We start from the raw sequence: 55,428 nt of genomic DNA on the forward strand, positions 1-55,428 counted from the left end.
GCGCTCGGCGGCCTGTGTCACCTCGTCGGCCTGGCCCAGCTGCACGACGTGCACGTCATGGGGGGCCACGCTGGCCGGCCAAATGATCCCGTCTTCGTCGTGGTGGAGCTCCACGATGGCCGCCGCGAGTCGCGTGATGCCAATGCCGTAGGACCCCATCACGATAGGTTGGGGCGACCCACCCTCGGATAGGAATGTGGCATTGAGCTTGCCGCTGTAGTAGGCGCCGAACTTGAACGTGTTGCCGATTTCGATGCCGGTGCGGAGTTCGAGGGCCGTGCCGCACCTGGGGCAAGGATCCCCGGCGGCGACATCGGCGATGTCTTCCACGAGATCAGCGTTGAAGTCGCGCGGGAAGTTCACGTTCACCAAGTGCGCGCCGGGCATATTGGCCCCGGCAACCAGGTTGGCCGCGCACTCCACCGAGCGATCCACGACGACCAGGACCTCGTCGAGGCCCACCGGCGAGGCGTAGCCCGGCACGAGGCCGGCGGCGGTCAATTCCTGATCGGCCGCGAGACGAATGTCGGGCGCGCCCAGCGCCCGTCGCAGCTTGGCTTCGTTGACGTCCAGATCGCCGCGAATGGCCACAAACGCGATCTGCTCGCCGGTCCAATAGAACACGGCCTTGAGCGTGCGCTGCGTCGGGATGCCGAGATAGCCCGCCACGGCCGCGATGGTCTCCTGGCCCGGGGTCTCGACCTTCTCCATGAGAAGCGGCTCGGCGTCGTCGGGCTCGGGCGGCCGCGTGGTCGCCACTTCCTGGTTGGCCCCGTAGTCGCCGGCGGGACACACCACGATCGTGTCCTCGCCGGCGGAGGTCAGCGCGTGAAACTCGTCCGCGTCCGAACCGCCCATCGCGCCGGCGTCCGACTCGACCACCAGCGGCTCGATTCCACAGCGGCGGAACGCGCGCACGTAGGCCGTGACGAACTGCCGATAGGTCGCGTCCAGGCTCTCCGGCGACGGGTCGAAGGTGTAGGCGTCCTTCATGGTGAACTCGCGGGTCCGCAGCAGGCCGCCGCGCGGGCGAGGTTCGTCGCGGAACTTCGTTTGAAAGTGATAGACGCTGACGGGGAGCTGGCGATAGGAGCCCACGAGTCGCGCGGCGAGGTCGAGGGCGATCTCCTCATGGGTGAGGGCCAGCACCATGTTGCGTTCGGCGCGATCCTTGAACCGCACGAGCTCGGGCCCGAGCGAGGCGAAGCGGCCGGTGCGTTCCCAAAGCGTGGACGGATGCACCACGGGCATGAGGAGCTCTTGGCAGCCGACGGCGTCCATTTCTTCGCGAACGACCTGCTCGATTCGTCGCAAGGTGCGCCAGCCCAACGGCAGATAGCTGAAAATCCCGGCGCCGAGCGGACGAATGAATGCGCCGCGCACCATGAGTCGGTGGGACGCGATGGTGGCGTCGGCAGGGTCTTCACGCAGGGTGCGACCGAAGAGCGAGGACAAGCGTTGCACGGACGGCCTCACGACGACCTCAAGCAGCCGCTCAGTGTATCGGCCAGCTCAGATCACGTAGTCCGGCGGGTCGCGCCGCTCGCCAAGCTGACGGATCGTTTGCCGTCGAACCGGCTCGCCGCGACGCTCCACGTAGCTGGCGCGAGGCCCGACGACCGTGGAGCCGGGGGGCACGTCTTCGGTGACGATGGCCAGCGCGCCAATGCGGCTGCCGGCGCCGATGGTGACCGGGCCGAGGATGCTGGCCCCGACGCCGATGGTCACGCCGTCCTCGACGATCGGGTGCCGCCGCTTGCCGCCGATGCCGTCGTCGCGCCACCAGCCGGTGGCGCCCAGGGTCACCTGGTGGTACAGCATGACGTCGTCGCCCACGCGCGCGGTCTCGCCAATCACCACGCCCGAGCCGTGGTCGATAAAGAAGCGGCGCCCGATTCGGGCGCCCGGATGGATTTCGATGCCGCCGGTGGCCAGTCGCGCGAACTGACTGACGGCGCGGGGCAGCACGGGCACGTCGCGCACATACAGCCAATGGGCGATCCGGTGGAAGAAAAGCGCGTGCACGCTGGGATAGAGCAACACCTCGAGCACGTTCCTGGCGGCTGGATCCTTGTCGAGCACGACGCGCATCCACTCTGGCCCGCGGCGCTTCTTGGCCGCGACTTCCGGCGTTTCAGCCGTGCTGTCATTTCCCGGGTCGATCTTCCAACCCTCCAATACGCCAAGAGCGCCCATCCCGAAGGACGGGCGCTCCCGTGATTCCACCTTCCTGCGCTGCGGCCTCGCGGCACGCAACCTCGGCGGGTGCCAAGGCACCCAAGCCCGCTACCGGGGGCCAACCGGCTCGGCCTACCCACGCCATTGCTTCGGCCGAGCGGCTCACGAGGGCAATTCGCCGTCCGACGCGCACCGGCCTCGCACCGCCGCCGGCTCGCTGTCCGCGTGAAGGACGGCTACTGGTCTCGCTCAGCGCCGCACACTTGCTTGTTCCCCGTACTTACGCCGCAAAGGCGCGAATGTCAACCGTGAGGCCGCGAATATCCGCGAATGGGCTGCGTAGAATGCTCGACATGGGCAGCTTGGCGCCGACGCAGCTATGACGGCCAACGATCCGAGCGGGCGAGGCTCAGCCCCCCGACCGACCTCCGGCGACGCGGAGCCGCCGAATGTCCCCGGAACGATTGAACGGCTTGCGGACATGGGGCCTAGCGCGTCCGAGGCGAAAGGGTCGACGGCTGCTTCACGAGACCCCGATCGGCCACTGACGCTGGCGGAGACCTGGAGCGACTTCTCGGGGTGGCTGCAGCGCACGCGTTGGCAGCGCCCCATTGCCGCCGTGGCGCTCCTCGTCGCGGGCGCCCTGGCGTGGGCCGTGATTTCGGCAGTCGTGCCCTGGCCGGAGGGAATCCCGGGAACCGTGCAGCGCGTGCTGGCCATGGACGTTGGCTGGGCGCCGCTGCCGATTCCGGACGATCCGCGGCTCGGCGCCGATCTGAGCCTTATGACCGCGGCCTGGGTGGGGGCGCCGTTGGTCTTGAGCGCGTTCTGGTTCGCGGCGGCGTATCACCTGGATCGCGAGAGTCGCCGGGCGTTCGGCGTGAGCCGCATTCCCGGCGTGCGGCATTCCACCGGCTACACGGCGATGGCCGTGCTGCTGGTGTTTCCGCTGATGGTGCTCGGCCTCGCCAGCGGCGCCTGGGGCGTGTTCATGCTCGGAACATGGGCCATCGCCTTCGGAGCCTGGGGACCCGCCGGATTCCTGGTGGCGCTGTTGGCACTCTTTGGGCTGGCGGTGCGACTGGCGAATGCGGCGCTCGACCGTCGGGCAGGGATGTCATAGCCGGGCGGAGACCCGGCCAACCGCGCTATCCCTCGATGGCCGGTCCGAGGACCAGGCGATCGCTTTCGGGATCTTCGACGAGCAAGAACTCTACCGTCGTATCGCGCGTCACCATAAGCCGAAGCCGGTCGCCAACGCGCTCACACCCCACGGCCTCTTCGGGTGTGACATCAACTCGACGACATGCATCGGCATATAGGTCACTGAGTGATACCCGACGTCGTGTGGCCAAAAGCTCTCTCCCCCCCTGCACGGTGCCTGGACGCGAAACTGGCGCCCATTCGAGATTCTGCCCCACCATACGCTGCGGCGGCGGCCCACTCACAACGTTGGGTCACGCATCGATGCGCATCGCCGGGCCAAGCTGTTACAGTATCGCGCGGCTCCGGGCGCGTGTAGAATGTCGGCAGCGTTCAGTCGACGTCAGACGTACGTGCCCACCGGGCGTGCGGGGCCGCTGGACGCGGGGGGGCGTTGGGATAGCATTCGCTTGCCCATGAATGGGGGCCTCCTTGAACAGCTTGCGTAGGTATCGGCTGTTCCTCACGTTGCTTGTTGGACCGGCGCTTGTCATCGCCATCATCGTGGTGCTGATCATCACCTTGTTCGGCGGCGGCGAGGCGGATACCACGGCCGAAACCACCACGCCAACCGTCACTACATCGCCTGGACCTGGCGACACGCAGCCCACGACAACCACCCCGCCAACGCTGCGGGTGCCACCCACCCAGACTCCGGTCATCGTGGACACGCCGACGCCGACGGTGCCGGCCGAGCCGACCGCGACGCCGACGCCCACCGCGACGCCGACGCCCGCCGGTCCCATCGAGCACACGGTCCAGGCCGATGAAACGCTGTCGGGCATTGCCGATGCGTATGGCGTGGCCTTGGGCGACATCGTGGCCTTCAACGACTTTGCCAACGCCGAAGTGATCATCTTCGTCGGACAGATCATTGAAATCCCGACCGATCCGAGCCAGCTCGCCGAGCGGCTCGGCGCGCGACCCGTGGCCGTGACGGGCGTTGTGATTCCAAGCGATGGCCTGAACGTTCGCGACCAGCCCAACACCGCCACCAGCACGGTGCAGTACGTGGCGCGCGCCGGATCGCAGCTCAACCTGACGGGCGTTTTCGAAGACATCGACGGCATCCGGTGGCATGAGGTCGAGGACGGCAACTGGGTGCAGAGCCAATACCTGGAGCTGGGCGCCACGGCGGCCCCCCTCCCGGACGCGCCTGCCACCGGCACAGGCACGGGCGCGGCGCTGACCGGGGTTGTGCTTCCCGACGACGGGCTTAACGTCCGCAACGAGCCCAACACCACCACCAGCGAGGTGCAGTACGTCGCGCTGGCCGGGGAGCAGCTCAACTTGACGGGAGAGGTTCAGGAGATCAACGGCATCCGGTGGCACGAGCTCGATGACGGGAACTGGGTGCAGGGCCAGTACCTCGAACTCGGGGGTACGGCTGCTCCGGCCCCGGCGACCACACCGGCGCCCGCAGAGACCGCCGCCCCGACGCCAACCGCCGCCGCTACGGCGGCTGCCACCGAACCACCGAGCGATGATGAACTCACGGCTGTGGTGGTGCCTGAAGGCGGACTGAACGTGCGCACGGAACCGCGTGTCCCCAACGTTCAGGCGGGCGAGGCCGACAATACGGCCTACGTCGCGCCCGCTAGATCGCGCCTGCAGATGACCGGCGAGAACACGGTCGTCGACGGCGTGACTTGGTGGGAACTCGACGACGGGAACTGGGTCCAAGGCCAGTATCTCCGCTTCGGCTAGCTACGCAGGCGCCGACGGTACTCCCGGCGTCGCGGTGACGTCGGGCTTCGCCTAGGGTCGAACGCTGGCGTGCCGACTCACCGGCCGCGCAGCCACCGATCCATGAATTCCAGGGGCGCCTCGGGCAGGAGCTCGTGGCCGCCGTCGAACTCGTCGCGGGCGAGGCGATCATTCGCGCCTGCCGCCGCGTAGATGTCCGCAAGATGGGCGTGGGCCTGCCGCGACGCCTCGATGGCGAAGCCGCGATCGGACCGCCCCGCCTGGATGAGCAGCGGCCGCGGGGCGATGCAGCCGTGGATGTCGGGCACGTCGGCCACGGCATAGATGCCGGGGAGAAACTGAGAGCCGCAGAAGTTGCCGGCGTCGAGGGCGTAGGAGCGGAACGTGGTGAGGTAGCCGCTCACCACCACGGCCACCGGGCGCTCGTCGAGCGCCGCCAGATACATCGCGCGGGTGCCGCCGAAGGAAAGACCGGCAACTCCGATGCGGCTGGCATCCACCTCGGGCCGGGCTTGGAGGACATCCAGGGCGCGCTGGTCGTCCCAAAGGGCCAGCGCCATGATGTTGCGCCCGAAGAGGGCCAGCTTGAGAAAGTTGATGTTGCAGCCGTCGCGACCGCCGTAGCGGCGGAATCCCTCGGCACGCTCGCCGAATCCCGGCGCGTCGGGAGCCAGCACCACGAAACCGCGCTGCGCGAAGCGCGTGGCATTGGCGTGGTAGATGCCCGGCGTGACGAGGTCGCCCTTGCCTGCGCCGTGGCCGTGCAGCGCGAGGACGGCCGGCGCCGGACGGTCGGCGTCGACACCCTCGGGCACGAGCAGAAGTGCCGGCACGTCAACATCCGCGGCGGAGCGGAAGACGAGCCGCGTCTGCACGTAGCCGCTGCCGAGCGTGCGCTCAAGCTCCACGGGATCGGGATCGACCGGGGTCGGCAGCGGTCCGAGTAGAGCCGCGATGGCTTCTCGCAGGCTTTCGCGCCATGTCGCAAAGTCAATGCCGGGTCGGAAGGCGTGGCTGGGCCGGTGCATGTCATCCAGGCGCATGACCTGGTCGTCAAACGCGAATTCCCACGCTCGCGGCGCCGACGCACTCATCGGCGGAGATGCGCACGAAGGTAGGCCAGCGCCTGCGGCGCCTGGCGACTGATGCATTCAAATCGCTTGCCGTTGTCTTCAATGCTCACGCGGCCGGAGTAGTTCACGGCCGTCAGCGCCCGAAGAAACTCGGGCAGGCCGGCATCCGTGGACTGGGGCGGGGAGCCGGGAAGGGGCGGGACCGGCACATGGACGTGGCGCAGTCGATCGCGTGCCTCGGCCAGATTGGTGAGAGGCTCCCGCTCCTTTTCCATGTGCCACCAGTCGGCCAGCGCCGCCACCCGGGAGATTCCGGATTGGCGGGCCACGACCGCCGCCTCGAGGACGGTGTTGATGTTGTCGCAGACCCCGCGCCAGAGCGGCTCGATGACGATGTCCAGGTCGTAGGGCGCCGCGGCGTCGGCGGCCAAGGACAGGAATTCGAGAATCTGGCCGGGCACCCGGTGCCGGTCGTAGTCGGACGGCGTGGTGCGGGCCGGTCCGCTGCCGAAGACCACCACGCGGGTTCCCAACTCGGCCATGCGTCCCATGGCCGTGTCCACGTAGGCACGCAGGGCCGGAAGGTCGCGCTTGGGCCCGACGACCGGGTGGTGCGCCGGCACGAACACATTGAAAGCCTCGGCCGGCAGTCCCGCATCCTGGATGCGCCGGCGGATCGGCGCGTAGACCGTCTCGTCGTCGTCGGGAACCAGGTCCACCACGCGGGGCTCGACGTAGGCGAAGCCCGCATCCCGCACCGCATCCAGCGCGTCAAGCGACGCGCAGCACCCAAGCCGCATGCCACCACCGCCTCACGCCGCCGCGGACGATTCCGGTTCGCAAACGCTAGAGTGCCACGAGCCCCAGGACCGCTACCGCCCGGAGTTGCCGAATGGCCTCGAATCCTGCGTCCGGAGCGTCCGAGGACGACGAACAGCTCGCGGTGACCCACCCCGATGGGACCCCGACCGGCGTCGTCAAGTCGCGAGCCGCCATACACATAGACGGCGACTGGCACCGCACGCGCACCGTGTGGGCGCTGCTGCCGCCGTCGGGCGACGCAGGCCCGATGCTGGTGCTGCAGCAGCGCGGGCCGTTCAAGGCATCCTGGCCGAACCGTCTGGACGCGAGCTCGGCCGGTCACCTGCGGGTTGGCGACCCCGACCCATGGCGCGAGGCCGAGGAGGAGCTCGGTCGGCGACCCGCCGCGGGCGAGGTGCTGTCGCTGGGCGAGCGCCAGAGCGGGGCACGGCTCCCCAACGGACAGATCGATCTCGAGGTCCAAGAGCTATGGCTCTGGCGCTGCCCCTACGATCTGCTCGAGCTTTCCCCGCCCTATCCTGAAGTGGCGGCGCTGCTGGCAGTGGACCCGGACGCCCTGCGGCAGCTGGCCGGGGGTGAAGTCGGGCGCATTCCGGCGATGGTCCGGCGACCCGGCGCGTCCCACGTTGAGGCCGGATACGCCGACGCGCACCAACTGATTCCGGGCGAAGAGCCTTACATCCAGCAGGTGGGCGAGATCACGCTGCGCCTATTGGCGGGCCAGCGTTGGTCGCCGCTGGCCGTGGATCCGGAAGCTGAGTTCGAGGTCTAGCGTCGGCGTAGACCCACCCCGTCGTCCGCAACGGCGCGTCGTCAGCGCCGCCTGATGACGAGGAATGCGCCGAAGGCGATGAGGATGACCGGCCACAGCCGCCACGAATCGAACTGCGCCAGGAGACCGAGCGAATCCAGCAGCGCGAGCACACCAATGACCACCAACGCGAGCCCGACGAATGCCGCACCGCCCAGGCGGCTGCTCCGGCCATCCGACTGGCGTTCAGGCGCGTAGGGCCGATACGTCTGCGCGGCGCCGGGAGCCGCGGTCTCGGATGCCTGCTGCGGCGCGTTGCCGGCGGCGGGTTCGTCATCCGCTCCAACGGGGCCAGGCTCGATTCCAGGCGCGGGCACAGCGCCTGTGGGCACGACGACCACCATGACGAAATAGATGATGACGGCGACCCCGCCGGTGAAAATCGCGAGGAGCACCCAGAGCAGGCGCATGAGCGTGGGATCAACGTCGAAGTAGTCCGCCATGCCGCCCGAGAGTCCGGTAAGCAGGCGATCCTGCTCGCTGCGATACAAGCGACGCTGCATGGCGAGGTCCTCCGCGCGCGTATGCTCCGCAGGTCACTCTAAATCCGGAGACGGCGTTTGTCACCGCGCACCAGCCAGTCGCCAGCGTTCGACGCCGATCGCGACGAACGACCGGACAGCCGCGGTTTGCGGTTGCAAGTGTTTCTCGCGCGAGCGGGGCGCGGGTCGCGGCGAACGATGGAGCAGGCGATCCGCGGCGGGCGGGTGGCCGTCGACGGCCAGACTGTGACGACGCTCGGGGTTCGAGTTGATCCTGAGAAGCAGGACGTTCGGTTGGACGGGAAGCGGGTTGCACCGAATCGACAACCGGGAACCGTCATCGTGCTGCACAAGCCGCCGCGGGTGCTCACCACCACGCACGATCCGCAGGGCCGGCCAACGGTGCTGCACTTGTTGCCCAGAGCACTGCGTCGCGATCGGCTCTATCCGGTCGGTCGGCTCGACTTCGCCTCCGAGGGCCTGGTGCTGTTGACCAACGACGGCGATCTGGCGTTTCAGCTCATGCACCCGCGCTTCGGCCACGAGCGCGAATATGTGGTGACGGTCCGCGGACCCGAACCGCCCGACCTCGCCCGGCGGCTCACCGAGGGCGTCGACATTGGCGACCGGCGGCCGGCCCGCGCCCTACGTGCCCGGCGCGTGAGTAACGGCTGGCAGGTGGTGCTTGCCGAGGGCCGCAAGCGGCAGCTGCGGCGAATGTTCGAGGCGGTGGGGATGCGCGTCACCCGGCTGCAGCGGGTGCGTATCGGCTCGGTGGTCCTCGGGGCCTTGGCGCCAGGAGCGGCGCGACAGCTGGCCACCGACGAGCTAGAGGCACTGCGCCGAGAGATCGACCAAGCTTCCGACGGCTCCGGTCAGGGAGGCTAGGCACTCTCCGCGGGGCGCACGTTGGAGCGCCTCCGCTGGACGAGGACGGTGACGCCGAACGCGATCCAGGCTGGGAGCGAGAGGACCAGCGGGTAGAGCACGATGCCGACCGGGCCGAACAGCCCGCCGATCACCGCCCCGTAGACCGTCAGCGGGGCCAGCACGACGCCGCACACGTAGGCCAAGGCTCGCACCCGCCGATGCATGAAGGTCACGGCCAGGGTGAGCGGAAACGCGGCGATCCAGGCGAACACGACCATCAGCCCGATCATGGCGACGGCAATCGGCAGGCCCGCCCCTTCCTGACCCGGCGCAATGGTGGCGAACCGGATGGCCGATATCACTAGAATCGCGAGCGGAAGCCAGAGCGGAAGAATCAGCAGTTGGGATGTGCGTCGGAGCCTTGACCAGCGCATGCACCCACCATCGCGCCACGCCTGTGGAGCATTCTATCGCCGGCCGTGCGCGGCTCGACCGTGAGGTTTTTTACCCAAGCATTGGCGCCCGGCGTGGGCTACCCGGCAAGGTATGCGTCGGCACATGCGCTCCGGCAGGTAGGCTAGGCCGCCGAGGTGCCCGCCGTGCGTTGGCGGCGGCGAGGAAGTAGGGCGAGGAGTCCGCGTGGAGACGCAGACGGAGTACGTAGCAGCTCTGGGACAGATCATCCTGTTCGACCTGATCCTCAGCGGCGACAACGCCGTGGTGATCGGGGTGGTGGCCAGCCGGCTGCGGGGGCGGCAACGGCGACTGGCCATTCTCTTCGGCGCGGGCGGCGCGGTGGTGTTGCGGATTGCGTTCGCGTCCATCGCCACCCTGCTGCTGCAGTTACCGATTATCTCGCTGGTCGGCGGGCTGGCGCTGTTTTGGGTGGGCTGGCGCCTGCTCGCTCCTCACGGGGACGACGAGCACCACGAAGCGGCGACGACCTTCTGGCAGGCGCTGCGACTGATCATCCTGGCGGACGTGGTGATGAGTCTGGACAACGTGTTGACCATCGCCGGCGCGGCCCACGGGGACATCTCGCTGCTTGTGATCGGGTTGGCGCTCTCCATTCCGCTGCTGTTCGTGGGCGCGGGCCTGATCGCGTTCGCCACCGAGCGGCTGCCGCTGATCATCTACGTGGGAAGCGCGCTGATCTTCCGCATCGCGCTTGTGCTGATTCTGGAGGACTCGGCCTGGCACGGGGGAATCGATGTGGACTCGATCGGGCAACGGATCGTCCTGACCTGGGATGAGGCCATGCATGGCCACTTGGCGCCCAATGTGGTGCTCGAACATGTGGCTCCATGGCTGGCCGCCCTGGCCGGTCCGGCGCTCTATGTGCTCCTGGCGCGGTGGCGGCGACGGCCCGTGATGCCGCTTTGGGCTCGCTCGTCGGCCGAGACCGATGCGCCGGACGAGCCGCCGCACGCGCCGGCGGGCGAGGCGTGAGACTATGGACCGGCGCTGCGTGAGGAGGTCCGACTGATGGCTCAACTGCTGCACACCCGCATCCGCGTCAGCGACCTTGACCGTTCGATTCGGTTCTACGAGGACTTCCTAGGCTTCAGAGTCATCAGCCGGTCGGATCGATCGCCTTCCGGCAACCACATCGTGCACCTGGAGTTGCCGGGCAACGCGCACACGATCGAGTTCACCTGGTCCGAGGACTACGAGCTCAACGTTCCCGAAGACCTGATGCACTTCGCCATCGGCGTGCCCGACCTGATCGCGTTTTGCGACGACCTGGAGCGCCGCGGGATCGAAATCTGGCCCGACGGCTGGCGGGAGAAGTTTCCGCTGGGGCGCAAGATGGCGTTCATCGACGATCCGGACGGATACGAGATCGAGCTGCTGGAGCGCGCGGAATGAGCGCAGCGGGGATGACGGCCACACCGCTGGAAGATGAGTTCGGCGACGTCATCGGCAAGGCGCGCCGGGGGCTCGGCCTGGAGCCGGCGGAGGTTGCCCGGCGGGTGGATCTCGACGAGGCCTCGCTGCAACGCCTGGAGGACTGTGAGCACCAGCCGACGCAGGCCGAGAGCGACCGCCTGGCCGCGGCGCTGGAGCTTCACGCGCCGAGCCTCTGGGACGTCGCCACGGAGGCGTGGCGACCGCAGGCGCAGTCGGCCACGCTGGCCGGCGGCCTGCAGGTGCGCATGATTCCGCACCCGCCCATGCGCGTGACGATGTACATCATCGGCGACCCGGCGACCGGCGACGCGCTGGTCGTGGACCCGGGTGCGCTGCCTGAGACGGTGCTCACGACCGTGAGCGAGGCCGGCTGGCGCGTGACGGCCTACCTGATCACGCACGGCGACGCCGACCACATCGACGCGCTGGCCGCGGTCTACGCCCAAGCGCCCGCCCCGGTGTGGGTGCACGAGGGCGCACGGTCCCTCGTCCAAGGCGTTGACGAGTCGAGCCTGAACGTCGTGACCGGCGATGGACCGTTCACCGCCGGCCCCTTTGCCCTCGAAGCGCTGGAAACGCCCGGTCACGCGCCCGGCCACACGTCATACGCGCTGCGCGACGGGGTGCTGGTGGGCGACACCGTGTTCGCCGGATCGATCGGCGGCACGCGGACGGGCAATCTGGCGTATGCCGGACACCTGGCCGCCATCCGCGCCAAGCTGATGACGCGCGCCGACGACACGAAGTTCTTTCCCGGACACGGTCCGCCAACGACCGTGGGCGAGGAGAAGCTCCACAACCCGTTCTTGGCCTAGGGGACGGGCCTGTAGGCCAATCTGGGCGGATGCGCGACAATAGGGCGTAGCTTGCCGCTACGGTGCCTCGCAACGGGAATCGATGTTCGTCTACGACCTTTCCACTCGACTCGCGTGCTCAACGCTCTTGTTCCGCGCGCAGTCGCTGGACCGGGCGCTGGACGGTGTGAAGGCGGCCGGCATCGATCACGTCGATTTGTGGGCGGCGCCGACGGTGCTGGCCCACGTAGCCCCTGAGTCCGAGAGCGCGGCGGATGTCCAAGCCGGCCTCGAAGCCCGCGGGCTGCGCGCCTCGTCGGTGACGGCCATTGCCACCTCCGGCGACGACATGCTGCAGCGCATCAGCTTTGCCGCGGAGCTGGGCGCGCGCGTGGTGATCGCCACGGCGCCGCCGCGCGACTACGACCGCCGCGAGGCCGCCGACGACGTCCGCGCCTACGGACGCACGGCGCAAGAGGCGGGCGTCACGCTTTGTCTGGCGCACCAGGCGGAGACCTGGATGGATACGGCCGAAGAAGTGGCGTCGTTCCTGGACGACGTGGGGCATCCGCGCGTGCAGCTGAGCCTTGATCCGGCACAGGCCGCGCGCGACGGGCTGACGTTCGAGGCGCTGGCCGACGCCGCCGGCGCCCGCATCGGCCACGTGCATCTCGCCAGCGCGGACCCGGACAACTCGGACGCACTCGGCGCCATGCTCGACCAGCTCGAAGAGCGCAACTACTACGGCATGTTCACCTTCAGTTGGGACGGCACCGCCGACCTTCCGCCGGAGCAGGTGGAGGCCACCGTTCGCGAAGCCCGGGCGCACGTGCTGGAGGTTTCCAAGGCGGGATAGCGTCGAGGCGCCCCGCCGCGTCATTCCCGCGGATGCGGGAGTCGAGGAACGGTCTGCAAAAGGGCCATGGGCACTCCCCAATCCGTTCGCCCCTTCGGTGAACTCAGGGCAGGCTCTGAGCTTGTCGAAGGGCGTGGTTCGACAGAGCCTGTCCTGAGCCTGCCGAAGGGCTCACCACGAACGAACTTGGACTTTCCGCGCGGTCCGGCCACCTACACTGCCCCCGTGCACGTGGGAACCCTGGAGCTGGTGCTGCGCATCCACGGCGCGGACTCCTTGAAGGATCGGCGCCGCGTGGTGCGGGCGCTCACGGCCCGGCTGCGGAACAAATTCAACGCGGCAGTAGCCGACCTGGAGCAGGATCCGGCGCCGCACTCGGCGCGGGTGGGCGTGGCCTGCGTCGCCAACGACGGCCGCTACGTGGACGGCCAGCTCACCGCCATCGTCAACTTCGTGGAGGCCCTGCACCTGCCGCTGGAGGTGGTGAGCGACGCCCGCGAGATTGTGCGGCTGTAGCTCGACCCTTCGAGCAGCGGTGCGCCCGTAGGGGCGCTTCGCGAAGCGCCCCTACCAGACCAACTGGGCAAATCCGGACGCTCCGGTCGCGCCACCTCGCCGAGGCTCCGGTACACTGCGCGCCGAATAGCGGCGAAGGGGGTGGAGTTGCAGCGGTGGCCGTAGTTGCTCACCCGGGAAACCGAGGGAGCGTAGGAGGCATGCCGTTGGCAGTCGAAGCCATTCTTGGTCTAGTAGCCTTTCTGGGCCTCTTCCTGATGTGGGCCGTAGTTCCGGCCCAAATCCGAAAGCGATAGCCGAACCGGGCACTTCCCCGTAGAAGCAGGCGCCGCACTGACGCGCGTTGGGCAAAGCTTGCCCAAGCCAGCTCGATGGCACAGAGCCTGGTGGTCGCCCCGCGACTCCACGCCCCCGCCGCATTCAAGGGCCCGGTCGACAATTCCCGCGCCGTTTGCACGTCAGCGCACGGCGGATACGTGGAGCCGAACGCCTTCGTGTCGCTGGATCTGGTTGATGACCTCGAACAGGTTGCGAGCCTGCGGATTGCCGGTTGGACCGAACATGCGCATGAGGCTCTTGGACGATTTGCCGGTCAGGCGGCCCAATTCATCGAAACCGACCGTCGCGTTGATGTAGTCGCGCAGCAGAGCCTTGCCAACATCCACCTCACCGTTCAAGAGCGCCCCGATGCCTTCGTTCAACAGCCCTTCCCGAAACTCCGGGTCGCGCCGCGCGCGGGCCATCACGGTCTCCCTGAAGTCACGCGTAAGCGGCATTCTCTAGACCTCCTCTCGCCTGCGCTGTAGGTAGTCCGTCCAACGATGCCGGGGCGGCCGCAATATCCGCCGACTGGCGCCGCTTGGTTCCTCCGCCGAGCAGAATGATCACGGTGTCGCCATCTCGTCCGAAGTAGATCCGGTAGCCGGGTCCTGTGTGCATGCGGTACTCCAGCACTCCGCCGCCGACAGCTTTGATGCCTGACAGATACCCGGCCCCGATGCGCTCAACGACCAGTCGCACCCTGGCCGCGACCCGACCGTCGAGTCGATTGAACCAGTCAGCAGACGGGCTGCGGCCCCTGTGATCAATGTACTCCCGGATCTCGATCACGAGCAATTAGTAACAGATATGGCACCATCGTGCAAGTCCCTGGTCTTTCGGCGCCTATGTCTCCGCGCGAGGCAAAGTCGTGTCACCAGAAGAAGCGCGTCTACGCGCCGCTGGTCTCCGCGTCGGGTTCATCCGTGGCATCTGAAACAGCCTCCACGGCGCCCCACCGGCGGTCGGCGAGGAGGGCGCCGGCGACGGCCAGGGCGGCGATGACGGCGCCGATGGGGGCGGTGAGGAGGACGACGGCGGCGACGATGCCGCTGGTGAGGTCGGCGTAGGCGCCGAGGACCAGGCGGCCGAAGCCGAGCATGCGCCATTGCAAGCGGCGGCGCAGGTGGAGCCGCAGGCCGTGGATGGCCGCGGCCGCGACAGCGCCGAGCGCGAGCCCGCCGATGATCGCTGCCGGGTGGTCGGGCATGACGGCGGCGCCCGCCAATCCGCCGGCCACGGGCCGGAGCACCCAGCCCACGCGATCCATGAGGCCGCCGCTCCCGGGAAACTTGTCGGCGAAGAGGTCGATGGGCAGGAGCAGAAGGGCGATGACGAACACGGCGGTGGTGCCCACAAACTCGAAGGCGGGGTTGGGCGTGACGAAGTCCGAGCGCCAGGCGAAGAGCGCGGTCAGCGCGACGGTGACGTAGGGATTGAGGCCGGCGGCGACGCCGAGGACGGGGGCTTGGAGGAACTCCACTTAGGGGGTCCGGTTCCCGGGTGCCGGTGGGCTGTTGCCGGTCATGGGGCGTGGATTCTCGCCTCCGCGGGAATGACGGAGGGGCGGGTCTGAGATCCGCCCGACGCCGGGCATCCGGCGTGCCTCCAGATTCGACCGGACTGGATTCCGGCTTCCGCCGGAATGACGGAGGGGGCGGGAATGATGGGGGCGTTTCCCAGGCTGCACGCAGCCTGGGCCACCGGGCGGGTCGTGCAGACGGCGCGGTGCACGTTCCCCCTCACCCTAGCCCTCTCCCTCGGTGGGGAGAGGGGACCGGACCGGAGCCGGGACGCCCGAATGTCGAACGGACCGGGCGCGATGTACGGCGGTGCGACGGTCGCCTCATGCCGGTTCCGTAGGTTTACCTGCTGAATGGGTCAGCCTACCGATTTACCGTCCGCATCGTGCGTGTCGATCGGACGCATCGGCGCGCCGCGAGCGTGTACGGTGGGCGCCGCCGCGGGGCCGCGCACCTCGAGAGGCCGGCCAAGCGCTTGGCAACGATTTTGACCGCGGACACGCGGAAGGAGCAGTTGGATGGCGAACAGCGTGGTGCATTGGGAGATCAACGGCAAGGACGGCCCGGCGCTGCAGAAGTTCTACGGCGACCTCTTCGATTGGGAGATCACGGCCGACAACCCCATGAACTACGGCGTCGTGAGCGCGCCCAGTGAGGGTCCGGGAATCGGGGGCGGCATCATGGGCATGGGGGACGTTGAGCCGCCGACCCGCGTGACCTTCTACGTGGGCGTGGACGACGTGACGGCGTCGTTGGAAAAGGCCGTGAGCCTGGGCGGTAGTGTCGTGATGCCCGAGATGCAGGTGATGGAGGACGTGATTATTGGGATCTTCGCCGACCCCGAGGGTCACGTGATCGGGCTGGTCAAGAACATCCCGATGTAGCCCGGCGCTACTTGGGCGGCAGCGAGCGGGCGAACGACGCGCCCAATTCCAGCCAGTCGACAAGGTCGGCGTCGTCCGCCGTGCCTTCGGGCGCGACAAGCACCCAACCGTTCATGGGTCGCCCGCTCAGGTCGAAGATGCGCGCATGCGGACGCGCCAGCGCCTCGTCGAACCGATTCGGGCCCACGCGCACCATCAGCTCATTACCCGAGACGCCGACGGCCATGTTGCCGTCGAGCATGAAGGCAATGCCGCCAAACATGCGTCGCGCGGTGAGCCCGCCCTCGTCCGCCAGGGCCTCGCGCAGTCGCTGAGCCAGTCCTTCGTCGTAGGCCATGGGTCCTCGTCCTGTGCTTGCGGCGCTGCGCCATTTTGCATCCGGCGGGCGCCGCAGGTGGTGCGATACTTCACTGGTCGAACGCATCGCTTGCCAGGAGATCCCATGGCCACGTTTATCGCTCTGCTCACCCTGCCCAACGAATCCGCCGAGGAAGGCTCCCTCGCCCACAAGCTGGAAGAAGGAGCGCCCGAGACACGCAAGGTCCTGGAGGCACACGGCGGGAAGCTGCTTTCCATCTACTTGACCATGGGGCAGTTCGACGGCGTGGCGGTCATGGAGTTCCCCAGCACCGTGGCCTGCGCGCAGGCGATGATGGCGTTCCGGGAGCGCTTTGGCGGCGGCACGCAGACGATGGAGGCGTTTCCCGAGAGTCAGTGGGCGGAGCTGGCCGCCGGAATCTGACGGGGCCAGCCAAGCGGTCCTGAGGCTAACGTGCTCGGCGCCTGCCGGGTGAAGCCAGTCTTCTCTGGCACCCTCACCCATGCAGAGACCTCTGCGAAACCAATCCGGGCTTGGGGATGACCGGGCGCATTCTGTCTGCCTCCAGGTTCAGTGAAGGGTAGATTCCCGCCTCCGCGGGAATGACGGAGGGTTGCGCCACGGTCTCATCCGGGGGACGGGGTCGGAACGCAGCCGACACGCGCCCAGGATGATCTGCGCGGATCGCGGTCCAGTTACACATAGCACGGCGCGCGGGCCTATCATGCGGCCATGCGCGAGGAGCCGGCCGTCAGTGAACAGGACGCGATCGAGCTTCTGACGGACTTGGTGAGCACGCCGAGCGTGTCGCCCGAGATTCCCGGAGGCACCGGCGAAGCGGCCATGGCGGCCAAGGTGGCGGCCTATGCCGAGGCGTGCGGCGCGGACGTAATCTTCCAGGAGGCGCTGCCCGGCCGGGCGAACGTGGTGGGCACGCTGGAAGGCGACGCCGGCGCGCCGGCCCTGATGCTGGAAGCGCACATGGACACGGTGGCCCTGGGCGCCATGACGCGTGGACATGAGCCGTGGCTGGATGATGGGGGCCTGCTGCACGGCCGCGGCACCTGCGACACCAAGGGCTCGCTGGCGGCCATGATGCTCACGCTGCGCCGCGCGTCCCGTGAATCGGTGCGGCCGTGCACGCTGGTTCTGGCGGCGACCGTGGACGAAGAAACCGGCAGCAGTGGGGCCGACACGTTGGCCGCCTCGGCGGTGACCGCGGACGGCGCGATCGTGGGCGAGCCGACGAGCCTGGAGATCGTGCGCGCGCATCGCGGTGGACGCTTCTGGAAGATATCCACTGCCGGCAAGTCGGCGCACAGCTCGCGTCCGGACCTGGGCGTCAACGCCATTTACCACATGTCCGACGTGATCCAGGTGCTGCGCGAGGAGTTCACGCGGCGCCTGGCCGGGCGCTGGCATCCGTTGTGCGGGGATTCCACGTTTTCCGCGGGCAGGATTCGCGCGGGCACCTCATTCAACGTGGTGCCGGACCGCTGCGAGCTGGTCTTCGACCGGCGCTTCCTGCCGGATGAGGCGCTCGATGACGTGGACGCCGAGCTGGACGAGGTGCTGGACATCGCGCGCCAGAGATTTCCCGACTTGCAGGTAGACGCCGCGCCCGAGGTCGTCGCGGGCTCGCTGGACACACCGGAGGACGCAGGCGTGGTGCAGGCGCTCAAGGCGGCGTGCGAGGCCGTAACAGGGCGCGCGGCCATTGCCGGCGCGCCCTACGGCTCGGACGCGGCGTCGCTGGCGGCGGTCGGGATTCCAAGCGTGCTGTGCGGGCCGGGCGACATCGCGGTGGCGCACAGCGAGGACGAGTGGGTGCCAGTCGCGGAAGTCGTGCAGGCGTCGGAGGTCTACTACGCCGCCTGGCGCCAGTTCGCGGGCATGTAGGCGAGCTAGGGTATCCGCCTATGGGCAAGGCCCGCCGGCGACGCGGGCCCCAATCCGTTCGGTAACCCCTTCGACAAGCTCAGGGCGAACGGATTGGGGTGGAGCTGACGGGCATGCGCACAGCCTTCCTCGCGGGTTCGGCCAACCGGCCTGCTCGACGCAGCGCGGGCGGCGACGGCTGGGGCCGGTGCTAGTCTGACCCATTCCGCGCCCCGCCCGAGGCGACATGCTCAACGACCCGAGAATCGACCGTCTGGCCGAGATCCTGGTGCATCACTCAACCAAGCTGCAGGCCGGCGAGCTGGTGGCGATCATGGGGCCGGCCGAGGCCAAGCCGCTGATGCTGTCCTGCTATCGCCTCGCGCTGGAGGCGGGCGCCCATCCCCGCATGAGCGTGACCTTCGAAGAGACCGAGGGGCTGTTTCTGCGCCATGCCTCCGATGAGCAGCTGAGCCACCTGGACCCGGTGCGCAAGTTCGAGGCCGACACCATCGACGCCGCCATCCGGATCCGGGCCGCCAGCAACACACGGGCGCTCACCAGCAGCGACACCAGCAAGATCGGCAAGGTGATGACCGCCTCGCGGCCGGTGATGAATCAGATCATCGAAAACGTGCGCTGGGTGCTCTGCGACTACCCCACTAACGCCTTCGCGCAAGAGGCCGAGATGGCGTTGGACGAATACGCCGACTTTCTCTTTGGCGCCACCAACATCGACTGGACGGCGATGGAAGCCGATCTGACCCGCATCAAGGCGCGCTTGGAAGCTGGGAGTGAAATCCGCATCGTTGCGCCGGAAACCGATCTGACGCTGCGGGTGGAGGGGCGAATCTGGGAGCCGGCCGCCGGCACGCACAACATGCCGGACGGCGAGATCTTCACCGCGCCGATCGAGGACGCCACCGAGGGGCACATTCGCTACGAGTTTCCCGCCATCTACCAGGGACGCGAGGTGCAGGGCATCCGGCTCGAATTCGCCGGCGGAAAGATCGTGACGTCCACGGCGGACAAGGGCGAGGAGTTTCTCACGGACATTCTCGACACGGACCCCGGCGCGCGCCGGCTGGGCGAAATCGGCATTGGCACCAATTTCGGCATCCAGCGCCACACCAAGAACATCCTGTTCGACGAGAAGATGGGCGGCACGGTGCACCTGGCCATTGGCCGGGCTTACGAGTTCACGGGCGGACGCAACGAGTCGGCCGTGCACTGGGACATGATCAAGGACCTGCGGCAGGACGGCGCGCTCTATCTCGACGGCGAGCTGATCCAGCAAGATGGGCGGTTCTTGATTTAGGATCGTCCCGCGGCCATCGAGATAATGTAGCTACAAGAGCGAAATCCGCTCGGCGTCTGGGGCGGATTTCGTCCCAACTGTGCTACCATTGAGTGTGCAAGTTGGTGGTGCGAAACTCTCACGACTCGACCAGGTGGACTGGTCTCGCGTCAATCGCCATCCCTTCTGATTGACGTGCCAACATGCCACTCGACGTAACCACCCACAGGCCACGCGGCGCAGCGTTCGCCGACCGGTGGCTTCCGGTATCGGCTGGCCGTCCGTTCGACCGGCCGTTTGCTTAGACAAAACAGCGCGCGATCCGTGAGGTCACGCGTTCGAAGGAGTAGCGACGCGAATGGCGTATAGCGCCAAGGATATTCAGGTTCTGGAAGGACTGGAGGCGGTCCGACGGCGTCCCGGGATGTACATCGGCAGCACCGACGCGCGCGGTCTGCACCACCTGGTCTACGAGGTCGTGGACAACAGCATCGACGAGGCGCTGGCCGGACGCGCCAACGAAATCGCGGTCACGCTGATGCCGGGGGGACGGGTGCGGGTGCGCGACAACGGCTCCGGCATTCCAGTCGACAAGCATCCGCGGGTAGGCCGCCCCGCCGTCGAGGTAGTGCTCACCAAGCTGCACGCCGGCGGCAAGTTCGACAGCGACGCCTACAAGGTCTCCGGCGGCTTGCACGGCGTTGGCGTCTCCATCGTCAACGCGCTGTCGGAGCATCTCAGGGTCGAGGTCCACCGCAACAAGCGGGTCTGGACCCAGGAGTACAAGCACGGGCGCCCGCTCGCCGATCTCAAGCGCGGCGCCCGGACCGACGAGACCGGCACAACGATCGAGTGGATGCCGGACCCGGAGATCTTCGAGACCCTCGACCTCGACTTCGACACCTTGGTGCAGCGCTTTCGAGAAATGGCCATCCTGGTTGCCAACACGCGCATCGATCTGCGCGACGAGCGCACCGGGGATCGACGGACCTTCTATTTCGAAGGCGGCACGAAGTCGTTCGTCAAGCTGCTGGCCCGGCGACGCATGCCACTCCATCCCGATCCGATCTGTATTCGAGGCGAGGTCGAGACGACCAAGATCGACATCTCCTTGCAGTACTGCGACACGGTCGCCGAGCAGGTGCTGACCTTCGCCAACACGATCCGCAACATCAGCGGCGGCACGCACCTGACCGGATTCCGCACGGCCCTCACCCGCACGCTGAACGAGTACGCCCGCAAGCAGGGCACACTCAAGGACAACGACGCCAACCTGACCGGCGAGGACGTGCGCGAGGGGCTGACGGCCGTGATCAGCGTGATGATTCCCGAGCCGCAGTTCGAGGGCCAGACCAAGCACCGGCTGGGCAACAGCGAGGTGGCGGGTCACGTGCAGTCGGTGGTCAATGAGCAACTGAGCACGTTCTTGCACGAGCATCCGTCCGACGCCCGCCGCATCATCGAGAAGACCTTGCTGGCGGCGCGTGCCCGCATCGCGGCGCAGAAGGCCCGCGACCTGGTGGTGCGCAAGGGCGCCCTCGACGGCATGGCGCTGCCCGGCAAGCTGGCCGACTGCCAGGAACGTGACCCGGACCGCTGCGAGCTGTTCATCGTGGAAGGCGATTCGGCCGGCGGCAACGCCAAGCAGGGCCGCGACCGGAGGTTCCAGGCCGTGCTGCCGCTGCGCGGGAAGATCCTGAACGTCGAGAAGGCGCGCATTGACCGGGTGCTGTCCAGCGAGGCCATCCGCAACCTGATCACGGCCGTCGGCGCGGGCGTCGGCGACGAGGTCGACCTGAGCAAGCTGCGCTACGGGCGCGTGATCGTGATGACCGATGCCGACGTCGACGGATCGCACATCCGCACACTGCTGCTGACGTTCTTCTTCCGCAACCTGCCCGAACTCATCGACGAGGGGCACCTCTACATCGCCCAGCCGCCGTTGTTCCGGGTGGCCAACAGCCAGCGGGCAATCTACGCCTACTCGGACGAGGAGCGCGAGCAAGCACTCAAGCAGATGTCCGGCAAGGTGGCCGTGCAGCGCTACAAGGGCCTGGGCGAGATGAACGCCGATCAACTGTGGGACACCACCATGAATCCGGAGTCGCGGCATCTCCTCAACGTCGCCGTGTCGGACGCCGAGCACGCCGATGACGTGTTCAGGCGGTTGATGGGGACGGACGTTGCCGAGCGCCGCCACTTCATCTTCAATCACGCCCACGCGGTCCGAAACCTCGACATCTAGGCGGAGGTGGCACGCTGCATCTCGTGGCTCCCCGGATCGCGCTCGATGCGATGGGCGGCGACTACGCCCCGGCGGAGACCGTGCGCGGCGCCCTGGCCGCCCAACGTGAGGCCGGCGTAACCCCACTCCTCGTGGGCGACGAGGTCGCGCTCCGGGCGCAGCTGGACGCCGAAGGCGTCGAGGCGGCGCCCTGGCAGATCGTGCACGTCCCCGAGGCCGTGGCCATGGAAGAACACGCCGTCGAGGCGGTGCGGTCGCGGCGGCCGACGTCGATTCGAAAATCGGCGGAGATGCTAAAGGCGGACGAGGTCGATGCGGTCGTCACGATGGGGCACACCGGGGCGGCCGTGGCGGCCGGCGTGCTGATCGTCGGGCGCCTGCCGGACGTCGAGCGCCCGGGTCTGGGCGTCCTGCTGCCGGCGCACGACCCGCGACCGCTCCTGATCGACGTGGGCGCCAACGCCGAGGCGCGCCCGCGGCACTTGGTCCAGTTCGCCGTGATGGGTCGCGTCTACCAGGAGCGCCTGCAAGGCCTGGCGAATCCCCGGGTCGGGCTGCTGAGCATCGGCGAGGAGGAATCCAAGGGGAATTCGCTGGTGCACGAGGCCGCGGCCATGCTGGCGTCGGGCGGCTTCAACTACGTGGGCCACGTGGACCCGGCCCGCATCTTTCGCGATGAAGCCGACGTGATCGTGTGCGACGGCTTCACCGGCAACGTGGTGATCAAGACGGCGGAAGCCACGGCGGAATACGCGTTTGGCGAGTTGCGGGCCGAGATTCTGCGGCGCCCGCTGGCGAAGCTCGCGGCGCTGGGTCTGCGGCCCGCGTTTCGCGCGCTGCGGCGGCGGATCGACTACGCGGAGATCGGCGCCACGCCGCTGCTGGGACTGAAGGGCCTGCTGCTGATCGGCCACGGCCGATCCAAGGCGCCGGCCGTGACCAACGCGCTGCTGGCAGCCGACCGCGCGGTGCGCGCGCAGCTGGTGCCGACCATCGCCTCGGGGCTGGAAGCGGCGACCGCCTAGAGCCTCGGGGCGACCGGCGTCAGGCGGCGCTGCCGCGCGGCCCGATGTGTCGCGTTGCCCACGGCAACCCAATCGTTCGCATGCCACGATGGGGCCGTTTGCTAGCCGAGTTCGTCAAGTTCGGCCGCAGCCGCCGACGTCACGGCGCCCCATGGTCCACGTTCAATGAGACCCATGACTTGCTCGAATGACCAAGACTGCGTGCCGTCATTCCGGCTTTCGCGACGACGTCTGCTGCAGGGCGGCGGCCTGGCATTGGCAGCCGGCGCCGCGCAGGCGTGCGACGCCTGGTCGGTGGTGGGCAACGCCGACGACCGCTATCCGGGCGGGTCGCCGTTCGCCATCGAGGCGCTGCGCGCGCGGGACTACCGCGCCGGCGACATCCGTTTGCACCGCACGCTCAACCAGCGCCCCCGCTATTCGACCTACGCCATGACGTACCGCTCGGACGACTTGCTGCTCACCGGCGTGGCCACGATTCCAAATTCAGCCGGACCGCATCCCGTCGTGGTGCTCAATCACGGGTTTACGCTTCCCGTCCAGTACCAGAGCGGGGACGGCACGCGCGCCTTGGCCACCGAGCTTTCGCCCAGAGGCTTCATCACGCTGGCCAGCGACTACCGGGGCCTTGGCGGATCCGAGGACGATTCGCGCATGAACCTGGGCGCGCGGCTGGACTTCGCGATCGACGTGCTCAACCTTGTCGCGTCAATCCCCTCGCTGCCGGACGCCCGGCACGAGCGCGTGGGCATGTGGGGCCATAGCCTGGGATGCGACCTGGCCCTGCGCGCCGCCGAGGTGGATTCGCGCGTGCAGCCGGTGGGCATGTGGGCGCCGCTGAGCGCCTGGGCCGAGGACCTGGTCGACTATTACCGGCTGCCGACGCTGTCGTCGTCGGCAGATCTGCGCCACGCCCTATCGCCGGGCAACTTCCTGGAATACCTGGTGGGGCCGGTGACCATCCACCAGGGCGCGGCCGATCTGGCGGTCAAGCCGCGCTGGGCGGAACGGCTGCACGAAGCGCTCGAGGAGGCGGGCGTCGAGAGCGAGCTGACCATTCATCCCGGCGTGGGGCACTACCTGACCCGGAACGCGCGCCTGGCCGTGACCGCCACGGCGGACTTCTTCGAGCGCCATCTCCCGAAGGTCGCCCAGTGACGAGGCACCACGGCGACCAGGGCGAAACGAGCCTGTTCGACGGCACCCGCGTGGAGAAGGTCGACGAGCGGATCGAAGCGCTGGGGGCGGTGGACGAGCTCAACTCGTGGCTGGGATTCGCCGCGGCGCAGCCGGACGTCGCCGGAGTGGGCGACCGGCTGCGGTGGGTCCAGGAGCGGCTGCTGGAAGTCGGCGCCGATCTGGCCAATCCCGGCGGCCGCGCTCGCAGCACCTCGCTGGCGCCCGGGTCACTGCAAACACTGGATGCCTGGCTGGCGGAGTACCGCGACGCGCTGCCGCCGCTGCGGCATTTCATCCTGCCCGGCGGGCACCCGCTGGCCGCCGCGCTGCAAGTGGCCCGCTCGGTGTGCCGCCGCGCCGAACGCGGCGTGTGGCGCGTGGTGCCGGATCCCGCGCCCGAAGGCTCGCCGGTGTTTCTCAACCGGTTGTCCGACGTGCTCTTCGAGATGGCCCGCGCGGCCAACGCCGCCTCTGGCACCGAAGACCCGCAGTGGCGCGGGCGGGGGGACGGCTAGATCCCAATCCGTTCGATAGACCCTTCGACAAGCTCAGAGCCTGCCCTGAGTTCACCGAATGGGCGAACGGATTGGGGTAGAGCGCACGGTCTTCCGCAGGCCGTTTCCAGAACCCTTTCCCCCTCCGACATCGACGACCGTCCGCCAGGAGCGGCATGCGAGGACTCCCTGTCGCCCACCTGGCGCCGCCGTGCGGCTGAAGTCGTCGTGGCTCTCTGAGGTTCACCAACGTCTGATCGCGCCGAGCCTGATCGATCGTTGAGAGCGACACCGCCGGTGTGTACCATCTGCAGTGCGACAATTGAGACTATATCTCAACAAGGTTTGAGAGAGGGTTTGGTATGGACACGCCGAGCAAAGTACCCGTCACCATCCTCACCGGCTTCCTCGGCTCTGGTAAGACGACTCTGCTCAATCGAATTCTGACCGAAGAGCATGGCAAGCGCATTGCCGTGGTGGAGAACGAGTTTGGGGAGGTTGGCATCGATCAGGCGCTCGTCATCAACGCTGACGAGGAGATCTTCGAGATGTCGAACGGTTGCATCTGCTGCACGGTGCGCGGAGACCTGATTCGGGTACTCGGCAATCTCAATAAGCGCCGCGACAAGTTCGACTATGTGCTGGTGGAGACCACAGGGCTGGCCGATCCCGGTCCAGTCGCTCAAACGTTCTTCATGGACGACGAGATCGACGCGGCCTTCTCGCTCGACGGGATCGTCACGCTCGTCGATGCCGCCCACATCGAGCAGCAACTCGGCCGAAGCGACGAAAGCACCGAGCAAATCGCGTTTGCCGACGTTCTCGTGCTCAACAAGACGGACCTCGTCAACGGCGAGGCGCTCGACGGGCTCGAAACTCGGCTCCGAGACATGAACCGAATGGCGCGAGTCGTGCGCAGTGAGCGGGCGGACGTTTCCGTCGACACAGTCCTCAACCTCGGCGCCTTCGATCTGGACCAGGTGCTGGAGCGTCGTCCCACCTTTCTCGAGCCCGAGTATCCGTTCGAGTGGACTGGCGTCTATTCGCTCGACATCGGGCGCTACGAAATCTGTCTCGCCGAAGGACCTGATCCGGAGATGTCGCTCGTCGTCGTGTCCGACCAAGGCACGGATGACGCCGCGCTCCGTGAGCGCGCGGAGTGGTGTGTGCGGCGATACGCCGATCCTGCGGAGCTCATTCACCCGGGGGAAGAAATCCCTCTCGAAAAGCACGCAACTCTTCAGCTCGATTCTCCAGGGAGCAAGTCGTTCTTCTTGGAGGTCGATTCGCCGATGCGGGTTGGCCTTTACGCCCAGCACCTCGCGGAAGAGTTCGATCTCCACCTGACGAACGCGGATGGCGTGGTGGTCCCCGCCCAGGTCGAGCGAACCTGGGTCGCACAGCACGAGCACGACGACGAAGTGGGCTCGATCGCCATCGAGATCGAGGGCGACGCCGATCCCGACAGGCTCAACATTTGGCTTGGCGAGCTGCTCCGTGAACGCGGGGTCGACATCTTCCGCATGAAGGGCTTTATCAGCCTGGCGGGTGAGTCGCGTCGCTTCGTCTTCCAAGGGGTTCACATGCTCTTCGACGGCCAGCCGGATCGCGAATGGGGCGAGGCGCCGCGCCGCAATCAGCTCGTATTCATTGGCCGCAACCTCGATGGGCAGAGCATGCGCCAGGGATTCGAGGCTTGTCTGGTTTGAATGTCGACGGCCCGAGGGGTGATCTTCGCCCAGGCTGGACGGCGGGGGTCGGTGACTACGCCATCTCCGGGGGCTGGACCGTTCGCGGTGAGGCGCTGGTGGTCGGCGATGCGGCGGGTGGCGTCTACGCGTTTGACGGCAAGTCTGGCGCGACCATCTGGGCGCAGCGCGGAGTCCATCAAGGCGGAGTGCTCGCAGTGGCCATCCACCCAAGCAAACCTGCGTTCGCCACGACGGGCCAGGACGGCCGAGTCCTGGTCTGGAACGCGGCCGACGGTCAAGTCAGCCAGGCGATCGAGGTCGGAAGCGATTGGGTTGAACACGTGGCGTGGTCGCCGGACGGCCAGCGATTGGCGGCCTCATGCTCCAGGCAGGTTCACGCGTACGGCGCGGATGGAGTGAAAACCTGGCAATCGCCTGATCATCCCAGCACCGTCAGCGCGATCGCGTGGTCAGGCGCAGAGGAGCTGGCGACGGCCTGTTACGGCCGGGTGACATTCTTCGACGCGTCCACCGGGGAGCTTCGCCAGAAGCTGGAATGGATGGGCTCCCTCGTGTCGATGGTAATGAGCCCGGACGGGGAAATCGTGGCCTGCGGCAGCCAGGACAACTCGGTGCACTTCTGGCGTCGCTCCACGGAGCAGGACGCCATGATGTCGGGATACCCGGCCAAGCCGTCGGCCCTGGCGTTCGATGACACCGGCACCCTGTTGGCCACCGGCGGCGGGGAGGAGGTGACGGTTTGGAGCTTCCAGGGGAAGGGGCCCGAAGGCACGCGGCCCAGCGTTTTGGAGCTTCATGTTGAACCCGTCACGACGCTTGCCTTCGCTCCGGGCGTGAGGCGCCTGGCATCGGGCGGGCGCGACGGCACCGTGGTTGTGTGGTCGCTGCAGAAGGATGGAAAAGGCGGCCCGATTGGGTCTGCGGAGGTGGCGGGCGAAGTGGCCGCGGTGTACTGGCGGCCCGACGGGCGCGCGCTTGCGGCGCTCGACGCGCGGGGCGGCGTGACGGCCTGGCGGATCGGACGATAGAAGTGCCGCATGGCCCGCGTCCGCGCAGATCTGCGCCACGGTGCGGGAATCTGCTGATCACGTCCCAAAGCAGCGCTACACGACTGGGCCTGCCCGAACAAGCTGGCGCCTATCGACCTTCGTCCTCGTCGGTCAGCCCCCTGGTCGCCGGATACGCGGGTCCAGCAGATCCCGCAGGCCGTCTCCCAACAGGTTGAACCCCAACACCGCGACAAAAATGGCCGCTCCCGGCAGCAGCAGGAGATGCGGCGCGGTTTGCAGGTGCGGGCGGGCGTCGCTGAGCATGGCGCCCCACTCCGGCGTGGGCGGCTGCGCCCCCAGCCCCAGGAAGCTGAGTCCGGCGATGCCCAGGATGATCCAGCCGACATCCAGGGAGGCGAGCACGACGATCGGGCCGAGAATGTTTGGCGCGATGTGCCGGAGGATGATGCGCAGGTTACCGGCTCCAGCGGCCCTCGCCGCCGTCACGTATCCCATCTGTCGCTCCCCCAGGGTGATGCCGCGAATAATGCGAGCGTGGCCCACCCACCACACGGCGCCGACGGCCAGCAGCAGGTTGAGCAGCCCGGGGCCCAGGGTTCCTGCCACGGCCAGCGCCAAGATCAGCGAAGGAAAGGCCAACAGCAGGTCCACGACCCCCATCAGCGCCGTGTCCGGCCAGCCGCCGTAGTATCCGGACAGCAGGCCCACGGTCACGGCGATGGTCATGCTGAGGACCAGGGTCGCCGCGGCGGCCAGCAGCGTCGTGCGCGCTCCATGGATGATTCGGCTGAAGGTGTCTCGACCCAGATGGTCGGTGCCCAATGGGTATTCCAGCGACGGCGAGAGCAACCGGTCGGGCAGGTTGATCTCGGTGGGATCAGCCAACGGGATCCAAGGCGCCAACAATCCCGCCATGATCAGTGACACCACCAGAAACAGCCCCAAGGCGGTGCCCGGCTCCCGCAGCAGCGCATGCCACTGACTCCGGCGGCGCGGTCCGGTGGTGGCCGGCCGGCGGGGACGTCGTTCCCAAGCGCGTTCTGCAATGCTCGTCATCGGCCGCTACCCATTGCCCCGTTCATAGCGTAGGCGCGGGTTTACGAGGCGCAGGGCAATGTCAGCCGCAAGATTCGCCAGCAGAACCAATACGGCAACGTAGGTTACGAATCCCTGTACCACGGGGTAGTCCCGGGTCAGGGCCGCGCCCACGATCAACTGACCCAAGCCCGGCCAGGTGAATATGGTCTCGACGATGACGGCCCCGCCGAGCAAGTGCGCAAGGATCACCCCGGTGGCTCCAACGGCCGGAACCAGCGCGTTGCGCAGCGCGTGCCCCAAGAAAACGGCCTGTTCCGTCAACCCCTTGGCCCGCGCCGTGCGGATGTAGTCCTGCCCCAGGACATCCAGGACGCTGGCGCGTATCAGCCGCGTGAGCTGAGCCATCGGCGCTAGCGACAGGGCGATGGCCGGAAGCACGACCTGAGCGGCCGATCCGTAGCCCATGGCGGGCAACCAGGACAGTTTCACCGCGAACAGAATGATCAGTCCGAAGGCCAGCGCGTAGGACGCAGCCGCCGAACCCACCAGCGCGACCAGGCGTACGACGGCATCCACGGCGCCTCCCCGTCGCCGGGCGGACAGGATGCCCATGGGCACGGCGAGCAGCAGCGCCAGGCCCAAGGCAGCCGCCGTGAGCACGGCGGTTGGGACCGTGCGGCGCGCCAGCTGGGCGGCCACGGGCTGTTCCGTCACGTAGGAGCGGCCCATGTCGCCCGCCAACGCCCGGGACATCCAGCGAACGTATTGCACCGGAAGGGGAGCGTCGAGACCTAGTTCGGCGCGCATGGCAGACACGGCGGCCGGGCTGGGCATCTGGCCGGGGTTGCGCTGGTGCAGGACGGTCTCGGCAGCATCGCCAGGAGCCAGATTCAGCAGCGCGAAGCTGACCGCCGAGATTCCCAGGAGCAACAGCGGCAGCGTGGCCAACCGTCGGGCCACGTATGCTCCCATGCTGAAGAGCCTCTGTCCGCACCCGCTATCCGGCTAACACGCTCACGCTTTCAGACCGATGCGATGGTCGAAGAAGTAGAGATTGGCCGGGTGCGGCTCGAATCCGGTGACTCGCTGGTTGACGCCATAGACCAGGTAGGGGTGCGCCACCGGCAGGAGCGCGGTTTCGGATGCAACGATGTCCAGCGCCCGGCAGGCTATTTCCTGGCGTTGCTGGGTGTCGGCAACCGCCGATGCGCTGCTGATGATGTCCTCCAGCTCGGCGCTGTGGTAGTGGCCGTAGTTGTTGGCGCCGCTACCGGAGGCGTCGGCGCTGACCCCGACAAACTTGCCGATGTTCTGGATGGGGTCTCCAGCCTCCACCACGTTGTTGTACCACCCGAACAGATCCCAGGCGGGCTCCTTCACCACCGACCATTCGGTGATGAGCACTTCGGCCTTGATGCCCACGTCGGCCAGCATGGCCTGCGCGGCTTCGGCCATGATGGGTAGCTGGAACCGCTCGGGGTAACCGCCGATGACGATTTCCAGCGGTTTGCCGTCTTTGTCCACAAACCCGTCGTCATCGGTGTCAACGTAGCCGGCTTCCGTCAGTAGTTCGCGGGCCTGTGCAGGGTCGAAACCCGGCGTGGTGACGCCGGGGCAGGACACGAGGGCTTCGGGCAACAGGAAACTAGCAAACGATCCGGACCCTGCAGGCGCAACCAGCCCCGCAATGCTCTCTCGATCAATGGCGAGACTCACCGCCCGGCGCACCAGCGGATCGGACAGCGCAGGCCGCTCGAAATTGACCCACCAGATCACCGCCGCGGCGCCTATCCCGGCAGTGCGACTCTCCAATTCGGGGTGGGCGTCTATGGTCTTGGCCCCTTCCGGGGAAATGTTGACGGCCACGTCGATGTCGCCGGCCTGCAAGGCCAGTTCCCTGCTGTTGGTGTCTGGAATGGCGATGTGTTCGATGCCGGCCAGCGGCGGAGCACCGCCCCAGTAGTCGTCGTTGGCGACGCTGCTGAGGCGTTCCTTCTGGATGTACTCGGTGGGAATGTAGGGACCCGTCAAGGCGCCGGCCTGCAGAAAGTTGCCGTCGCCGGCGGCGTCGGCAGCCGCGGCATCGGTGATGGCCACCGCCGGATTGGTCAACAGGCCCGGCAGCGTGGGTCGAGGTGCCACCGTGGTGATGGTGATGGTCTGTTCGTTGTTCACCGCGATGCGATCGATCCCCAGCGCGTTCGCCGACGCTTCCGATAGCCGGATCGTTCGTTCCAGCGACGCCTTCACCGCCTCCGCGTCCATCACCGCGCCGTTGTGGAACCTCACGCCCGACCGCAAGTCTATTCGCCAAGTTATCGGGTCCACATCGGTGGCTTTCGTCGCCAGCCATGGCACCGGGCTGAAATTGGTGGGAGACAGGCGGAAAAGGTTCTCGGACATCCCCGACTGACTGGCCACCCAACCGCCCTGCACCGGGTCCAGCGGGCTGTCAAGCCAGATGACGCCTGCCTTCAGAATGGGACGTGCAGCCTCGGCGCTGGCCGCCCCCGAAGTCTCTTCGGCCTTGGCGGTCGAAGCTGCCGGCTGCTTGGGTGTTTCGGTCGCTGGAGAAGGCTGGCGCGGAGTCGTGGTCACTGCCGGGGGCGGCGGCGCTGCCGTCGGCGAGGTGGCCGCGGAAGTCACGGGCGCAGATGTGGCAGCCGCTGCCGGGCTGGCGTCGCTCTCTCCGCAGGCTACGGCCAGTGGCAAAGCCAAAGCCGCCACGAGCGTAAGCGCCGTTCGTCGAATCATCTCCAACTCACCCTCCATGCTATTGAGATGTTGTCTCAATAAGGAGCCTGTCACACGGGGAGGGTCTGCGCAAGTCACTGTGGCAAGTGAACCGGTGCGGTTGTGAGGGACGGCCCGCCAGGAACGCCGCGCGCCCCTCATGTTGTCAGCCGACGATCGCCGGCGTGAAGTTCAAGGAGAAGAGTTCGGAAGACCCGGCGCGAAGCGCTCTCGTCCAGCGCGTGGCTGCGCCGACGCCTTGAGCCAGCGGCGCCGCGTGCCGGACATCGCCACGCTTCAGGCGCTCGGCTCCTCTTGGTGCAACGTCACGGCGGCGGATGCGGCCTCCTTCGCGCGCATCACGCCGGGGCCGCCCCATCCCGCGAGTTCAATCCCGGAGCGCGCCGATAATCCCAACTGCTCGACCAGCTGGCGGCGCGCCAGCGGTTGCCCGTTCGGAGTGCCGCCGCAGCGCCGAGTATGATCTCGGCCTATAAGCGCAGGAGGCGAGGCTCGACCAGTGTCTACGCAGCCAATTGGCCGGCGGATTCCACCTCGGCTTCGCCGTATCTTTAGCTTTCCGCATCCGGTAAACGAGGTGGCTGCAAGGCTCGTAGCCGGAATGGTAGTCATCCTATCCATTGCTGTATTGGTAACCGGTCAGTGGTGGTTGATGTTTCTCCTTGCGTATGGGTTTCTGGCCAGAGTCGCCACCGGCCCTACGCTGAGCCCAATGGGCCTGCTGGCGACCAGGGTGATCGCGCCGAGGATTGCTAAGGAGAAACTCGTGCCCGGGCCGCCCAAGCGCTTTGCGCAAACGGTGGGACTTATCTTCTCGGTGACTGCGCTGGTGCTGCACTTCGCCGCAGGATTGTCGGTGGCAGCGGGCGTCGTTTTGGCCGTGCTGACCGTGTTTGCCGCGCTTGAGTCGTTGCTGGGCTTCTGCGCCGGATGCTTTGTCTTCAACTACATGATTCGCTGGGGGTTGGTGCCGAAGTCGGTCTGCGAGGAATGCCTCAACTTTGACTCGACGCGGACATAGGCGGCTATTCGACCACCGGCTCACGCACTCCGCATCACACGAGCATTGGCGGGGCCAATCGCGGTTCGAGAGCCTGAATAGATCCGCGCTGCCCGAAATGCAGAACGCCCGTGACGAGCTGGAGCGCTGGTACGCGCGTTTTCCCGGTAGCGACGGCGATCTGCGCTCTCGATTCCGCGGGGCTGACCAGAAGAACGACGGAGCGTTGTCCCGCTGGGCTGCCTGCCGACAAATCGGAATCTCACGGTCACGACCAGCGTGCGGTGCAGACTCTTGGGCACCCGCTTGAGCTCGACAGCCTGCAAGGCAGTGGGGTAGGGCATGCGGGATTCCTAACCCTTCGACGCTGTCCGAACCTGTTATCCGGCATCGCGTTCGGCCTCCTTGTGCATGGGTTGTGCATAGTTCCCCGACAAAAGGTCGTCCATGCGCTCTGCGGCGTCTCGCAGCGTGGCATCGCGCGGGTGCACGTAGCGGTCGGCCGTCATGGTGATCGACGTGTGTCCCAGGCGTCGGCTCACCGTCACGAGATCCACGCCCTGCTCCAGCGACAGCGTCGCGTTCGTGTCGCGCAGGTCGTGTAGGCGGTAGCCCTCAAGGCCCGCTCGCTGCAGCGCGTCCCGCAGCCAGCGCCAGAGCGTTGACGGGTAGATCGGATTGCCGTGCGTGCGCGCGCGCCCATCCAGGCGCGTGAATACGAAGCCTTGGTCGATGTACGCGCTCCCGAGATCCTTGCGCAGCGCGTCCTGGTTGCGCTTGTGCTCGGCGAGCATGGCGGTCGTCGCCGCGCCGAGGTGGACCCGACGTCGGGTGTGGGTCTTGGTGTCGCCGAGGTCGTGGCCGTCGGGCCGGCGCTTCAGCTGCTCGCGCACGTCGATGGTGTGCGCCTCGAGGTCCACCGAGCGCCAGCGCAGCCCGAGTGCCTCGCCGCGGCGCAGCCCCGAGTTCAAGATCAGCGCCAGGATGGGGTAGAGCTGCCGTAGGTGCTCTGGACCGACGCGACAAACGTCAAGGAGCGATTGGGCCTGCTCTGGCGATAGGACCTTGTACTCCCGCGGTTTCGCTCGTGGTACGGCCAGTTCCATCGCGGGGTTCACGCTCAGCAGGCCGCGGCGCACCGCCAGCTTGCAGATGCTGTGAAGGAGCGTGCGGCAGGTCGCCGCGGTCGCGATCTTGCCAGCGTCCGCCAGCTCGTCGACGCAGCGCTGCGCGTCGTGATGTCCGAGACGATCCAGGCGCCGGTGACCAATCACCGGCAGGATGTGGCGGTGCGTGATGCCGGCGTAGCGGATGTAGGTCGCGTGCTCGCGCGTGCGCTGGATCTGCGCTAACCACTGCGCGGCGAAGGCGGCGACGGTGAGGCGGCCGTGCTCTAGACCTAGGCCGACTTCGAGCTCATTGAGAAACTGCCGCCAGTTGCGCTCAAGTTCGCGCTTGGTGGCACCAGGGACCGTGCGGGACTTGTAGCGCCCGCCGCCGACGTGGACGCGGATCTGATACCGGCCTCCGCTGCGCTTGACGGCGGATCCACGCAGACGGCCAACGCGGGTCACTGCGGCAGCCTCACGATCTCGGCGTCCGCCGTGTCGAGCGTGAGCGCGCCGGATTCGACCGACTCGAGGAACCGGCGCCGGGGAATCCGCATCCAGGTCCCGACGCGGAAGCAGGGGATCGTCCCGCGCCGGATGGCGGTGCGGATCACGCCCTGGCCCACGCGCAGAAACGCGGCGGCCTCAGCAACGGTCCAAAACTCCTGCTCGTTCAACTGCGCGATCTCGTCGCCCGTCAAGAGCCGGTCCGGGACGTTGGGCATGTCAGCGGCCCTCCAGCCCAGACCGTACGCCCGTCACCAGTAGCAGCGGCTCGGCGGGGTCGCGCTCGACCCAGCAGCGCGGGTGGAACGTGGCTTTGCCCCGCCACTGGTGCTTCTCGGGATCGTATGGAATCACGAAGGCCACGAAATCTTCCTTGTCGGTTTCGATGTAGCCGGCGCAGCCGTGGCAGGGCGTGTAGCCGTCTTTGACGGTGAGGTCGAACATCAGCGGCCTCCCCGCTGCGAGACATGGATCCCCGACGTCCGATTGCTGCCGTACTCCAAGCTCTGGTAGTACCACTCGTGCAAAAACGGGTATCGAAGCACGCCGATCCCGCCCATCTGCCAGAGCCATAGCGCCCGCCCCGAGCGTCCGTTGCCATCGATGAACGGGTGAAGCGCCTCATAGTCCTGGTGGACCTCGTAGGCGTCCTTGGGGCTGAACCGCGTGCTGTTCGCGCGCCCCATCAGTAGGTAGAGCATTGGTCGGATCGTCTTGCCGCCCGCTGGCGGCCGATGGGCGCTGCCTTGGACGAACACGTCCATGCCCTTGCGCCGGCGTAGGACCGCACCCGGCGCGACCACCGAAACGAACCGCTCAAGGTCCGCCACGTCGATCCGCGCCAACTTGAGGAATCGGTCGTACTCGTCGGCTTCGCGCGTCGTGAAGCCGGTGATGCGCTCGATGCGGTTGCTCTCGCGGATGAAGTCCGCGAGGCGTTGCTGGCGGTCGTGCTGTTCCATGTGCGCGGCGAGTTCGCCCAGGTGCGTCACGACTTCGATTCCTCGGACGTCCACCCGGCCAGCGACAGCATGCGCCGAAGGCCCGAAGCACTGAGCGCGGCTCCAGCTATCCATCGGTTCAGGCACTTTCGCGTCATGGTCCCTCCGAACACTCGGGGCAGGTGCCGCCACAGCGCAGGCACCGGTCGTGCATGCAAGTCCGCTCGTGCCGGCAGGGCGGGTGCGTGCGCAGCTCGCCGAGGCGACGGTCGGCCTGGACAGCGGCCTCGGCGTGGTCCGAGCAGTACCAACGCCCGCCGTAGCGCGTATCGGCCAGCCAGGGGCAGATCACGGTGCCGGTGAAGGTCCAGTTCCGCCCCTCGCAGCCCGCGTCCAGGATCATCGCAACCACCACTCAACCGCCGCGGCGCCCGCGAGCAGCACCAGCGCGACGGTGCCCCAGAAGATCAGGTGCAGCGGGAGATCGATCACGACTGCGCATCCGTATCGACCAGTTCGAGCTGCTCGGCGGGCTTGTAGGCACAGTCGGGCCGGTGGGACCACTCGCTGCTCGTGCGCACCGCTTCGGTCTCGATGATGTCGAAGTCCACCGGCTCGGTTTCCAACTCGAGAAGGAATTTGGCGCTCTCCACCATGCGGCTGGGTTTGTCGGGGACGAGCACCGAAGCGGCCAGTAAGCCGCCGCAGCCGGTGCAGGTGGCGACGTAGGTGAGGCTCACGGGTCCATCCCAGGCAGCTCGGGCGCGCCCATCCGTCGCATGCGGACCGTCTCGGGGAGCGCCTCGGTGTGCCGGCAGTGGTCCGGCCAGCCGGTGCAGCCGGTGCAGCCGAGAAACTCGGAGCCGTCGGCGCGTCGCCGGCGAACGACCAGCGGGCGTGCGCAGTCGGGGCAGTGCATCTTGATCTCGGGTTCACGGGCGGTCATGCCGCCACCGCCAAGTCCAACTCCCAGAGGCCCTGATGCCCTCGGGCGGGGATTGGCTTGGTGAGCGGTTGGATATCGGCGAGCAGCCACAGGTAGCGCCCCAGGCCGAAGTCGCCGCACCGGCAAACCGGCTCGCGGTACTCCTGCGAGTCGCGGTGCCGGCCTGGGCGCCGGATGGCTTCGTAGTGGGCATGCGTGCGCGATCGGTAGTGGACGCGGCCGGCCCGGGCAAGCCGGGCGGTCGCCACGACCTTGCCGTAAGGCATGGGGACGGAGACGCCTTTGAGCGGTGCCGCCGCCTTGCGGTGCTTGCAGTCCTCGATGCAGGCTGCTAGCTCCATCTCGATGCTCGGCCACGACTTGCGCTTCGCCGCGTGGATCGCGATGCGCTCGCCGATCAGGCTGGGCGGCGGTGCCCAGGATCACGTCTCGACGGTCTTATGGCCGCAGGCAATCAGCGACGCCCAGGGCTGCCACAGCGTAATCGCGATCACGTCGTCACCGCCCACCGCACGCCGTGGTGCCGCGCCTCGATCTGCCACCTTGGCGTGCGGCAGGCACGGGACGGTGCTGGCCGTCTCGGACTGCGGGCGATCAGCGACGCCCAGGGCTGGCGAAGGGTGATGGCTTTCATACCGTGCCGTGCCTGCTAGCCAGGGCGCCCAGCGAGTGGGCGATGGCGCCGTGCTCGTCGGCATCACCGAGGGCACCCACGATGGACTCAAGGCTGTCGGCAATGCGCTCCATCGCTGCCGCCTGCCGCTCATCGGCCACGGCGCAGCGCAGGATCACCCAGCGACGAATGAGGTCGTCGGGGATGTCGCGGTCGTGGTCGATGTAGCCGCAGATCGCTATGGCGTCCACCCGCTCCAGCAGCCGGAGTTGCTTCGCACGCACGCCTTCGTGCTTGGGGTGGTGCTCGCCATCCGGGTCTTGAAGGCACTCCGGCGGCCCGGGCCGTTCGCGGCTGGCGGCGATTTCGATCTCGTCCGCCGCGCTCCGCATGAGGTCGATGAGTTTGGTCGGGTCGATCACTTCCCGCCCCCGTTCGTCTCCGAGCCCAGCTGCTCGCGTCGCCGCTGCATCTCTATGGTGAGCGGGGATTCGAAATTGCGCCGGGTCGGGTCGTCGTCGGCGTAGTGCTTGGCAAAGTGGTCTTCGAGCGCGGCCAGGTCGTCGACGGACTGGCACGCCTGCACCCAGTCCCGCCAGGTGTTCCAAGCGTCCTGGATGCGATCGGGGACCGTGGCCCCGACCCACGGATGCGCCGGCGGTTCACCGCTCGGCAACGACGGGGCCGGGCCGTGATTCGGCTCGCTATGGCCGGCGGCGTTGTCTGGCAACTGCGCCTGGTCCCCAAGCGGAACCCGCTGGGTGCCGCGTCGGCCCTCAAGTGGCGGCGCGACCTGCGTGGTCGGTGCGGGTAGCTCTCCTCGGGCGAGGTCGCCCACGTCGATCCGCGCGTCGATCACCGGCACGGTGTAGCGGCGCGTCTTTCCGTTCCGCAGGCTGCTCCGGGCCTCGATGCGCAGCGACGCCGGGATCTGCATGTTGCGCATGGTGGCTTCGGCGATCACCTGGGTGACGCCGGCCAATTCCTCGGCTGCGTACCAGCTCCCGGTCACCAGTCGCCACGTGCCGAGCCCCTGGATCCCAGGCAGCATCACCCACAGGTACGAGTGGGGGGAGCAGGCGTCGCCGTCCTTGGCCAGCTCCTGCCGTTCGGCGGGATCGGTGGGGCACATGCACGGCTGCATGGTGATGATCTCGGTTTGGGTGTCGCATCGCCGCTGGCATCCGCCAGCCGACCACATCTCCATCCACTGCTGCAGGTAGCCAAAGGGCGGGATGATCACGTCAAGCTCGGTCGCCTCGCTCACGACCTCCCACTCGTCGCCGCGCGGCGACTTCCAGGGTTTGACAGTCCCGCCGTACCGCTGTGCCGCCTGGTCGATCAACTGGCGGCCGGCCGACGTGAACCGGAATGTGTCGAGGCGCTTCGGCGCGCCCCGCGTCCCGGAGCGATCACCGAGCCGGATGCGTCCCAACTCTCGCAGCTTCTGCTGCGCGCTAAGGATTGGCATCGGTCGCCTCCTGCTGCGGCGCCCGCGTCATGGGCTCGCCCACGACGTCGGGGCTGACCTCGTTCTGCCAGCGGTAGATTTCGCGGGCGTAGAGCGCCAGCTGAAATACGGTGTCGTCGCACTGGACGGGGACGAGGCTGTAGCCGTCGTCGTGCAGGTGAAGCACCGCGCCCCCAGCGGTCTTGGGCATGGGCTTGGCCTGCCCGTCGGGCAGCTCGAGGAACTCGGCGCTGCGGTACATCGCGATCTGCATGCCGGCCTCGGGGTAGACGCCCGATCCCGTCTTGACGTCCAGCAGCAGTCGCTGGCCGTCGATCACGACGATGGCGTCCAGTGTGCCGGCGTACTTCTGCGTCCGGTTGAACACCGTCATTTCGGACGCTTCGAACGTCGGCTGCCAATCGGCGAGAAACTGATGAAAGTGGCCGACGAGCTTCGCGGTCCGCTCGTCCTCGATGGGCGGGAACGGGCGACCGGTGACGTGCGCCTCAATGGCCTGGTGAACGTGCGTCCCGATGTCCATGCGCTTTTCGGAGTAGCGCCACGGGGCTCGCTTGATCAGATCAATGACGGCCTCGCGACCGCTTTCCTCGTCCTTGAGCAACGCGGTGATCGCCGGCTGGTTGTCGGCGGCGTACTCGGCGGCTTTCTTGGCCGCCCAATACGGCAGCGCGGGCTTCGGCAGGATCCCGAGGATGGTCGTGACCGACCAATAGGACCCGCCTTCGGCGTCTAGGTAGAACCGGCCTCGGCCAGTGGTTCGGGCGCCGCGCATGCTCATGCCGACACCTCCGCCAGCTCGTCGGACGGCGCGCCGCAGTCCCAGCCGCGCGCTTCCTCGCCAGCTCGACATTCGGCGCAGGTGATCCGCCGACGGTCGTCCACTTCGATCTCAGCCCGACATCGCGACCGCGCCACGCGGCGCCCACACCGTGTCCACCAGCCCGCGCCGGGGCGGTTGCATGGGATCAGGCCCCAACACACCCGCTCCGGCTGGTCGGCGGCGCCCGTGAGCGCGTCGTGTAGGCCCTGCCGCGCTTCGTCGTAGGCGGCGCGGCGCTGGTTGAGCTCCGCCTGCGCCGACTCCCGGTCGGCGGCGCTCGCGCGGCTGTGGTCGCGGCTCGACTTGCTGAGACTCAGTGAGGCGCGCTCGAACGCTTCGATCAGCGCGTTCGCCTCGGATTCCAGCAGGTCCGCAGCGGGCGTCGGCCCCGCTCGCTCGGGTGGCGTTAGGCCATCCACCCCAACGACGGTGCTACCATCGATTGCAGCCATGGATCACCTCCGTGGCAAGTGGGGTCGGGTCCTGTCTCACGGGGTACCCGGCCCTACGTTTTCCCAAGCTTGCTTTCATCGGATTCACCCCGCCGTCTCCGCGAGCACGCGCTGGCGTGCCTCTTCGGCGGCGGCTTCGGCGGCTTCCAGTCGATCAAGTGCGGCCGTCACCCGGGCCTCGAAGCCCTCGGGGGCGACACGCCGTCCACGTAGAATGGCGCTCAGCAGCGATGGATCCATGCCCAGTGCGCTCGCGAGCACCTGATTCTGGATGCCGCTCTCGGCGAGGCGTCCACGGAGCTTGGGGAGTCCATTCGCGACCATTCGGGGCCCCTCCGATTCAGCGGGCTGGCAGTACCGATTGGGTAACGGTACCCATTAGAGCATAGCATGTCAATCATTTCTTATGGACAATTCCATATGCCTCGGTCGTTCATTGACCCAGTGATCGCCGTGAACATCAGGTCCGCCCTGGCACGGCAAGGTCGGTCCGCCTACGCGGTCTCCTTGAGCCTGGGACACGCACCGAACTGGCTGAACCGGATCATCAATCTCAGGAAGGGCATTCCGTACGGGCAGTTGCGTGCGCTGGCGGACGAACTCGACGTCTCAGCCGGGGAGCTTGTCGAAGGCCCGCGAGGCGAGGGCGCATGGGAGGAGGAATTCCGAGCTGCGTTCGTGCCCGTGTATCCGGCGCCGGTTGCCGCCGGGTTCGTCGGAAAGAGCGTCGTCAGCCCGAAGATGTCAGCGCCGCATTGCTTCAGCCGCCAGCGGCTGGCTGCGGACGGGATCGAGCCCTACAACGCGACCGTGTACCAGGTCGTCGGGGACTCGATGCTGCCGACGCTCGTCGATGGATGCCGAGTCCTGGTGGACAAGGCGAAGACCACGCCGTCGCCAAACAGCCTCTTCGTGATCGCCGACGACGGCTCCCTGCTGATCAAGCGGTTCAAGCGGGTGAAGTCGCGGTCGTGGTGGTGCAGCGACAACCCCGAGTTCGTGCCGATTCGCCACCGCCAGTCGATCAAGGTCCAGGGGCAGGTGCGCTGGACGATGCGGCGATTCGACGACGACGGGCACTAGGCAAGCCCTGAGCCGCAAGGCGGCGGAGAGCGGAGGCATGCAGTTGGACTTTATCGACGAGGTGCGAACTCGCTCGGCCCGGTTTGCCAAGCGAATTGAACATCTCGACTCGGAGGAAGCCACCAAGACATCGCTAGTGCTCCCGTTTATTCAGATGCTGGGCTACTCGATCTTCGACCCGCTAGAGGTTGCCCCGGAGTACGTTGCCGACATAGGGATGAAGAAACACGAGAAGGTTGACTACGCGCTGCTTCAGGAGAACGGAGATCCCGCCGTCCTTATCGAGTGCAAGCCTTACGGGAGCAGCCTTGATGAGCCGCAGGAGTCGCAGCTATTCCGCTATTTCACTGCAGTAACCAAAGCGCGGTTCGGCATCCTCACGGACGGGGTCACCTATCGATTCTTCGGCGACCTCGATAAGCCCAACATGATGGACACGAGGCCGTTCCTCGAGTTCAACATGCTTGCTTTCACCGAGCATGATGTCGAGCAACTCAAGCTGTTCACCAAGCCGGATTTCAGACTTGACGGCCTAGTTGATGCTGCCCGGGAAATGAAATACGCGACTGAGATCAAACGCGTGCTCACCGAGGAAATGGCCGAACCGTCTGACGAGTTCGTTCGCTTCATCGCCAGGCGCGTCTATTCGGGACTGCTTACAAAGTCCGTGCGAGAGCAATTTGCGCTCCTGATTCGAGGGGCGTTTGCCGGGTGGGTGAATGACCTGATCAGTGACCGACTGAAAGGCGCATTGGAGCGGGATGTCGGGCCGAGCCGCGATCCCCGAGACGACGATGCAGATGATCGAGAGGCGGCCAAGGTCGCCAAAGGCGATTTGGAGTGCACCCCGCTTGAACTGGAGGCTCTGGAGGTCGTCCGGGACATCGTGAAGGATCTCGTGGATGGTGACCGAATAACTCTCAGGCCGTATCGACACTATTGCTCCGTCGCATTGGACGACAGCTGGGTCATCTTCCGGCTCAGGCTTAAGACGCAATCCCTTCGGCTGATCTTGGAGGGTGACAAGAGGCGCGAGACGCGCCTCCCACTTGACGGGGTAAACGGTCTTCATGCCTACACCGAGCAGATTCGAGCAGCCTTGATCAAACGCCTTCCCGATTCCGGCGAGCCAGAGATGGCGAGTGGCGTACCGTAAGCGACGAACCAGCGAGCTATGGCATTGGTGCCGCAATTGCCCTGACTGGCCGACATCAGGGTACGAGACTCGATACTTGAAACCGAGGGCCAGCGAGCGCTGCAACCAGTGCGATAGGAAGACCACCGTCAGGGACTGTAAGAGCTGACTGGAAGCAGCTAGAGGGTTTGCCCCGCACAAACTGGTATCGGCGAGTCAAAGGTCGGGCGTGGCAGATCGTCGAGCCATCGCATACAGGAGACCGCGCAAGTCGAGCCTTTGACGCTGTCATCGTCTCCATCATCATGCTCAATATCTTGGCGATCGCTCTGGAGACAATCGATTCTGTCGCCGAGCACGCTGGCGGCGCCTTTCTCGCATTTGAGATCGTGTCTGTGGCGATATTCACAGTCGAATATCTCGTGCGCATTTGGGGATGCACCGAGGATCCAGCGTACGCGCATCCGATTCGGGGAAGGCTACGGTTCGCCACCAAGCCACTGGTGCTCATGGACCTCATTGCTGTTGTGCCGTTTTACATCCCATTTTTCGTGACGTTGGACTTGCGGTTCGTGCGCGCTTTTCGGCTAATGCGGGTGGTTCGTCTGGTGAAGATCGCGCGTTACTCGGAGTCCTTGGCGATTGTCGGGACTGTTTTGCGTAGCCGGCGCGACATGCTGATTTCCACGCTGTTCGTCGGCTTCCTGCTCTTGTTCGTCGCGTCGGCACTGATGTATCTGGTAGAGCGCGACGCCCAGCCCGACGGCTTCTCAAGCATCCCAGCCGCTTTGTGGTGGGGTATCGCAACCCTATCGACGGTGGGCTACGGAGACCTTGCGCCGACGACGACGCTGGGTCGATTCATCGGAGCCATCGTCGCCATTTTGGGCATCGGCGTCTTTGCCCTGCCCGCAGGGATTCTTGGATCTGCGTTTATCGATGAAATCGAATCTCGTCGTGCGAAACATTATGACAAGTGTCCGCATTGCGGCAAGTCTAGGAGGGCTGATGGAAGGAAATAGACAAATGTCGTGGCGCCTCTTGATCGCCTCGACCGCAGCACTGGCGGTGGCCGTCGCAGTTGCCCTCATTGGATGCGGCGAGCTAGCTCTCAAGACCACGGCTGATGTGCAGTGTGAGGACCTGATTCCCGATGTTGTAAGGATCAGCGAGGAGAACAAGCACCCACTGCGCCCGACGATCCTCAAGGTGTATGACGCCAAGGAGGTATCCCGCAGCAGCAGTCGATTGGAGTGCGAGGGGAGTGCCAAGACCTCTTTCGGCGATGACCAGCCCTTGATCTTCTATCTCGAAGAGGACGCGGACGGGGATCGCTTCGTGGGATATGAAGGCAAGGAGTAGGCAGCGACGGTACCCCGTAGCGACTTGGCGCAGTCGCTAGGCTCGTCGAAGAGCCGGTTTTGGCCGCCGGCGGTGTTTCCGCCTACCCCACGGTGTTCCCGCTGCGTACGCGCTCGCTACGAGCAGCACGGCGGGGGTGAGCGTGACGAGCGTAAGCCCGACGCCGAGCACGGCGAACAGCGCCGGCCAGCGCCAGTCGGACGTCACCAGCCACCAGAGCGCCTGCAGCTTGCTCAACGTCGGCTCGGGCGCGGTGTAGGCGATGAACTCGAGGTCTTGATCCGGCCATGCCGGCACGCCATTGACCCACAGCGAGCCGAGCGGGTAGTTGTCGCCAAGCGTCGCGCGGACTAGCAGCTCGGCCGCTGGGCCGATGTCCGCGACCACGGTCATGGATAGTGGCACACCCTCTGGCTCGGCCACGGGCGGCCAGAGGTCGATGCTGTACCACGCGGAATGATCGTCTACGGGAACCGCCGTCGACCCACTGGACAGCATGCGGGGTTGCCCGTCGGGTCGGCTAAAGCGGACGCCCACAGCGCCGTCACGCCCGCTAGGCTCGCGCAGGGTGAGTTGGACGTCCAGGCGCCCTATCGGAGACGCGGGCATGCGCATCTCCTGAACGACGGCCTCCGAGTTGCGCAGCGTGATCCCAAAGTCGCCGTAGTGCAACGGCGTGTGGGCGGTCACGAGGGGCACCCGAAAGACCAGCGCAACGGCGAGGCTGCCGAGCACGACGACGAGCGAGGCGGATCCGATCAAACTGCGGCGCCAACGGACTCCAGCCGAGCGGCTGTCTCTGCCCCCCCCCGCTCCCAAAGCAATCGCCCCGCCAAGAGCGATGAACAGGGCTCCGGAGAACTCCAGCGACTCCTCGAGCGCGATCACTATCGCTTCGGCGCGGTCCCTGGCCAAGATGGGGCCCAAAGCCTCGAGGGCAATGACCGCGAACCAGGCTGCGAACCCCAATGCGAGCAGCAGCCGGGAACCGCGATGCAGACCGCGACAGACAAACACCACCATGACCAGCAGGAATGCGGCGATCAAGGGGCTCAGCAACAGTACCCAGATGTTGGCACCGAAGACGGCGACCCACTGCTCGCCAAACACAAAGCGCCCAGCATCGATTACACCGCTGGCATGAAAGGTTGATCGCAGCTCTTCAAAGGTGAGAAACACGGCAGTTGCTCCGAGCACTGCCCATCCGACAACCGTGATCCAGCCGAGGCCTCGGCGCAAGCTCAGTACCGCATTGCTGGCAGCAAGCAGGGCAACTGCCAGGAGGGCCACCGCAGAGACGCCGTTTGCCCAGGAGCCCTCGATATCTGGGCTTAGCATCTCAGGCGGCAGCCATTGGGGAATGGCCACGCTCACGAGCGAGGGCGCCAGGACTGCGCCCCACCAGAACGCCACTGCGACCAGCTGAAGCAGGAATGCTAGCTGGCCGCTCAGCGGCTCATCGCGACGCACGTTTCGCCAATCTGTCCGCCAAGAGTTCCAGCCGCAGTGTGTCGGACCAGGGGCTCAATTCGGCTCCGACGTCGTCGCGCTGCGTACCGCCGACCACGGCCCTTCCCCGACGCTATTCTCCGCGCGCACCCGGAACTGGTAGCGGACACCCGGCGTAAGCCCCGTGATGCTGTCCGTGCGACCCGTCCCACTGTGGCCTGCATCCGTCCACCCTGGAAGTGCCAGCAGTTGATAACTCGCGAGCACGGCGTTGACGACGGTCGCGGTGTTCGCGTCTCCATAGAACAGTACCGCGCGGCCGTCGCCACCGTGCCCGCCATCGCCCCCGGAGTGATGACGCGCACCGGAAGTCTCTCGCCCTCCCCGACCCCCAATGCCCCCGTTGCAATCGACCTTCCCCGAAAGAGTGAGGGGCGTAATGGCGATGACCAACCCCCCACTTCCAGCCCCGCCACCCCCGCTCGCCTGATTGGATCCCCTGTTCCCGCCGCCGCCGTTGGCGCCCTTACGAGACTCATTGAGCGCCAGGGCTGCGAGCGATGCGCGCACGATGCCGTCGCTGCCCGCGCCACGATGCCCCCCACCTGGGCCGCCGTCTTCGGCGTCGCCCCCATCCCCCCCACTGCTCCCAGCGCGCAAGCTGGAAAAGTCGCCGGCCACGACGGCCGCCACGTAGTCATCGCTATACGTGCCGCCGCCGCGCCCGCCGCCCCCTTCGCGGCGAGAGTTGTCCGCATCTTCATCGTCGTCGTCCACGTTCCCGCGGCCCCCGCCACGGCCCGCCTGGCCGAATCCGCCGCCGCCGCCGCCGCCCGCTGCATCTTCGTCCTCGCCGCTGCTTCCGTTACCCGCAGAGGTTCGCGAGATGCTGGTGTTGTTATGGCTGTCGTCGATGGTGACGGGCCTACCATTCAGCAAGCGCTTCGTAGACGCCCCACCGCCCAACCCATACTGCATGCGCACCCAGTAGGCGGACTGCAAGGGCCTCGCCAGCCGCAGCCCACGCCGGTCTCCTGGCCAGCGCGCCCGCAGCGCCTGGTCCAAGCGTTCGCGCCCCGCCCCCGCGGCGTTCAGCAGCCAGTCGGAGGCCTCCGCCAGGTTTCGCCGCTGCTCGCCGTCCAGGTCCGTTGGCCACGCGGGGCGGATCACGCTTGCTGGCGTGATTTCGACAATGACCAGCTCTTCCGTCTGGTCGCAGAACAAGCCCAGGCTGCTCACGATGGGTCCACCCGCCACTCCACGTCGTAGTCCGTGATTGCCGCTCCGCCCGTGTCCGTCGGCTCGGTCCACGACAGGTCGATCCGCGTGCTGCTGCGCACCGTCGCCGTGAGCACCGGGGCAGCGGGGAGCTCCGCCTGGGTCGTCGCGCTCGCGGTGGCCCACGGTCCCACGCCGGCACTTGTCCGCCCTCGCACCCGGAACTGGTAGGCACTCGCGCGCATGAGGCCGGTGATGCTGTCCGTCCGCACGGTGCCGCTGTGGCTGGCGTCGGTCCACGACTGCGCCGTCGCCAGCTTGTATTCCACGTCATAGCCCGTGATTGCCGCTCCGCCGCTGTCGGGCTGCGTCCACAGCAGATCAATGCGACTGCTGCTGACCACCGTCGCCGTGAGCACCGGGGCAGCGGGGAGCTCCGCCTGGGTCGTCGCGCTCGCGGTGGCCCACGGTCCCACGCCGGCACTTGTCCGCCCTCGCACCCGGAACTGGTAGGCACTCGCGCGCATGAGGCCGGTGATGCTGTCCGTCCGCACGGTGCCGCTGTGGCTGGCGTCGGTCCACGACTGCGCCGTCGCCAGCTTGTATTCCACGTCATAGCCCGTGATGGCGTTGCCGCCGCCGTCGGGCTCGGTCCACGACAGGTTGACCTGTGTGCTGCTGGCCACCGTCGCCGTGAGCGTCGGGGTGCCAATGACGCCTGAGATCGTGCTGGCACTCACGATGGCTGACCAGCCGCCATTGCCCACGCTGTTCACCGCTCGCACGCGGAACTGGTAGGCGGTCACGCGCGTGAGCCCCGTGATGCTGTCCGTCCGCACGGTGCCGCTGTGGCTGGCGTCGGTCCACGACTGCGCCGTCGCCAGCTTGTATTCCACGTCATAGCCCGTGATTGCCGCTCCGCCGCTGTCGGGCTGCGTCCACAGCAGATCAATGCGACTGCTGCTGACCACCGTCGCCGTGAGCACCGGGGCAGCGGGGAGCTCCGCCTGGGTCGTCGCGCTCGCGGTGGCCCAAGTCCCATTTCCGGCGGCGTTCATCGCGCGCACGCGGAACTGGTAGGCTCTCGCCCGCGTCAGGCCGGTAATCGAGGCTGTGCGCCCGGTGCCCGTATGGCTGACGTCGGTCCACGAGTTCGCCGCGGCCAGCTTGTACTGCACGTCGTAGCCCGTGATCGTCGCGCCGCCGTTGTTCGGCTGCGTCCACGACAGGTCGATGCGACTGCTGCTGCGCACCGTCGCCGTGAGCACCGGCGCAGCGGGGAGCTCCGCCTGGGTCGTCGCGCTCGCGGTGGCCCAAGTCCCATTTCCGGCGGCGTTCATCGCGCGCACGCGGAACTGGTAGGCTCTCGCCCGCGTCAGGCCGGTAATCGAGGCTGTGCGCCCGGTGCCCGTATGGCTGACGTCGGTCCACGAGTTCGCCGCGGCCAGCTTGTACTGCACGTCGTAGCCCGTGATCGTCGCGCCGCCGTTGTTCGGCTGCGTCCACGACAGGTCGATGCGACTGCTGCTGCGCACCGTCGCCGTGAGCACCGGCGCAGCGGGGAGCTCCGCCTGGGTCGTCGCGCTCGCGGTGGCCCAAGTCCCATTTCCGGCGGCGTTCACCGCGCGCACGCGGAACTGGTAGGCGCTCGCCCGCGAGAGGCCGGTGATCGAGGCCATGCGGGTGAGGTCCGTGTGCCCCGCGTCGGTCCAGGTGTTGGCCGTCGCGAGTTTGTATTCGACGTCGTAGCCGTTGATCGCCGGTCCATCGTTGCTCGGCTCCGTCCACTCAAGATCCACCTGAGTGCTGCTGCGCACGGTGGCCGTGAGGGATGGCTGTTCCGGCGGCACGTTTCGGAGGGCGAACGTCACGCGGATGCCGGCAGGTATGGCGCGCTCGATGACGGTCAGCGCGAGCTGGCCCAAGTTCGGACGCGGGTCATTCACGACGTTGTGGATCGTCACGGTGCCGTCCGCGTGGTCCTGGCAGTAGCCCATCGGAAACACGCGCTGGATCAAGGCGTCGATCATCGGGGTCGTGCCATCACACCATAGCGCGCGGCCGCGCAACCGGAGCAACAGGCGATAGGTCTCGTCGTCCACGTTCGTCCGGGCAGCGACTGGCCGCTCCAGATCCACCCGCTCGCCGATCCAGTCGAGCCCGATGCCCTCGGCCGTGTTGAGGTTGTGCTGACGCTCCAGCCAAATCAGCGGGTCGATGAGCGCGTCTTTGATGACCTTGAGCCGATTGCGGATCAGCGCCCGCAGGCGGGGTGAGTCATCCCACTGGCTCACCGTGAGGTCCACGATTGAATCGATGTCGATGCGGGAGGCGATGTCGCTCAAGTAACCGTCACATCCGCCGCGGCGATGGTGAGTCGCTCGGTGAGTTGCACCGTGCCAATCGGCGCGTCATTCTGCCGGCGCACCGCGGTGACCGACTGCACGGTATGCCCGGGCACGCTCAGGATCGGCGCGAGCAATCGGTTCGTGTCGAGCTGCTCGCCGATGGCCAGCCCGCTGGTGTCGAAGTCGCCCTCGCCCGAGGACCACTCACCGGCCGCCCAAGCAACCACACGCTCGATGATCGCCGCTTCGCCGCCAGCCGGGAATCCCACACCGACCGCCGTATCGATTGTGATTTCTAGCGGCACACGGGTGACGCGGCTGAATCGCACCGGGACGTTGTGACCACCCGTCGCGTGCGGGACATTGACGCTCGTGGTCCCACTCATCACCACCCCGCTCGGCTTCGATTGCGCGATCGCGGCCGCTACGTCGGCATCGGCTCCGCCATCGACGACGACCAGGAATGAGCCGGCGCCAATGGTGGCGCCTTGGAGCGTGATTGCAGCGGTCGTCACGTTCTCACGGATGATGGCGGCCACGACGCCATCCACCTCGCGCACGTCGACGAGGATGGCATCGTCGCTCGTGCGCGCATTCCGCGCGACGTGCCGCTGATAGCGACCTCGATAAGCGACGTCCGTCTCCACGTTTCGCCCCACGCTGGCCGCCGCGGCGTTCGTGATCCCCGTCCAGCCCGCCACCAGGTCGACGGTCTCGGTCAGGGCGCCTGCAGCGGCCTCGACAGGCCCCGTCTCGGTCGCTCGCATCGTGGCCATGACATTCCCATCGGCACCAATCGTGGCGTCATTCACCAAGGCAAACACCGCGCCACCGGCCGTCCGAGCCCGCGAGCCCGCGGGGACGACCGTGGTGGCCGTGCCGGTGAGCGTCGCGGTCACGGTGGAATAGGTCGCGAGCCGCCGGTCGATGTCAAGCACCGAGCCGAGATCGTCAAGCTGGACGCCGAGGGAGCGAGGGAGTGACAGGCCATTGCCGACGGCCACCACGGCCTCGTCGACCTCCGCGAGAGTCAGGGCGTCGGCCGCCATAAGCTGGCCCTGCGGCGACTCGGCGGACACATCGAGGTCCTGGCCGAGCGCGTCGCGAAACGCCGTTTGCTCCCGCGTCACGTAGCTCGACAGCGACTCCGCTTCGACGCCCGTTGCTGTGACGCGGGCCATCAGACCGTCACGCTCACAGAAGCCGTGCCGTCGTCCGCCGTCACGTCCGCCGTCACGCTCAAACGGCGCGTGCGTGGATCGAGCTGGGCGTCGACGTTATCCACGGCCAGGACGCCCGGGACGTCTCGAATCTGATCGGCGATGATGGATCCCGCGAGTGCGCTCGGCAGCCGCTCGCCCAGCAGATCGGTCAAGTACGGCACGCCTGCCTCGGCATCGAGGAACGACTCACCCCGAAACAGTCGCAGCCGCTGCAGCACCCGCTGCCGAACCGCTTCGATTCCATCCGCCACGGCGAAGCCTGTGGCGATGTCGGAGTCGGCGGCAGCAATGGTGCGGGCCATGCCTCACACGTCGATGGCGAGGGTCCAGCTCGACCCCCGCAGATCCTTGGCCTTGAGGGTGACAGACTTGTCCTTGAGCAGGCGGTGGACGACCGGGGTGGCTGTGCTGTCCTTCGCGAGCACCTGCCGCACGATGAGCGGTCGGCCGGTGAGCTCATTCGTGATCTTGAGCGCCGCCGCGGCGGTGTTCGGCGCGGTCGGCGCTTTCGCGATGGCAAACTCGCGCTGGCGGATGTTGGCCTCGCTCAGCGTGAGTGACACGGGGAGCGCCGGCGGGGTGGTGTCGCCGACCTGCGTTTCCTCGTCGTCATCGTCGCTGTCCGTATCGGGCACCGGCGTTGGCGGGGCGGGCTTCTGCAGAGCCGTGTGCAGCCTGCCGTATTCGTAGACCTCGACCTTCTGCGGGCTCAGGGCCTCGAACTGGACGCGCTCGTGGTCGATTTTGCCGAGAGCGCGTAGCGGCGCCCGCTCCTTCGGCGTTTTCTCCTGCTGGAATTTCACCTTGAGCTGCTCGGCGAAGTGTTTGATCGTCGCTTCCGGCAGCGCCGCGGAGGCGTCGACGAGCCGTTGGGCATCCAGGGAGTCGATCCCTCGGAGGGTGAATGGTTCGAGGGGCGGCGCCGACCCCGAGCGATAGCGGATGAGGCATGCGACGTACAGGTTCGACATCATGAGTTTCAGTTGATCCGTGCTCTCAGCGTAGGGGGCGAGCCGCCGACGCCAGACCAGTTCGAATCGCCAAAGCATGTGGTCCTGCATCAGCGCCTCTTCGACGGTGTCGCGGTGCGGGGTTTTTTCGATCTCGCGGGCCCATAACTCGCGCTGCAATGTCATGTCGCGGATGGAATAGCGCGGCCTTTGGTGGGCCGTGTAGGGACCCCCGTAGTGCAGTTCGAGCAGTTCAGTCTCAGTCAGGTTTACTGACATGGTGCCTTAGGATGTGGTGACCCAATCGAGGGTCGGTGTCCAGGGTGATGGCCCGTCCCAAGTATACGCCCGCACTCGCACGCGCAGGCGCGTACGACGCGGCGCGGTGAGCCACCGGCTTTCCCTTTCAAGATAGTTGCTATAGCCTGGATATGGCATCCAACTCCCCTCCCCGACGCGCAGTTGGGGGAGATAACCGAGGATGGGCAGCCATGGGCTTGTGGAGGCGTCCCATTCCTGAATCTGGATGTTGCCGACATCGCTCCGTATCCGCAGATTCGGTGGCGCCGTCGGCGCAAATTCCCCCGGCCACCCGCCGCCGATCTCCTCCCCGTTGTGCAGCACGCGCCCGTCCGGCTCCAGCGTGAGCGAGATGGCACCGTCCGTCGACTGGATCGCGACGCCCTCGGCACTCGCCGGCGTGATCCGCGTCGGCCCGAATCCGGGGATCGCCACGGCGTCGCTGAGCGACATGATGCGGTCGACGTCGGGCGCTGCCTGCTGAAACCGACGCTTGAAGTCGGTGAGTCCGCGCTGGCTGATCACGAGCAGTACGGCGTCGCCCGCGGCGAGCGGGGCAACCATCGTCCACTGCGCGGTCGCGGGCCAGACGACTGGCACGTTGGGAATCAACGGCTGGCTGACGCGCGTGCCGTTGGTCAACAACAGATCAATCGCTGGCTGCACCGTGGCACGGCGCGTGGCTGGATCGTAGGCGTGGACGATGCCCGGGATGGCGGCGTTAGGCGACTTCCGGAACTGGCCCAGAACTGAGCGGACAGCACTCGACAGATTGTTTCGTCGGATCTCGGGGTCGAGATTGCTCACAGCGCCACCGCCTCGAGCGCCGTCTGCCACTCGCCATCCCACGTGTCGCCGCGATGCTCCAGGCTGATGATCTTGCCTGTGGCATTCAGCCGCTCCGACTCGACGCGCACGCGCTGGTTCAGCCGCACCAGCGGGCTCAGGCGCATCCGCGCCGTGAATCCGTTCTCGGTGAGCGCCGGCGAGCCGATCATTCCCGTGTCCTCGCGCAGCACGAATCCGATCTGCGCATCCGCCAGCCCGCGGCGTCGAAACAGCAGCTCGCCGTCGGTTTCGTACCACTCGACCCCACGCGGCCGAAGCAGTCCAGTGAGCGCATCCTCGGCCTTGCCCGCATGCACGTAGTCGGCGACCGCCAGATCCGGTACGGCGTCGAGGGGCCCGACGGGGAGTCCGAGCTTGCCCGCGATATCGCCGACGATGGCGCGCAGACTCACGACACCCTGGTAGCTCGTGGCAATCGTGACGGCGGCACGGGCCTGCCGTGACGCGGGTTCAAGGGTGAGGGTCGTGAGCCGCTCGCGGCCCTCGAACTCCTGCTCGATACGCCGAATCTCGCCAACGTAAACCTGATCAATCGGATGTCCGCGATATCCGGCGGACAGTCGCGCCGTCGCGTCCTTCTGGATCTCGCGCGCCGTAGGCTCGGCCAGATTGGTGACGGTGATAGTCGAAGGGCCGGGATCGCCGTGGATCTCAGTGCGTACCTCGAACGACATCCGCAATCCCTCAATGACGATGCCGGGCGGGGCAATGGCGAGGCTGGATTGGCGGATGTATGCCGGGTTGATCACAGGGTCACGTCGCCGTAATCGGCGAGTCGTGCCTCGACATCAGCAATCTCGGCGTCGGTGAGGTACCAGAGCGCGTGCGTTTCCGTCCACGCGCGACGCCCGACCGACACGTCGTCGTTGCCCTTCGTTGCCAGGACGATCAAGTCGCCATCGAAATCGGTGAGTTGCGTGCCAAGCAGGCGTCGCCATGGAACGACCTGGCGCCCCGTGGCCAGCCGAGATCCCGGACGGGCGACGCTCAGATACCACGCTCCGGCTAGCGGTGACCACCGCAAGCGCAAGCCCACTTGCTGGCCACCAAGGGTCGTTCGCAGGACTTGCTCGACGGCGTTCGTCAATGGGATCGCTTGCATGCCACGTCCTCGGCTAGCAACCGCCGGTAAAACGCAAGGTCACCTGGCGTGATAATCTCCCACCCCTCGCGTCTGGCCTCAACACGCAGCCAGTCGTCGGGCCAGAGGTGGCGCGGCGTATTCTCCCGCTTGATCCGGTCGATCTTGGCATGGACTTCCGCCTCGCGCTCGACCTGTCGCTCCTGGGCCCGAGCCAATGACTCGTGCCTTTTCTCCAGTCGGCTCCGCAGATAGTGCTTGTAGCCGCCGGGGGACTGCCGTAGCCGCTGCCATTTGCGCCGGTCGTTGGCTCGGGCTCGCTCGGGATTGTCTCGGCGCCACTGGCGTGCCGACGCCAAGATCGCCGCGTAGCGCGTGGGATCACTAGTCTTAATGCGCTGTCGCCGCGCGCGACTAGCGGCGTTGATCCGCTGACGGTTTGCTTCACGATACGCCCGCTTCGAGGCGCGAAATTCGGCAGCAGCAGTGGGGGAGTTGGCGCGTTGCTGCGCCGCCCGCCTCGCTGAGTCACGGCTTGATTTGCGCTTCCGGGCCGCGTAGTCGGCGTCGGCCTGTACCCGCGCACGATGCCGCTGGTTAATTTGCTCGCGGGCTGTCGGGTCAGCACGCCGCTGGCGGGACTTCTCACGAGCTGCCGCCCGACATGTCATGCAGCGGCAGCCATACGAATATTTCTTCCAGGTTCCGTGAGCGATCGCATCGAAGGCTGCCTGACAGAGGTCGCATCGGCAGTGATCGCGGAGATAGCTGGTGATCATCCCGCACGCTGGCATCACGGCCCCTCGTCAAACCCGGGGATCGTGCGACGTACGACCTCTCGCTCCGGTTCCTCGAACCCCAGCGCCTGCGCGATCTTGTCGCCGAGCGCGGGCAGGAATTCCTCGAGGCCTTCACCAACGGCTGCTGCAGCCCCGCCGACATCAAGCTGCTGCGCCGACTCCCAGACATTCGTGACCGTGTTGGCAAAGACATCGCCGGCACCAGCCAACGGGTCGATTTCCTCCCACTCCAAGCTGTACGTGCTCGGGCCTTGCAGCGCCAGGTCGTCGTCGACGAAGTCCGGCGTGGGAGTCGGCGGGACCCGATCCGCGGCGGGCCCCGTCGCCGTGGGGGTTGGGACCTCGAATTCCACGCGCCGCAGTGGCGCCGTGAGGACCTCTTGAAGCTCGATCGTGAATAGCAGCCCTCGCCCCGTGCGGCTGCTCACCGGCGCGATGGCGCGCGTGATGATCATGTCCTTGTAGACGCCGAGAATCGTCACGACTTCGAGCAGCTCGCGCTCCTGCATCAGCCGCCCGATCTCGGCCCATGCCTGCGCTGGCCGATCAGTGGCGCCAATGTTGCTTAGGTCGCTGGGGAACAGGTCGCTCGTCCACCCCGTGATCTTGAGCGCGTCGGGTTCGCGGACGGCGTGGTCAACCAGGGCGGCACCGCTCTCGATGGGAAAGCGCGTGACCGAGACTTGCCGCTCGTGTTCTTCGTCCAGAAAGCCATCGGCATAGCCGACCAACGGCTCGATGCTTGTGCTACGAGCCTCGTAGATCGCGAATGGGTCTGGCATGGCTAGACCTGAACGTCAGAGTCAAAGGCCGCGGCGAGAGATTCGAACTCGTCCTGCAGCACCCGCTTCACCGTCCGTTCCACCGCGCGGGCAACCCTGTGACCTATCTCGTCTGCGTCCTGGCCGGGAGCAGCCTGCACCTCAACATTGATATCGCCCACGTTAACCGTGATCGAGCGTGAACCGGCCATCGCCATAGCGGGCGGCGGGGGCGGCCCTCTCACAATGCCGCCCAAGAAATCGGCGATGTCCGGCGGCAGCACCATCTCGCCGCCGTGGACCATCGCCAACCGCGCACGCCCGCGGGCGCCCGGCACGAGCCCCCCGCGCGCGTAGCCGTCCAATGCGTCAAGGCCGTAGCGTTGAAGCAGGTTGCGGCTCGTGCGCGGCGCGTCGCTCTCCTTGCCTGTAACGATGCCGTAGGTGATGCCGCCGGCGGCAGCCAGCCCACCGGCGACAAGCGCGGCGGGGCCTGCAAGTCGCGCGGCCCCGCCCAGCACAGGCGCCGCCGCGCGCGCAGCGCCAGCGACCCCGCCGCCCGCGCGCGAGAGCGCATTGCCCCCGAAGCTCGCGACCCGACCCCCAAGCGTGGCAAGTTTCGGCAATAGCTCGCGGGCACGTCCGAGGATGCTGCCGAGCGCCCCGTGAAAGCCGCGTGCGCCCGTGGTCGCGGCAGCCCATCCGATCCCCGCGAGCCGGAGCCCGAGGCTGCCGAAGCGTCCCCCCAGCCGGATCGACGTCGTGATCAGCCCGCCAAACCCACGACCCAAGCCGAGCACGCGGCCAATCACGAATCCCATGCCGCTGCCGAGCACGAGCTGGCGCGCAATCAGCAAGCCCAGGACGCCAAGCACGTTGCCGATAACGATCACCAGGCCGCCGTGCTCCTTCCACACCTCGCGGACCTTGGCCACGACCAGGTCCCAGTTGTCCACCAGCCATCTGATGCCGATCACGAGCGCTGCAATCAGCGCCCCCACCACGATGAACTTGAGCGAGAGCAGGCCAAACAGCGCCGTGACAAGCAGCAGCGGGGCCTTGATGACTCCGAACGCGGTGCTGATCAACCCGAGAGGCCCGCCCAGCAGCAGCGACGCTCCGGAGAGGACCGCAAACAGCACGGCCACGCGCTGAATCGGCTCTGGCAGCCGCCCGAACGTCTTGAGCAGAGGCACGATGGTCCGGTTGTAGAGGGAGTCGAGCGCGAGCTTCGCTTCGTTCGTCGCCTTCTCTGCCTCCGAAAGCCCCGTTTCCGCCCAGGCCCGTTGCGCCTCGTCCGTCGCGCCGGTGGCTGACTGAAGGTTGTTGAGGATGGTCGTGTAGTCGCCGGCCTTGGCACCGGTGATGTCGAGGATCAGACCGACGGCCTCCTGCGACTCAAAGAGGCGCGTGAACGCCTCGGTGTCCTCTCCGACCTCCATGCGCAGCCACTGCAACGTGGCGATCAGCCCATCCTCGCGTACACGCTGCTGAAGGTCTGTAACCGAGATCCCGAGATCGCCCAGCTGTTTCTTGGCCGTCACCGTGGGGCGCAGAATCCCAAACAGAACCTGCTTGAGTTGGGTGATCACCTCGTTCGCTGGCACGCTGTTCCTGGTCGCGCCCGCGATGATGGCCCCGAGACTCTCGAGTTCGACCCCGAGCAGCGGCGCCACCTGCAGCAGTTGACCGAACGGCCGGATCAGATTCCGGGCCTCGAGGTTCCCTTCCTTGATCGTCCCGATCAGGACGTCGGTGGCTCGGGTTCCCGAGATGGCGTCGGCACCATAGGCGTTGATCGCGCCGCCGGCGATATGAGCGACATCGCGCGTGGCACCGAGCTGGGCGTTGGCCGCATACGCGCTGGCGCGCAGCGTGTCATAGGCCGCCGCAGCATCGAGGCCGGCGGAGCGCAGGCTGAAGTAGGCCTCGGCGAGTTCGGCCAACGGGCGCCCCGTCTCCCGCGATAGCGCCTCGATCTGCGGTCGAATGGATGCGATTTCCTCCTTCGTCAGCCCGAGCTGGGTCTGGAGCTTGAGGAACTCGCGCTCGGCCTTCGAGCCGGTGAAGAACGCCGCGGCGCCGATGCCGAGAGCGGCGGTGCTCGC

61 protein-coding genes and 1 pseudogene (2 of these 62 running past the window's edge) are annotated in these 55,428 nt (G+C 67.1%); 24 read left to right on the forward strand and 38 right to left on the reverse strand.

The annotated features are described in order from the left end of the window. Positions 1 to 1,464, reverse strand: the 5' portion of a protein-coding gene (locus OXG79_12105; GenBank protein MCY3784508.1) for a proline--tRNA ligase. It extends 270 nt beyond the left edge of the window; only the first 1,464 of its 1,734 coding nucleotides appear in the window; the start codon lies at positions 1,462 to 1,464; its stop codon lies beyond the left edge, outside the window. A 48-nt stretch (positions 1,465 to 1,512) separates the two neighbouring features. Beyond that, the gene (locus OXG79_12110) at positions 1,513 to 2,196 is read right to left on the reverse strand and encodes a serine O-acetyltransferase (protein ID MCY3784509.1); all 684 of its coding nucleotides are present in this window, start codon (positions 2,194 to 2,196) and stop codon (positions 1,513 to 1,515) included. 463 nt (positions 2,197 to 2,659) lie between these two features. Here OXG79_12110 and OXG79_12115 point away from each other — a divergent pair, with 463 nt between their 5' ends. After that, positions 2,660 to 3,301 carry a hypothetical protein gene (locus OXG79_12115; GenBank protein ID MCY3784510.1) on the forward strand — a complete coding sequence of 214 codons (642 nt, stop codon included), beginning with the start codon at positions 2,660 to 2,662 and terminating at the stop codon, positions 3,299 to 3,301. A gap of 512 nt (positions 3,302 to 3,813) precedes the next feature. Continuing rightward, positions 3,814 to 5,088 (forward strand): LysM peptidoglycan-binding domain-containing protein, encoded by a 1,275-nt coding sequence (locus tag OXG79_12120; GenBank protein ID MCY3784511.1) that lies wholly within the window; start codon positions 3,814 to 3,816, stop codon positions 5,086 to 5,088. A 77-nt stretch (positions 5,089 to 5,165) separates the two neighbouring features. On the opposite strand, the gene OXG79_12125 is transcribed toward OXG79_12120, so the two are convergent. Then, positions 5,166 to 6,182: an acetylxylan esterase gene (locus OXG79_12125; protein MCY3784512.1), complete on the reverse strand. Its 1,017-nt coding sequence runs from the start codon at positions 6,180 to 6,182 to the stop codon at positions 5,166 to 5,168. Beyond that, positions 6,179 to 6,961: a sugar phosphate isomerase/epimerase gene (locus OXG79_12130; protein ID MCY3784513.1), complete on the reverse strand. Its 783-nt coding sequence runs from the start codon at positions 6,959 to 6,961 to the stop codon at positions 6,179 to 6,181. The genes OXG79_12125 and OXG79_12130 overlap by 4 nt, the downstream gene beginning before the upstream one ends. 92 nt (positions 6,962 to 7,053) lie before the next feature. On the opposite strand from OXG79_12130, the gene OXG79_12135 reads away from it, so the two are divergent. Beyond that, positions 7,054 to 7,755 carry a hypothetical protein gene (locus OXG79_12135; protein MCY3784514.1) on the forward strand — a complete coding sequence of 234 codons (702 nt, stop codon included), beginning with the start codon at positions 7,054 to 7,056 and terminating at the stop codon, positions 7,753 to 7,755. 41 nt (positions 7,756 to 7,796) lie between these two features. Here the strand turns inward: OXG79_12135 and OXG79_12140 are convergent, their stop codons facing one another. Beyond that, positions 7,797 to 8,297, reverse strand: coding sequence for a PspC domain-containing protein (locus tag OXG79_12140; protein MCY3784515.1), 501 nt, complete (start codon positions 8,295 to 8,297; stop codon positions 7,797 to 7,799). A gap of 138 nt (positions 8,298 to 8,435) precedes the next feature. On the opposite strand from OXG79_12140, the gene OXG79_12145 reads away from it, so the two are divergent. Next, positions 8,436 to 9,164: a pseudouridine synthase gene (locus tag OXG79_12145; protein ID MCY3784516.1), complete on the forward strand. Its 729-nt coding sequence runs from the start codon at positions 8,436 to 8,438 to the stop codon at positions 9,162 to 9,164. On the opposite strand, the gene OXG79_12150 is transcribed toward OXG79_12145, so the two are convergent. After that, the gene (locus OXG79_12150; GenBank protein ID MCY3784517.1) at positions 9,161 to 9,508 is read right to left on the reverse strand and encodes a hypothetical protein; all 348 of its coding nucleotides are present in this window, start codon (positions 9,506 to 9,508) and stop codon (positions 9,161 to 9,163) included. The two genes, OXG79_12145 and OXG79_12150, sit on opposite strands and share 4 nt — an antisense overlap. 277 nt (positions 9,509 to 9,785) lie before the next feature. Between OXG79_12150 and OXG79_12155 the strand changes: the two genes are divergently transcribed. The 5 genes from OXG79_12155 to OXG79_12175 all read left to right on the forward strand — a co-directional run bounded on the left by OXG79_12155 (position 9,786) and on the right by OXG79_12175 (position 13,223). Then, positions 9,786 to 10,595 carry a TerC family protein gene (locus OXG79_12155; protein ID MCY3784518.1) on the forward strand — a complete coding sequence of 270 codons (810 nt, stop codon included), beginning with the start codon at positions 9,786 to 9,788 and terminating at the stop codon, positions 10,593 to 10,595. A 36-nt stretch (positions 10,596 to 10,631) separates the two neighbouring features. Further along, complete coding sequence (locus OXG79_12160; protein ID MCY3784519.1) at positions 10,632 to 11,015, forward strand: VOC family protein; 384 nt, start codon at positions 10,632 to 10,634, stop codon at positions 11,013 to 11,015. Further along, positions 11,012 to 11,872, forward strand: coding sequence for an MBL fold metallo-hydrolase (locus tag OXG79_12165; protein ID MCY3784520.1), 861 nt, complete (start codon positions 11,012 to 11,014; stop codon positions 11,870 to 11,872). The genes OXG79_12160 and OXG79_12165 overlap by 4 nt, the downstream gene beginning before the upstream one ends. A gap of 82 nt (positions 11,873 to 11,954) precedes the next feature. Continuing rightward, complete coding sequence (locus OXG79_12170; protein MCY3784521.1) at positions 11,955 to 12,707, forward strand: sugar phosphate isomerase/epimerase; 753 nt, start codon at positions 11,955 to 11,957, stop codon at positions 12,705 to 12,707. A gap of 225 nt (positions 12,708 to 12,932) precedes the next feature. Continuing rightward, positions 12,933 to 13,223 carry a DUF503 domain-containing protein gene (locus tag OXG79_12175; GenBank protein ID MCY3784522.1) on the forward strand — a complete coding sequence of 97 codons (291 nt, stop codon included), beginning with the start codon at positions 12,933 to 12,935 and terminating at the stop codon, positions 13,221 to 13,223. Positions 13,224 to 13,681: 458 nt separating this feature from the next. Here the strand turns inward: OXG79_12175 and OXG79_12180 are convergent, their stop codons facing one another. The 3 genes and pseudogenes from OXG79_12180 to OXG79_12190 all read right to left on the reverse strand — a co-directional run bounded on the left by OXG79_12180 (position 13,682) and on the right by OXG79_12190 (position 15,024). Beyond that, positions 13,682 to 13,999 carry a transcriptional regulator gene (locus tag OXG79_12180; protein ID MCY3784523.1) on the reverse strand — a complete coding sequence of 106 codons (318 nt, stop codon included), beginning with the start codon at positions 13,997 to 13,999 and terminating at the stop codon, positions 13,682 to 13,684. 3 nt (positions 14,000 to 14,002) lie between these two features. Further along, positions 14,003 to 14,330: pseudogene (locus OXG79_12185) on the reverse strand (type II toxin-antitoxin system RelE/ParE family toxin). A gap of 103 nt (positions 14,331 to 14,433) precedes the next feature. Then, a complete protein-coding gene (locus OXG79_12190; GenBank protein ID MCY3784524.1) occupies positions 14,434 to 15,024 on the reverse strand; it encodes a DUF4126 domain-containing protein in 591 nt (196 codons plus the stop codon). A gap of 558 nt (positions 15,025 to 15,582) precedes the next feature. Between OXG79_12190 and OXG79_12195 the strand changes: the two genes are divergently transcribed. Then, complete coding sequence (locus OXG79_12195) at positions 15,583 to 15,948, forward strand: glyoxalase (GenBank protein ID MCY3784525.1); 366 nt, start codon at positions 15,583 to 15,585, stop codon at positions 15,946 to 15,948. 7 nt (positions 15,949 to 15,955) lie between these two features. Here OXG79_12195 and OXG79_12200 read toward each other — a convergent pair whose 3' ends face one another. Then, positions 15,956 to 16,285 (reverse strand): TfoX/Sxy family protein, encoded by a 330-nt coding sequence (locus tag OXG79_12200; GenBank protein MCY3784526.1) that lies wholly within the window; start codon positions 16,283 to 16,285, stop codon positions 15,956 to 15,958. Between the two features lie 105 nt (positions 16,286 to 16,390). Here OXG79_12200 and OXG79_12205 point away from each other — a divergent pair, with 105 nt between their 5' ends. The 9 genes from OXG79_12205 to OXG79_12245 all read left to right on the forward strand — a co-directional run bounded on the left by OXG79_12205 (position 16,391) and on the right by OXG79_12245 (position 27,125). Beyond that, positions 16,391 to 16,690, forward strand: coding sequence for a GYD domain-containing protein (locus tag OXG79_12205; protein MCY3784527.1), 300 nt, complete (start codon positions 16,391 to 16,393; stop codon positions 16,688 to 16,690). A gap of 309 nt (positions 16,691 to 16,999) precedes the next feature. Continuing rightward, positions 17,000 to 18,166 (forward strand): M20/M25/M40 family metallo-hydrolase, encoded by a 1,167-nt coding sequence (locus tag OXG79_12210; protein MCY3784528.1) that lies wholly within the window; start codon positions 17,000 to 17,002, stop codon positions 18,164 to 18,166. A 226-nt stretch (positions 18,167 to 18,392) separates the two neighbouring features. Continuing rightward, the gene (locus OXG79_12215) at positions 18,393 to 19,463 is read left to right on the forward strand and encodes an aminopeptidase (protein ID MCY3784529.1); all 1,071 of its coding nucleotides are present in this window, start codon (positions 18,393 to 18,395) and stop codon (positions 19,461 to 19,463) included. A gap of 337 nt (positions 19,464 to 19,800) precedes the next feature. Next, a complete protein-coding gene (gyrB, locus tag OXG79_12220) occupies positions 19,801 to 21,687 on the forward strand; it encodes a DNA topoisomerase (ATP-hydrolyzing) subunit B (GenBank protein ID MCY3784530.1) in 1,887 nt (628 codons plus the stop codon). A gap of 23 nt (positions 21,688 to 21,710) precedes the next feature. Next, positions 21,711 to 22,712, forward strand: a complete 1,002-nt coding sequence (gene plsX, locus OXG79_12225) for a phosphate acyltransferase PlsX (protein MCY3784531.1) — start codon at positions 21,711 to 21,713, stop codon at positions 22,710 to 22,712. Positions 22,713 to 22,886: 174 nt separating this feature from the next. Continuing rightward, on the forward strand, positions 22,887 to 23,870 hold the full coding sequence (locus OXG79_12230) for a prolyl oligopeptidase family serine peptidase (protein MCY3784532.1): 984 nt from the start codon (positions 22,887 to 22,889) through the stop codon (positions 23,868 to 23,870). Further along, positions 23,867 to 24,406 carry a cob(I)yrinic acid a,c-diamide adenosyltransferase gene (locus OXG79_12235; GenBank protein MCY3784533.1) on the forward strand — a complete coding sequence of 180 codons (540 nt, stop codon included), beginning with the start codon at positions 23,867 to 23,869 and terminating at the stop codon, positions 24,404 to 24,406. The genes OXG79_12230 and OXG79_12235 overlap by 4 nt, the downstream gene beginning before the upstream one ends. A 341-nt stretch (positions 24,407 to 24,747) precedes the next feature. Beyond that, positions 24,748 to 26,094, forward strand: a complete 1,347-nt coding sequence (locus OXG79_12240) for a GTP-binding protein (GenBank protein MCY3784534.1) — start codon at positions 24,748 to 24,750, stop codon at positions 26,092 to 26,094. Then, complete coding sequence (locus OXG79_12245) at positions 26,082 to 27,125, forward strand: PQQ-binding-like beta-propeller repeat protein (protein MCY3784535.1); 1,044 nt, start codon at positions 26,082 to 26,084, stop codon at positions 27,123 to 27,125. Before OXG79_12240 ends, OXG79_12245 begins: the two co-directional genes overlap by 13 nt. Positions 27,126 to 27,257: 132 nt before the next feature. On the opposite strand, the gene OXG79_12250 is transcribed toward OXG79_12245, so the two are convergent. From OXG79_12250 to OXG79_12260, 3 genes are read right to left on the reverse strand one after another with little or no spacing between them, the layout of a single operon-like run. Beyond that, complete coding sequence (locus OXG79_12250) at positions 27,258 to 28,163, reverse strand: ABC transporter permease subunit (GenBank protein ID MCY3784536.1); 906 nt, start codon at positions 28,161 to 28,163, stop codon at positions 27,258 to 27,260. A 6-nt stretch (positions 28,164 to 28,169) separates the two neighbouring features. After that, positions 28,170 to 29,105 carry an ABC transporter permease gene (locus tag OXG79_12255; GenBank protein ID MCY3784537.1) on the reverse strand — a complete coding sequence of 312 codons (936 nt, stop codon included), beginning with the start codon at positions 29,103 to 29,105 and terminating at the stop codon, positions 28,170 to 28,172. A 54-nt stretch (positions 29,106 to 29,159) separates the two neighbouring features. Then, on the reverse strand, positions 29,160 to 31,040 hold the full coding sequence (locus tag OXG79_12260; protein ID MCY3784538.1) for an ABC transporter substrate-binding protein: 1,881 nt from the start codon (positions 31,038 to 31,040) through the stop codon (positions 29,160 to 29,162). Between the two features lie 385 nt (positions 31,041 to 31,425). On the opposite strand from OXG79_12260, the gene OXG79_12265 reads away from it, so the two are divergent. Beyond that, positions 31,426 to 31,920 (forward strand): DUF4395 domain-containing protein, encoded by a 495-nt coding sequence (locus tag OXG79_12265; GenBank protein ID MCY3784539.1) that lies wholly within the window; start codon positions 31,426 to 31,428, stop codon positions 31,918 to 31,920. Positions 31,921 to 32,279: 359 nt separating this feature from the next. Here OXG79_12265 and OXG79_12270 read toward each other — a convergent pair whose 3' ends face one another. The 13 genes from OXG79_12270 to OXG79_12330 all read right to left on the reverse strand — a co-directional run bounded on the left by OXG79_12270 (position 32,280) and on the right by OXG79_12330 (position 39,085). Beyond that, positions 32,280 to 33,473, reverse strand: a complete 1,194-nt coding sequence (locus OXG79_12270) for a site-specific integrase (GenBank protein ID MCY3784540.1) — start codon at positions 33,471 to 33,473, stop codon at positions 32,280 to 32,282. Then, a complete protein-coding gene (locus OXG79_12275; protein ID MCY3784541.1) occupies positions 33,470 to 33,733 on the reverse strand; it encodes a helix-turn-helix domain-containing protein in 264 nt (87 codons plus the stop codon). The genes OXG79_12270 and OXG79_12275 overlap by 4 nt, the downstream gene beginning before the upstream one ends. A 1-nt stretch (position 33,734) precedes the next feature. Further along, positions 33,735 to 33,959, reverse strand: coding sequence for a hypothetical protein (locus OXG79_12280; protein MCY3784542.1), 225 nt, complete (start codon positions 33,957 to 33,959; stop codon positions 33,735 to 33,737). Beyond that, positions 33,959 to 34,507 (reverse strand): Fic family protein, encoded by a 549-nt coding sequence (locus tag OXG79_12285; protein MCY3784543.1) that lies wholly within the window; start codon positions 34,505 to 34,507, stop codon positions 33,959 to 33,961. Before OXG79_12285 ends, OXG79_12280 begins: the two co-directional genes overlap by 1 nt. 103 nt (positions 34,508 to 34,610) lie before the next feature. Further along, positions 34,611 to 34,859 carry a hypothetical protein gene (locus OXG79_12290; protein ID MCY3784544.1) on the reverse strand — a complete coding sequence of 83 codons (249 nt, stop codon included), beginning with the start codon at positions 34,857 to 34,859 and terminating at the stop codon, positions 34,611 to 34,613. A gap of 85 nt (positions 34,860 to 34,944) precedes the next feature. After that, positions 34,945 to 35,196, reverse strand: a complete 252-nt coding sequence (locus OXG79_12295) for a hypothetical protein (GenBank protein MCY3784545.1) — start codon at positions 35,194 to 35,196, stop codon at positions 34,945 to 34,947. Next, on the reverse strand, positions 35,193 to 35,402 hold the full coding sequence (locus tag OXG79_12300; protein MCY3784546.1) for a hypothetical protein: 210 nt from the start codon (positions 35,400 to 35,402) through the stop codon (positions 35,193 to 35,195). Before OXG79_12300 ends, OXG79_12295 begins: the two co-directional genes overlap by 4 nt. Then, positions 35,399 to 35,743, reverse strand: a complete 345-nt coding sequence (locus OXG79_12305; GenBank protein MCY3784547.1) for a hypothetical protein — start codon at positions 35,741 to 35,743, stop codon at positions 35,399 to 35,401. Before OXG79_12305 ends, OXG79_12300 begins: the two co-directional genes overlap by 4 nt. Before the next feature lie 289 nt (positions 35,744 to 36,032). Further along, a complete protein-coding gene (locus OXG79_12310; protein ID MCY3784548.1) occupies positions 36,033 to 36,437 on the reverse strand; it encodes a hypothetical protein in 405 nt (134 codons plus the stop codon). Next, positions 36,434 to 37,486 (reverse strand): hypothetical protein, encoded by a 1,053-nt coding sequence (locus tag OXG79_12315; protein MCY3784549.1) that lies wholly within the window; start codon positions 37,484 to 37,486, stop codon positions 36,434 to 36,436. Before OXG79_12315 ends, OXG79_12310 begins: the two co-directional genes overlap by 4 nt. Next, on the reverse strand, positions 37,473 to 38,267 hold the full coding sequence (locus tag OXG79_12320) for a hypothetical protein (GenBank protein MCY3784550.1): 795 nt from the start codon (positions 38,265 to 38,267) through the stop codon (positions 37,473 to 37,475). Before OXG79_12320 ends, OXG79_12315 begins: the two co-directional genes overlap by 14 nt. Next, positions 38,264 to 38,761, reverse strand: a complete 498-nt coding sequence (locus tag OXG79_12325) for a hypothetical protein (protein MCY3784551.1) — start codon at positions 38,759 to 38,761, stop codon at positions 38,264 to 38,266. Before OXG79_12325 ends, OXG79_12320 begins: the two co-directional genes overlap by 4 nt. 84 nt (positions 38,762 to 38,845) lie before the next feature. Beyond that, positions 38,846 to 39,085, reverse strand: coding sequence for a hypothetical protein (locus OXG79_12330; GenBank protein ID MCY3784552.1), 240 nt, complete (start codon positions 39,083 to 39,085; stop codon positions 38,846 to 38,848). Positions 39,086 to 39,268: 183 nt separating this feature from the next. On the opposite strand from OXG79_12330, the gene OXG79_12335 reads away from it, so the two are divergent. From OXG79_12335 to OXG79_12350, 4 genes are all read left to right on the forward strand, one after another. Next, positions 39,269 to 39,844, forward strand: coding sequence for a S24 family peptidase (locus OXG79_12335; GenBank protein MCY3784553.1), 576 nt, complete (start codon positions 39,269 to 39,271; stop codon positions 39,842 to 39,844). A gap of 37 nt (positions 39,845 to 39,881) precedes the next feature. After that, positions 39,882 to 41,000: a type I restriction endonuclease gene (locus OXG79_12340; GenBank protein MCY3784554.1), complete on the forward strand. Its 1,119-nt coding sequence runs from the start codon at positions 39,882 to 39,884 to the stop codon at positions 40,998 to 41,000. A gap of 167 nt (positions 41,001 to 41,167) precedes the next feature. After that, positions 41,168 to 42,001 carry an ion transporter gene (locus OXG79_12345; protein MCY3784555.1) on the forward strand — a complete coding sequence of 278 codons (834 nt, stop codon included), beginning with the start codon at positions 41,168 to 41,170 and terminating at the stop codon, positions 41,999 to 42,001. Between the two features lie 4 nt (positions 42,002 to 42,005). Then, the gene (locus tag OXG79_12350; protein MCY3784556.1) at positions 42,006 to 42,341 is read left to right on the forward strand and encodes a hypothetical protein; all 336 of its coding nucleotides are present in this window, start codon (positions 42,006 to 42,008) and stop codon (positions 42,339 to 42,341) included. Between the two features lie 36 nt (positions 42,342 to 42,377). Here the strand turns inward: OXG79_12350 and OXG79_12355 are convergent, their stop codons facing one another. From OXG79_12355 to OXG79_12410, 12 genes are all read right to left on the reverse strand, one after another. Beyond that, on the reverse strand, positions 42,378 to 43,811 hold the full coding sequence (locus OXG79_12355; GenBank protein MCY3784557.1) for a hypothetical protein: 1,434 nt from the start codon (positions 43,809 to 43,811) through the stop codon (positions 42,378 to 42,380). A 54-nt stretch (positions 43,812 to 43,865) separates the two neighbouring features. After that, on the reverse strand, positions 43,866 to 45,029 hold the full coding sequence (locus OXG79_12360) for a fibronectin type III domain-containing protein (protein MCY3784558.1): 1,164 nt from the start codon (positions 45,027 to 45,029) through the stop codon (positions 43,866 to 43,868). Then, on the reverse strand, positions 45,026 to 47,353 hold the full coding sequence (locus OXG79_12365) for a fibronectin type III domain-containing protein (protein MCY3784559.1): 2,328 nt from the start codon (positions 47,351 to 47,353) through the stop codon (positions 45,026 to 45,028). The genes OXG79_12360 and OXG79_12365 overlap by 4 nt, the downstream gene beginning before the upstream one ends. After that, a complete protein-coding gene (locus OXG79_12370; GenBank protein ID MCY3784560.1) occupies positions 47,350 to 48,537 on the reverse strand; it encodes a baseplate J/gp47 family protein in 1,188 nt (395 codons plus the stop codon). Before OXG79_12370 ends, OXG79_12365 begins: the two co-directional genes overlap by 4 nt. Further along, positions 48,537 to 48,881: a hypothetical protein gene (locus tag OXG79_12375; protein ID MCY3784561.1), complete on the reverse strand. Its 345-nt coding sequence runs from the start codon at positions 48,879 to 48,881 to the stop codon at positions 48,537 to 48,539. The genes OXG79_12370 and OXG79_12375 overlap by 1 nt, the downstream gene beginning before the upstream one ends. Positions 48,882 to 48,884: 3 nt before the next feature. Next, a complete protein-coding gene (locus OXG79_12380) occupies positions 48,885 to 49,715 on the reverse strand; it encodes a hypothetical protein (protein ID MCY3784562.1) in 831 nt (276 codons plus the stop codon). Between the two features lie 99 nt (positions 49,716 to 49,814). Further along, complete coding sequence (locus tag OXG79_12385; GenBank protein ID MCY3784563.1) at positions 49,815 to 50,636, reverse strand: Gp138 family membrane-puncturing spike protein; 822 nt, start codon at positions 50,634 to 50,636, stop codon at positions 49,815 to 49,817. Beyond that, a complete protein-coding gene (locus tag OXG79_12390) occupies positions 50,633 to 51,427 on the reverse strand; it encodes a hypothetical protein (protein MCY3784564.1) in 795 nt (264 codons plus the stop codon). The genes OXG79_12385 and OXG79_12390 overlap by 4 nt, the downstream gene beginning before the upstream one ends. Next, positions 51,424 to 51,765, reverse strand: coding sequence for a hypothetical protein (locus OXG79_12395; protein ID MCY3784565.1), 342 nt, complete (start codon positions 51,763 to 51,765; stop codon positions 51,424 to 51,426). Before OXG79_12395 ends, OXG79_12390 begins: the two co-directional genes overlap by 4 nt. Further along, on the reverse strand, positions 51,762 to 52,538 hold the full coding sequence (locus OXG79_12400; protein MCY3784566.1) for a hypothetical protein: 777 nt from the start codon (positions 52,536 to 52,538) through the stop codon (positions 51,762 to 51,764). The genes OXG79_12395 and OXG79_12400 overlap by 4 nt, the downstream gene beginning before the upstream one ends. 14 nt (positions 52,539 to 52,552) lie before the next feature. Then, positions 52,553 to 53,341: a hypothetical protein gene (locus OXG79_12405; protein ID MCY3784567.1), complete on the reverse strand. Its 789-nt coding sequence runs from the start codon at positions 53,339 to 53,341 to the stop codon at positions 52,553 to 52,555. Between the two features lie 2 nt (positions 53,342 to 53,343). Further along, positions 53,344 to 55,428, reverse strand: partial view of a phage tail tape measure protein gene (locus OXG79_12410; GenBank protein MCY3784568.1) — the 3' portion only. 144 nt of this gene lie beyond the right edge of the window; 2,085 of the gene's 2,229 nt are visible here — the last part of the coding sequence; its start codon lies beyond the right edge, outside the window; its stop codon occupies positions 53,344 to 53,346.

It is taken from the genome of Chloroflexota bacterium, assembly GCA_026706485.1.
Lineage (GTDB): Bacteria > Chloroflexota > UBA11872 > UBA11872 > UBA11872 > JAJECS01.

Excerpts from the sequence above, each read along its gene's own strand:
- OXG79_12205 (MCY3784527.1), top strand. The coding sequence starts at position 16,391 with ATGGCCACGTTTATCGCTCTGCTCACCCTGCCCAACGAATCCGCCGAG.
- OXG79_12195 (MCY3784525.1), top strand. The coding sequence starts at position 15,583 with ATGGCGAACAGCGTGGTGCATTGGGAGATCAACGGCAAGGACGGCCCG.
- OXG79_12275 (MCY3784541.1), bottom strand. The coding sequence starts at position 33,733 with ATGCCCAACGTCCCGGACCGGCTCTTGACGGGCGACGAGATCGCGCAG.
- OXG79_12340 (MCY3784554.1), top strand. The coding sequence starts at position 39,882 with ATGCAGTTGGACTTTATCGACGAGGTGCGAACTCGCTCGGCCCGGTTT.
- OXG79_12400 (MCY3784566.1), bottom strand. The coding sequence starts at position 52,538 with ATGATCACCAGCTATCTCCGCGATCACTGCCGATGCGACCTCTGTCAG.
- OXG79_12115 (MCY3784510.1), top strand. The coding sequence starts at position 2,660 with ATGGGGCCTAGCGCGTCCGAGGCGAAAGGGTCGACGGCTGCTTCACGA.
- OXG79_12125 (MCY3784512.1), bottom strand. The coding sequence starts at position 6,182 with ATGAGTGCGTCGGCGCCGCGAGCGTGGGAATTCGCGTTTGACGACCAG.
- OXG79_12200 (MCY3784526.1), bottom strand. The coding sequence starts at position 16,285 with ATGGCCTACGACGAAGGACTGGCTCAGCGACTGCGCGAGGCCCTGGCG.
- OXG79_12170 (MCY3784521.1), top strand. The coding sequence starts at position 11,955 with ATGTTCGTCTACGACCTTTCCACTCGACTCGCGTGCTCAACGCTCTTG.
- OXG79_12130 (MCY3784513.1), bottom strand. The coding sequence starts at position 6,961 with ATGCGGCTTGGGTGCTGCGCGTCGCTTGACGCGCTGGATGCGGTGCGG.
- OXG79_12140 (MCY3784515.1), bottom strand. The coding sequence starts at position 8,297 with ATGCAGCGTCGCTTGTATCGCAGCGAGCAGGATCGCCTGCTTACCGGA.
- OXG79_12375 (MCY3784561.1), bottom strand. The coding sequence starts at position 48,881 with ATGGCCCGCACCATTGCTGCCGCCGACTCCGACATCGCCACAGGCTTC.
- OXG79_12215 (MCY3784529.1), top strand. The coding sequence starts at position 18,393 with ATGCTCAACGACCCGAGAATCGACCGTCTGGCCGAGATCCTGGTGCAT.
- OXG79_12305 (MCY3784547.1), bottom strand. The coding sequence starts at position 35,743 with ATGGAGCTAGCAGCCTGCATCGAGGACTGCAAGCACCGCAAGGCGGCG.
- OXG79_12260 (MCY3784538.1), bottom strand. The coding sequence starts at position 31,040 with ATGAGGGGCGCGCGGCGTTCCTGGCGGGCCGTCCCTCACAACCGCACC.
- OXG79_12325 (MCY3784551.1), bottom strand. The coding sequence starts at position 38,761 with ATGGCTGCAATCGATGGTAGCACCGTCGTTGGGGTGGATGGCCTAACG.
- OXG79_12330 (MCY3784552.1), bottom strand. The coding sequence starts at position 39,085 with ATGGTCGCGAATGGACTCCCCAAGCTCCGTGGACGCCTCGCCGAGAGC.
- OXG79_12320 (MCY3784550.1), bottom strand. The coding sequence starts at position 38,267 with ATGAGCATGCGCGGCGCCCGAACCACTGGCCGAGGCCGGTTCTACCTA.
- gyrB (MCY3784530.1), top strand. The coding sequence starts at position 19,801 with ATGGCGTATAGCGCCAAGGATATTCAGGTTCTGGAAGGACTGGAGGCG.
- OXG79_12165 (MCY3784520.1), top strand. The coding sequence starts at position 11,012 with ATGAGCGCAGCGGGGATGACGGCCACACCGCTGGAAGATGAGTTCGGC.
- OXG79_12180 (MCY3784523.1), bottom strand. The coding sequence starts at position 13,999 with ATGCCGCTTACGCGTGACTTCAGGGAGACCGTGATGGCCCGCGCGCGG.
- OXG79_12160 (MCY3784519.1), top strand. The coding sequence starts at position 10,632 with ATGGCTCAACTGCTGCACACCCGCATCCGCGTCAGCGACCTTGACCGT.
- OXG79_12250 (MCY3784536.1), bottom strand. The coding sequence starts at position 28,163 with ATGACGAGCATTGCAGAACGCGCTTGGGAACGACGTCCCCGCCGGCCG.
- OXG79_12405 (MCY3784567.1), bottom strand. The coding sequence starts at position 53,341 with ATGCCAGACCCATTCGCGATCTACGAGGCTCGTAGCACAAGCATCGAG.
- OXG79_12315 (MCY3784549.1), bottom strand. The coding sequence starts at position 37,486 with ATGCCAATCCTTAGCGCGCAGCAGAAGCTGCGAGAGTTGGGACGCATC.
- OXG79_12370 (MCY3784560.1), bottom strand. The coding sequence starts at position 48,537 with ATGGCCCGCGTCACAGCAACGGGCGTCGAAGCGGAGTCGCTGTCGAGC.
- OXG79_12280 (MCY3784542.1), bottom strand. The coding sequence starts at position 33,959 with ATGTTCGACCTCACCGTCAAAGACGGCTACACGCCCTGCCACGGCTGC.
- OXG79_12210 (MCY3784528.1), top strand. The coding sequence starts at position 17,000 with ATGCGCGAGGAGCCGGCCGTCAGTGAACAGGACGCGATCGAGCTTCTG.
- OXG79_12240 (MCY3784534.1), top strand. The coding sequence starts at position 24,748 with ATGGACACGCCGAGCAAAGTACCCGTCACCATCCTCACCGGCTTCCTC.
- OXG79_12300 (MCY3784546.1), bottom strand. The coding sequence starts at position 35,402 with ATGACCGCCCGTGAACCCGAGATCAAGATGCACTGCCCCGACTGCGCA.
- OXG79_12380 (MCY3784562.1), bottom strand. The coding sequence starts at position 49,715 with ATGACATTGCAGCGCGAGTTATGGGCCCGCGAGATCGAAAAAACCCCG.
- OXG79_12110 (MCY3784509.1), bottom strand. The coding sequence starts at position 2,196 with ATGGGCGCTCTTGGCGTATTGGAGGGTTGGAAGATCGACCCGGGAAAT.
- OXG79_12135 (MCY3784514.1), top strand. The coding sequence starts at position 7,054 with ATGGCCTCGAATCCTGCGTCCGGAGCGTCCGAGGACGACGAACAGCTC.
- OXG79_12290 (MCY3784544.1), bottom strand. The coding sequence starts at position 34,859 with ATGATCCTGGACGCGGGCTGCGAGGGGCGGAACTGGACCTTCACCGGC.
- OXG79_12230 (MCY3784532.1), top strand. The coding sequence starts at position 22,887 with ATGACTTGCTCGAATGACCAAGACTGCGTGCCGTCATTCCGGCTTTCG.
- OXG79_12350 (MCY3784556.1), top strand. The coding sequence starts at position 42,006 with ATGTCGTGGCGCCTCTTGATCGCCTCGACCGCAGCACTGGCGGTGGCC.